The 40,987-nt window shown below is 45.5% G+C and carries 33 protein-coding genes; 26 read left to right on the top strand and 7 right to left on the bottom strand.

Annotation, left to right across the window (positions count from 1 at the left end; all coding sequences use genetic code 11):
- The first annotated feature begins 419 nt into the window (after positions 1 to 419).
- From ACN0R1_RS17135 to ACN0R1_RS17015, 25 genes are all read left to right on the top strand, one after another.
- Positions 420 to 992: a hypothetical protein gene (locus ACN0R1_RS17135; RefSeq protein WP_417585094.1), complete on the top strand. Its 573-nt coding sequence runs from the start codon at positions 420 to 422 to the stop codon at positions 990 to 992.
- A 355-nt stretch (positions 993 to 1,347) separates the two neighbouring features.
- On the top strand, positions 1,348 to 1,881 hold the full coding sequence (locus tag ACN0R1_RS17130; RefSeq protein WP_417585092.1) for a hypothetical protein: 534 nt from the start codon (positions 1,348 to 1,350) through the stop codon (positions 1,879 to 1,881).
- A 354-nt stretch (positions 1,882 to 2,235) separates the two neighbouring features.
- Entirely contained in the window at positions 2,236 to 2,772 is a 537-nt protein-coding gene (locus ACN0R1_RS17125) for a hypothetical protein (RefSeq protein ID WP_417585090.1), read from the top strand.
- A gap of 114 nt (positions 2,773 to 2,886) precedes the next feature.
- A complete protein-coding gene (locus ACN0R1_RS17120) occupies positions 2,887 to 3,438 on the top strand; it encodes a polysaccharide biosynthesis/export family protein (RefSeq protein WP_417585088.1) in 552 nt (183 codons plus the stop codon).
- A 17-nt stretch (positions 3,439 to 3,455) separates the two neighbouring features.
- Positions 3,456 to 4,580, top strand: a complete 1,125-nt coding sequence (locus ACN0R1_RS17115; RefSeq protein WP_417585086.1) for a hypothetical protein — start codon at positions 3,456 to 3,458, stop codon at positions 4,578 to 4,580.
- Between the two features lie 29 nt (positions 4,581 to 4,609).
- Positions 4,610 to 6,193 (top strand): GumC family protein, encoded by a 1,584-nt coding sequence (locus ACN0R1_RS17110; protein WP_417585084.1) that lies wholly within the window; start codon positions 4,610 to 4,612, stop codon positions 6,191 to 6,193.
- 28 nt (positions 6,194 to 6,221) lie between these two features.
- A complete protein-coding gene (locus ACN0R1_RS17105; RefSeq protein ID WP_417585082.1) occupies positions 6,222 to 7,016 on the top strand; it encodes a CpsD/CapB family tyrosine-protein kinase in 795 nt (264 codons plus the stop codon).
- Between the two features lie 8 nt (positions 7,017 to 7,024).
- Positions 7,025 to 7,918, top strand: a complete 894-nt coding sequence (locus ACN0R1_RS17100; protein WP_417585080.1) for an ExeA family protein — start codon at positions 7,025 to 7,027, stop codon at positions 7,916 to 7,918.
- Positions 7,919 to 7,967: 49 nt separating this feature from the next.
- Positions 7,968 to 8,945 carry a glycosyltransferase family 2 protein gene (locus ACN0R1_RS17095; protein ID WP_417585078.1) on the top strand — a complete coding sequence of 326 codons (978 nt, stop codon included), beginning with the start codon at positions 7,968 to 7,970 and terminating at the stop codon, positions 8,943 to 8,945.
- Entirely contained in the window at positions 8,942 to 9,547 is a 606-nt protein-coding gene (locus tag ACN0R1_RS17090) for a serine O-acetyltransferase (RefSeq protein WP_417585076.1), read from the top strand. The genes ACN0R1_RS17095 and ACN0R1_RS17090 overlap by 4 nt, the downstream gene beginning before the upstream one ends.
- Positions 9,537 to 10,523 (top strand): glycosyltransferase, encoded by a 987-nt coding sequence (locus tag ACN0R1_RS17085; RefSeq protein WP_417585074.1) that lies wholly within the window; start codon positions 9,537 to 9,539, stop codon positions 10,521 to 10,523. The genes ACN0R1_RS17090 and ACN0R1_RS17085 overlap by 11 nt, the downstream gene beginning before the upstream one ends.
- A 16-nt stretch (positions 10,524 to 10,539) precedes the next feature.
- On the top strand, positions 10,540 to 11,766 hold the full coding sequence (locus ACN0R1_RS17080) for a glycosyltransferase family 4 protein (RefSeq protein WP_417585072.1): 1,227 nt from the start codon (positions 10,540 to 10,542) through the stop codon (positions 11,764 to 11,766).
- Between the two features lies 1 nt (position 11,767).
- Positions 11,768 to 12,979, top strand: coding sequence for a glycosyltransferase family 2 protein (locus ACN0R1_RS17075; protein WP_417585070.1), 1,212 nt, complete (start codon positions 11,768 to 11,770; stop codon positions 12,977 to 12,979).
- Positions 12,976 to 14,043 carry a WecB/TagA/CpsF family glycosyltransferase gene (locus ACN0R1_RS17070; protein WP_417585068.1) on the top strand — a complete coding sequence of 356 codons (1,068 nt, stop codon included), beginning with the start codon at positions 12,976 to 12,978 and terminating at the stop codon, positions 14,041 to 14,043. Before ACN0R1_RS17075 ends, ACN0R1_RS17070 begins: the two co-directional genes overlap by 4 nt.
- An 8-nt stretch (positions 14,044 to 14,051) precedes the next feature.
- Positions 14,052 to 15,647 carry a VPLPA-CTERM-specific exosortase XrtD gene (xrtD, locus tag ACN0R1_RS17065; RefSeq protein ID WP_417585066.1) on the top strand — a complete coding sequence of 532 codons (1,596 nt, stop codon included), beginning with the start codon at positions 14,052 to 14,054 and terminating at the stop codon, positions 15,645 to 15,647.
- Positions 15,644 to 18,046 carry a tetratricopeptide repeat protein gene (locus ACN0R1_RS17060; RefSeq protein WP_417585064.1) on the top strand — a complete coding sequence of 801 codons (2,403 nt, stop codon included), beginning with the start codon at positions 15,644 to 15,646 and terminating at the stop codon, positions 18,044 to 18,046. The genes xrtD and ACN0R1_RS17060 overlap by 4 nt, the downstream gene beginning before the upstream one ends.
- Before the next feature lie 12 nt (positions 18,047 to 18,058).
- A complete protein-coding gene (gene rfbA / locus ACN0R1_RS17055) occupies positions 18,059 to 18,946 on the top strand; it encodes a glucose-1-phosphate thymidylyltransferase RfbA (RefSeq protein ID WP_417585062.1) in 888 nt (295 codons plus the stop codon).
- On the top strand, positions 18,943 to 19,491 hold the full coding sequence (gene rfbC / locus ACN0R1_RS17050) for a dTDP-4-dehydrorhamnose 3,5-epimerase (protein ID WP_417585060.1): 549 nt from the start codon (positions 18,943 to 18,945) through the stop codon (positions 19,489 to 19,491). The genes rfbA and rfbC overlap by 4 nt, the downstream gene beginning before the upstream one ends.
- Positions 19,484 to 20,380 (top strand): dTDP-4-dehydrorhamnose reductase, encoded by an 897-nt coding sequence (rfbD, locus tag ACN0R1_RS17045; RefSeq protein ID WP_417585058.1) that lies wholly within the window; start codon positions 19,484 to 19,486, stop codon positions 20,378 to 20,380. Before rfbC ends, rfbD begins: the two co-directional genes overlap by 8 nt.
- The gene (gene rfbB / locus ACN0R1_RS17040) at positions 20,377 to 21,474 is read left to right on the top strand and encodes a dTDP-glucose 4,6-dehydratase (RefSeq protein WP_417585056.1); all 1,098 of its coding nucleotides are present in this window, start codon (positions 20,377 to 20,379) and stop codon (positions 21,472 to 21,474) included. Before rfbD ends, rfbB begins: the two co-directional genes overlap by 4 nt.
- A gap of 13 nt (positions 21,475 to 21,487) precedes the next feature.
- Positions 21,488 to 22,909 carry a mannose-1-phosphate guanylyltransferase/mannose-6-phosphate isomerase gene (locus ACN0R1_RS17035; RefSeq protein WP_417585054.1) on the top strand — a complete coding sequence of 474 codons (1,422 nt, stop codon included), beginning with the start codon at positions 21,488 to 21,490 and terminating at the stop codon, positions 22,907 to 22,909.
- Positions 22,887 to 23,390: a serine O-acetyltransferase gene (locus ACN0R1_RS17030; RefSeq protein WP_417585052.1), complete on the top strand. Its 504-nt coding sequence runs from the start codon at positions 22,887 to 22,889 to the stop codon at positions 23,388 to 23,390. Before ACN0R1_RS17035 ends, ACN0R1_RS17030 begins: the two co-directional genes overlap by 23 nt.
- On the top strand, positions 23,387 to 24,751 hold the full coding sequence (locus tag ACN0R1_RS17025; RefSeq protein ID WP_417585050.1) for an oligosaccharide flippase family protein: 1,365 nt from the start codon (positions 23,387 to 23,389) through the stop codon (positions 24,749 to 24,751). The genes ACN0R1_RS17030 and ACN0R1_RS17025 overlap by 4 nt, the downstream gene beginning before the upstream one ends.
- Positions 24,751 to 26,103: a hypothetical protein gene (locus tag ACN0R1_RS17020; protein WP_417585048.1), complete on the top strand. Its 1,353-nt coding sequence runs from the start codon at positions 24,751 to 24,753 to the stop codon at positions 26,101 to 26,103. The genes ACN0R1_RS17025 and ACN0R1_RS17020 overlap by 1 nt, the downstream gene beginning before the upstream one ends.
- A 257-nt stretch (positions 26,104 to 26,360) precedes the next feature.
- Complete coding sequence (locus ACN0R1_RS17015) at positions 26,361 to 27,191, top strand: capsular polysaccharide synthesis protein (protein ID WP_417585046.1); 831 nt, start codon at positions 26,361 to 26,363, stop codon at positions 27,189 to 27,191.
- A gap of 1,060 nt (positions 27,192 to 28,251) precedes the next feature.
- On the opposite strand, the gene ACN0R1_RS17010 is transcribed toward ACN0R1_RS17015, so the two are convergent.
- The 6 genes from ACN0R1_RS17010 to galE form a co-directional block, all read right to left on the bottom strand.
- Complete coding sequence (locus ACN0R1_RS17010; protein ID WP_417585044.1) at positions 28,252 to 31,095, bottom strand: hypothetical protein; 2,844 nt, start codon at positions 31,093 to 31,095, stop codon at positions 28,252 to 28,254.
- Between the two features lie 185 nt (positions 31,096 to 31,280).
- Positions 31,281 to 32,471 carry a glycosyltransferase family 4 protein gene (locus ACN0R1_RS17005; protein WP_417585042.1) on the bottom strand — a complete coding sequence of 397 codons (1,191 nt, stop codon included), beginning with the start codon at positions 32,469 to 32,471 and terminating at the stop codon, positions 31,281 to 31,283.
- Positions 32,472 to 32,564: 93 nt separating this feature from the next.
- Positions 32,565 to 33,614, bottom strand: coding sequence for an acyltransferase family protein (locus ACN0R1_RS17000; RefSeq protein WP_417585040.1), 1,050 nt, complete (start codon positions 33,612 to 33,614; stop codon positions 32,565 to 32,567).
- 3 nt (positions 33,615 to 33,617) lie between these two features.
- On the bottom strand, positions 33,618 to 34,898 hold the full coding sequence (locus tag ACN0R1_RS16995; RefSeq protein WP_417585038.1) for a nucleotide sugar dehydrogenase: 1,281 nt from the start codon (positions 34,896 to 34,898) through the stop codon (positions 33,618 to 33,620).
- 28 nt (positions 34,899 to 34,926) lie between these two features.
- Entirely contained in the window at positions 34,927 to 36,564 is a 1,638-nt protein-coding gene (gene pgi / locus ACN0R1_RS16990; RefSeq protein ID WP_417585036.1) for a glucose-6-phosphate isomerase, read from the bottom strand.
- Between the two features lie 112 nt (positions 36,565 to 36,676).
- Entirely contained in the window at positions 36,677 to 37,696 is a 1,020-nt protein-coding gene (gene galE / locus ACN0R1_RS16985) for a UDP-glucose 4-epimerase GalE (RefSeq protein WP_417585034.1), read from the bottom strand.
- A gap of 343 nt (positions 37,697 to 38,039) precedes the next feature.
- On the opposite strand from galE, the gene ACN0R1_RS16980 reads away from it, so the two are divergent.
- A complete protein-coding gene (locus ACN0R1_RS16980; protein WP_417585032.1) occupies positions 38,040 to 39,182 on the top strand; it encodes an acyltransferase family protein in 1,143 nt (380 codons plus the stop codon).
- Positions 39,183 to 39,402: 220 nt separating this feature from the next.
- Here the strand turns inward: ACN0R1_RS16980 and ACN0R1_RS16975 are convergent, their stop codons facing one another.
- Positions 39,403 to 40,197, bottom strand: coding sequence for a 2OG-Fe(II) oxygenase (locus tag ACN0R1_RS16975; protein WP_417585030.1), 795 nt, complete (start codon positions 40,195 to 40,197; stop codon positions 39,403 to 39,405).
- Positions 40,198 to 40,987 lie beyond the last annotated feature (790 nt).

Here is a 40,987-nt window from a genome sequence, read left to right as displayed (position 1 = left end):
CAGATGCCGGTTTGCTTTCTCTACAGATTAAGCATGGCACATTGTTAGGGGGGCGGGTCCATCTTATTTCCTACAATGGTCTATATCCTGTTGGAGCCCACTCTGTGGGCGAATACCTCTACACAGCCAATAACCACTTATAAATTAATGATTTTCAAGGAAAATCTATCGCTTGTTTGATTTTTGGTTTTTTGATTGATTTTTAGATCAAATATAAAATCCTTAAAAAACAACAATATATGCCTATATAAATTTTGTACTGAGTGTACTTCAGTACAGGGTACTATTGTTTAAAAAACGGGGCTATAATGTCTCTGACATCAAGTGTCACACGGTGGTCCTGGGTGTAGTAGTCCTAGCCCTGATCACTATCTGTTAATGAACTCATTGATAAGGAAATTATGTTGAGGTCCAAAATTATGAAAAAACTTTTACTTGGCCTGTTTTTGATGGTGGCGTCTTTTGCTGTATCGGCTGCTAGCATCTCTATTGGTAATCCAACGGTGTCCCCAGGAAATTTCTATATAGGAAGCCCCGGTTATACCAATACCGCGCTGACCGATACCCTGCGTACTGATACCATTCAGTCTGGCTATGCTATTTTGGGAGGGCAGTTAAGCACTTCCTGGGAGCTAAGTTCAGATGTTGATGCCAGTTTCTCTTTGGGAGTTAGTGGTGTGGGTACATCAGGTATGGCTTCCTGGACAGTCTCTATCCTGAGCAGTGGTGGCGATCTGCTGACCTCTGGTTCACTAGGGTCTGTATTTGAAAATCTGATGATTTCGGCAGGGGATACCCTGACGGCGGTTATTGCGGGCACTATCAGCAGCAATATCTTTGCCAGCAAATCTTTCTCTGCTTCTCTGTCGCTTAGCAGCATTCAGATCGCAGAAACTCCATTGCCAGCCGCTATCTGGTTGTTTGGCTCTGTATTGCTGGGTGGCTTGGCAATGCGCCGCCGTAAAGCTCAGCAGGTTGCTGTAGCGGCCTGATACCAATACAGCTCAAGTTAGAAAAGAGACTCCCTGAGTCTCTTTTTTTTGCGTTGCGTCATTATCTAAAACGGCTGTTTGCTTTGTTGATGAATCTGTACTGATTCTTAATTAGATTTAATTTTATCTATTTGAATATTAAGAATAAATTATAGATTGGCTGCTGCTGGGAAAGGGATGTTGAGATTATAGTGCATGGCAACATTGTACTAAGGTACAGGTCTTTTCAGGGCTGTATTTCTTTATAATTCCAAGTGACACGGATCTGTCTATAGAGGTCAAAGGGTGTAGTAGTCCTAGCCCAACCTCTTGAATTCATGAGTTCATTATATGTATAAAAGTTGAGGTTTCAACTATGAAGAAATTTTTATTAGGCGCTATGTTGTTGTTGGTGTCATTTGCGGCTTCGGCGGCAAGTGTATCCATCAGCAATCCAGTTGCAACGACGGGAAGCGGCGATCTTACACCGGTCGTCATTCCAACTGTTCAATATACCTTCGGTACCGACTTTGAAGTGGGTGAATTGGTATCTCTCTCTTGGGATACTGAACTGACGGGTGCTGCTATGGGTTTGGTTGATTTCAACGTCTCTTCCACGTTGGTAAATTGGTCGCTGTCTATCTTCGACGGCATCACCACAACTGAGCTGACTAGCAATAACGATGCTAATACCCTGGTTTCTTCGCTGTTCACTATGGCGAGCGGAACTGTGTACAACATCATCATGACTGGTACAGCGGCAATCACCAGCTTCACTGTGGGTTTTTCATACCCGCCTGAAGTTTCTGAAGTTCCGCTACCCGCCGCTGTTTGGTTATTCGGTTCTGTATTGCTAGGTGGTTTGGCTCTGCGTCGCCGTAAAGCTCAGCAGGTAGCTGTAGTAGCCTGATACCCGTTGCATATCGAGTTATAAAAGAGACTCTCTGAGTCTCTTTTTTTGCGCCGCAATATTATACTAAACATCCGTTTTATTTTGTGATAGCCTTGCGTTGTTATTCAATTTATTTAGATTTTATCCCGCTGGGTTGTAAGGGAATGCACAGGAATAGTGCTGTTTTGAGCGTCGATGTTACATTTTGTTGCATGGCAGCATTGTACCATGGTACAGGGTTGTTTCTGAGTCGCGCTTCTTTATAATCCATGGTGGCACGGATGTGTCTATGAAGGTGCCGGGTGTAGCAGTCCTAGCCTAAGCCTTTTGAATTCATGAGTTCATTTAAATGCAAAAGTTGAGGATTCAACGATGAAAAAACTTTTACTGGGTGCTGTGCTGATGTTGGCATCATTTGCGGTTTCGGCGGCAAGTGTGTCCATTACCAATCCAACTACGACGGGAAGCGGAAGCGTAATGAGCTTTACTGCTCCTGATATCCAATACACCTTCGGTAGCGGCTTTGAAGCAGGTGAATCTGTTTCTCTGTCTTGGGATACCGAGCTTACTGGTGCGGCTCTGGCTCAGACTAATTTTTCTGTGACATCTACACTGGTTGATTGGTCTCTGTCTATTTTTGACGGTGTGAATACAACTGTTCTGACTAGTGATAACTTAGCTAATACATTGGTTTCCTCGCTATTCACCATGGCGAGCGGTACTGTGTATAGCATTATCATGAGCGGTACTGCAGCAATCAGCAGCTTCACTGTTGGTTTCTCTTACCCACCAGCTGTTTCAGAAGTACCACTACCAGCGGCTGTATGGCTGTTCGGTTCCGTACTGCTGGGTGGACTGGCGCTGCGTCGTCGTTCAAGAAAGGAAAACATGCAGGCTGTTGCAGCCTAAGCACGTTCCTGATTTAAAAAGGGGCTTGTCAGGCCCCTTTTTATTTGAATAAGTACCTGATATAAGTTTCTTTACAGGTACTGCTCAAATGAACGTCACAGAGGGAGTTATTGTATGTTAAAGCGCTTTGTAACTGCATTGGTTTTGATGTTGGCTCTGCCCGCAAGCTGGGCTGTCGCATCTGATGAATATCGACTGCAACCGGGTGATGAGCTGTTAATCTCGGTGTGGAAAGAAGAAGAACTGAATCGTCAGCTGGTTGTACTGCCTGATGGGCGTATCTCCTATCCGCTGGTGGGCCATGTGATGGCCGCTGGTCAGAGTGCCGAAGTACTGGAAACTCTGCTTGCCGAACACCTGGAAGAATACATCACTGAACCACAGGTGAGTGTCAGCGTTACCTCCGTTAGTGGTAATGTGGCATTTGTGTTTGGTCAGGTTAACAATCCCGGTCCTATTCTTATGTCTCGTGATCTGTCTGTTGTCCAGGCATTGGCGCTGGCTGGTGGATTCACACCCTTTGCCTCAACCGGTCGCATCAAGATTATTCGCGAGCAGGGCACAGAGAAAACCCTGTTGCCGGTAGACTATACAGCCATCGAACGTAGCGGTGATCTTGAATATAATCATACCCTGCGCGCTGGCGATGTAATTATTGTTCCCTGAACAAAGGCGTAGTGATGATGAAATGGAATTTATGCGGACTGCTGGTCTGTTTGCCGTTGTCTACACTGGCGATAGCCGCAGATACAGGCATTGAAGGTTCCATATCCCAGACCCTGGGCTATGATGACAACTTCCAGTTAAAAGAAGATGCCAAAAGCACCTGGTCTTACACCATCACGCCTGCGCTGACGGGTTACTACCGTACAGAAACCTATACCAGTAACCTGACTGGCGCGCTGGCAATCAAGCGTTATTCTGATTTCAGTCGCTATAATAGCCAGGACCCCAGACTTAACTGGCAGCAAGCCTGGATAAGGGAAAGAGCCCTGTTCAGCTTGAATCTTGGCTACACGGAGACAGAACAGCGTGACGATGCTGAAGAAGATCTGGGTGATTTCTCCACTCGCAATACCGTTAAAACCTATACTTTTGCGCCTGCGTATAATTATCAACTGACGCAGCGCGATAATCTTGGATTGTCGTTTGGTTACACCGAACGTCAGTACAGTGAAGCCACCTCCAGTGACAACCAAAGCTATACCCTGGGTGGGAACTGGGCACATAATCTGAGTGAACGGACAATTTTACGTGCCAATCTGTCCTACACGCGTTATGAAGCGCAGGGTAGAGCGACCGAAACGGATTCAGACATCTGGCGAATGTCAGTGGGGGCTACTTATAACTGGTCTGAGCGCACAGCCATAACCGCCTTGCTAGGTGCTAACTGGCAGGATGTTGAAGAGCACTTCCTGCTGCTTGATCAAAAAACTCAAGAGACCAATACGGGCAGCCTTGCCAGTGTACAATGGAGCCATAGGACGCTGCAAAGCACCTACAATGCCTCCTACAGTCGTGACCTGTCACCCTCCAGTGACGGAGAAGTCCGCGAGCAGGACAGACTTAATCTGGGTTGGCGCTACGAGTTAAGCGATCTGAGCAGCGTCAGTCTTAATGGAAGCTGGTTGAAATCAACCAATGATGCGCAAACCCGTGAGTTTGTGTCGTTTTCTCCTGCTTATAACCGCCAGCTTAGCCAGAATATGACCTGGAGTGCGCGCTATGATTTTAAGTATCAGGAACGAGCTGATGAGCCCAGCGCCAAGTCCAACCAAATTCAAATGAACCTTGTTTACAAGTTTTAACTTACCTTTCAGTCAATAGGATGACCTCAGTGTTCGATGAAAATGAAAAAGGCCTGTCGGATTATCTGGATATACTCCGGCGTCGTAAATATTATTTCATCCTGACCTTTCCACTACTGGCAGCCGTGGCAATTGCCATCGCCCTGTCTTTGCCACCTATATACCGGTCACAAGGTGTTATTCTGATTGAAAGTCAGGATATCCCCACTGATCTGGTGCGCAGTACCGTAACCAGTTTTGCTGAACAGCAGATCAAAGTGATAGAACAGCGCGTACTGACCACCGCATTGATTCAAGAAGCGGTGCAGAAGCACAACCTCTACCCGGAACTGCGCCAAAAGGCCTCGCCAACACAGCTTGCCCAGGAGTTTCGCAGTAATGTATCGGTCAATATGGTCAGTGCCAGAGTTATGGACCCAACACGCGGTCGTGCGACTACGGCTAATATAGCTTTTACAGTTGCGTTTTTTGATCCTGTTCCAGCCAAGGCTCAGGCTGTTGCCAATGACCTGGTAACTACTTTTTTAAGTGAGAACGTCAGGGTACGAACCGACCGAGCGACTGAAACCACGGCGTTTATTCGTGAAGAAGCCAACCGTATGCGTACCCGTGTACAGGTACTGGAAGACCGCATTGCCCAATTCAAATCAGAGTTCAGCAACAGCCTGCCGGAAATGCTCAACTTTAACCTGTCGATGATTGAACGCGGTGAAGAGCGTTTATTGGGCATACAGAATCAGGAAGCCCAGATCAAAGACCAATTGCACCTGCTCGGCATTGAGCTATCCGGCATGAACCGTTATTTGCCAGCACCTATTGATGCGAGCGCGGTGATGACCGGCCCACAACGGCTGGCGGCGCTACAAAACGAACTGGCGCAACTGTCTAACCGTTATTCTGATGCACATCCAGATGTGGTTCGGTTGAAGCGCGAAATTGAAGTGCTGCGTGAAACCGTCGGCAACAGCAGCCCGGCTGGCCAGGTTGAAAATCCGCAGTACCGCCAGATCAGCTTGCAGGTTGAATCCTTGCAGCGTGATCTGGTGCGGATGCAAACGCAACGCGAGCGGGTACAAGAGGAAGTGGATCAATATCGTGAGCGTGTCGCACAAACGCCACAGGTACAGCGCGGCTATGAAGATCTGACACGCGACTATGAAAGTGAGCTGCGCAAATACAATGAACTTCGCTCCAAAGAACTGGAAGCGGAAATCGCCCAGAATCTGGAATCTGAAAACCGCGCCGAAAGCTTTGTGCTTCTGGAGCCGCCATTGGCACCAACCGTTCCGGTAAAACCCAATCGTAAAAAGATTGCGGCGATGGGGATTATACTGGCAGGCGGTTTTGGTGTGGGGCTGATGCTGCTGATGGAAATGCTGGATGGCGGGATACGTGGTCCACGTAGATTGTCCGGTATTCTCGGCGCTGATCCATTGATAACTATACCGATGATCATGACCCGTAAGGATTACCTGTTGAAAAGGGCGCGGCATATAAGTTATGCCATAGCCGCGGTATCGATTGTTATTGCAGGCGTGGCTGCCTTCCACTTTTTTGTGATGAGCCTGGATATTTTCTGGCTCAAAGTCATGGGCCGCATCAATCTGATGTAAGCCACGCAAATCTAATGAGAGAATCAGGATGTTTCGACTTCAGAAAGCATTAGAAAAAGCCAAAGAGAAGCGCGCCGAGTTGCGAGGCAATGTATCGGCGCACGTGTCGCCGCTGGAAATGATCAATTATTCACAAACCCGTGTAGTTGAGCTGCCCAAGGAAACGCTGGAAAAAAACCGTATTATTGCCGGTTTTGCCAATGATCCGCGCGCGCAGATTTTCAGAACCCTGCGTACCAAGATTATTCACAAAATGCGCAGCAATGGCTGGAACACTCTGGCAATCACCTCGCCCACGGAAGAGGGCGGCAAAAGCCTGGTCGCCTGCAATCTGGCGGTTGCCCTGTCTATGGAAGTGAACCAGACCGTATTGCTGGTGGATCTGAATCTGCGCAATCCCAGCATAGCGTCCAACTTCGGTTTGCAGCCAGAAAAGAATATGTATGATTACCTCAAAGGGCGGGCCGAGCTCTCCGAGTTGATGGTTAATCCCGGCATTGAACGCCTGGTGGTAGTACCGGGTGGTGTGGCCGAGGGTAATACCTCCGAGCTGTTATCAACCCCACGGATGAAGGCCTTTATCCGCGAAACGAAAAAACGTTATAAATCCAGAATCGTGATTTATGATCTGCCCGCCGTTTTGCCCACCGATGATGCCTTAAACGTACTCGGGGATATGGATGCAGTGTTAATGATTGTCGGCGATGGAGACAATACCCGTGATCAGATAGAGCGCTCTCGTGAGTTAATCTCCATTACCAATGTGATCGGAACGGTATTGAACAAATCGTCCGAGAAATTCGCCAGCAAAGGACAGGAATAGGCTCAGGCATGTATAGAGAGTTTTTCGGATTAAAAGAGAAGCCATTCAGTCTGACGCCAGACCCGGCCTATTTGTATCTCAGCAAAAACCACACCCGCGCACAAACCATGCTCGAGTATGGTTTGATGAGCCATGCAGGCTTTACCGTCATCACGGGTGACATAGGGGCTGGTAAAACAACCCTGGTACATCATCTGATCGGCAAGATGGATGAGGATACCGTTGTTGGCGTGATCAGCAATACCCATGCTGCCTTTGGTGATCTGATGTCCTGGGTGCTGGATGCGTTTGAGATCAAGGGTGACTTCAAGGATAACGCCCAGCGGCTACGTGCTTTTACCGATTATGTCGTCGATCAATACAGCGATGGTAAACATATCATCCTGATTATCGATGAAGCGCAAAACCTGTCTACAGAAATACTGGAGGAGTTGCGTTTAATCTCCAATATCAATGTGGCGGGTGAAATTTACCTGCAAATGATGTTGATCGGTCAGCCGGAGCTGATTGAAAAGCTTAATCAGCCGGAATTAACCCAGTTTGCACAGCGTATCGGTGTGGAATTCAATCTACGTCCGATGGACTTTGATGACACCAAGGCTTACATCCAGCACCGCATTCAGTGTGCCGGTGGTGAAAAGGCCTTGTTTACTGAAAGTGCCATGGGGGTGATTTTCTGCTACGCCGAAGGCGTTCCAAGGCGCATCAATACCCTCTGTGATATGTCGCTGGTGTATGCCTTTGCCGATGAGCACCCTATAGTTGATGCTAATTTGGTCATGGATATGATCGAGGATCGCAGTACTACAGCGGTAATACGTCGGAGTAAGTCCATAACGGAAGAAGTTGGGCGAGTTAAACAGTGGCTGGCTAACGAATATAACCTGGAATTAAGCGCATAATAGGCGCTGGCCGTCGTCTTGGCAGTCAGAAAAAGCAGGATAGGGGCTAATGGAACAGAGCACTCAACAAAAAAGCGTTGCCGTTATCATTGTGAATTACAATGCCGGTGAACTACTGGCCGGCAACCTGCAGCGGATACTGGAGTCAGTTTCAAGCCAGCTGGCTGTGCATATTTTTATTGTCGATAACCAGTCAACCGATGCGTCACGCCAAGTGCTCGCGGCAAAGCTTCAGGAACCTCAGCTTTCAGGCTCTGTCACTTTGATTGAAGCTGAGCGCAATGGCGGTTTTGCCTATGGCAATAACCAGGGTATCAAGTCAGCACTGGCATCAGCATTTAATCCAGACTATTTCTATTTATTGAATCCAGATGCTTATACCTTACCGGGGGCAATTGATGAACTGATTGCTGTTTCCTGCGAGTTTCAAGATAAGTGCCTACTGGGCTCAACTTTACATGATGAAAGCCTCATAGCCAGATGCGCCGCGTTTCGTTTACCCGGCCTGATCTCTGAATTTCAACGAGGCGCTCACCTGGGTGTAATTGACCGTCTGTTCCCTAAGGCTGTTGTTGCCATGCCACCTCAACAGCAGCCCTTCAAGTGTGACTGGGTTAGCGGAGCGGGATTTTTCTTCAGTAAAAAGGTTCAGGAAAAAATTGGTTTAATGGATGAAGCCTATTTTCTATATTACGAAGAAGTCGATTTTATGCGACATGCTGGCCAATGCGGTATACCCGTGTTATCAGTTCCGAACTCCAAAATTGTACATATAGCCGGTGTTTCTACCCAGATTGTGGGTGGTAAAAGTAATACTAAACCCATGCCAGTCTACTGGTATCAGTCCTGGCATCGTTTCTTTTATAAAAATCACTCAGCTATCTATGCCTTCTTATGTGGAATGGCATGGGTTCTTGGTCGCATGGTGAATAATATGTTGTCATTGATTATCAAACATAGAAAAACCGCTGACGGGCATTCCATATCGCGTTTTATCAAGTATGCCGTGTTAGGGCGCTCTACATGAATGATGTGATTAAAGCACCTCCCTTGTCGAAGGGAGAATATAATGCCAACCCATCAGATATCCGTTTTACAGCGCTGATAAAAGAAGATTTTCGAACACATGGCAGTGATTGGTTCAGCCAGGGCTTCTGGGCGGTGTTTTGTCATCGTTTTGGAAATTGGCGAATGTCTGTGCGCTCAAAAATTCTGCGCGTGCCTTTAACAATTTTGTATCGTATCTGGCGTATTTTTTGTCAGTGGTTTGGCGGGATTAAGCTGGACTATGTGGTGAAGCTGGGCCGACGTGTCCGTATTGATCATTTTGGCGGCATCATTATTGGTGCGCGTGAAATAGGTGATGATGTTGTAATACGTCAAAACACGACCTTGGGAATACGTTCAGAAGGTGATCTGAATGCCAAACCGATTATTGGATCGCGCGTTAATATTGGAGCAGGTGCGGTGATAGTAGGCAATATTACCATAGGTGATGATGTAATTATCGGTGCAAACAGCGTAGTCAGCTTTGATGTGCCATCAGGTTCAATCGTTAAATTACCCCGTGCTGAAATATTGCCTAGACAGGATCTGGTTGTAATGGAAGGAGCCAATAGTGTTGAGTAATGCGGGCTGCGTCATCATTGGGCGCAATGAAGGTGAGCGGCTTGAGCGTTGCCTGGAGTCAGTATGTAAAGCCTTTGCTCAGGTGATCTATGTTGATTCAGGCTCTACAGACCAGAGTGTGCAAAAAGCTGAAGCCTCAGGGGCTCAGGTAGTTAATCTGGATATGGACCAGCCTTTTACTGCCGCACGTGCACGCAATGCTGGACTAACACTGTTATATCAGACCCAGCCAGATCTCGAATATGTACAGTTTATTGATGGCGACTGTGAATTGGTCTCTAGTTGGCCAAACGCGGCGGCTACCTATCTGGATGCCAATCCTGATGTTGCAGTGGTATGTGGGCGTAGGCGTGAGCGTTTCCCTGATGCTTCAGTGTATAACCGCTTGTGTGATATTGAATGGAATACCCCAGTAGGTGAAGCAACAGCCTGTGGTGGTGATGCGCTGATGCGCATTAAAGCCCTGCATGAGGTGAATGCCTACAATGTTAACCTGATTGCTGGTGAAGAACCGGAAATGTGTCACCGTTTGCGTATGCAGGGCTGGAAAATATTCCGTCTGGATGAAGAAATGACGCTGCATGATGCCGCCATCAGTCGATTCGGTCAGTGGTGGAAGCGGGCAAAACGGGCCGGCTATGCTTACGCAGCAGTCAGTTGGATGCATCGTAATTCTGCGATAGGAATCTGGCAAAAAGAAGTAGCTAGATCAATGGTCTGGGGTGTAGTGCTACCCATAATCATACTATTAAGCTTTGTGGTTAGCTTATATGGCATCACTTTGGTAGGCCTGCTGTTGTATATCTATTTGTATATGAAAATTTATCTTCGTACTCAGCATCACTATATAACTGCCATAAGGCTTAAATATGCCCTGTGTATGGTGTTGATTAAATTTGCTGAAGCTATGGGAAGTCTCGCATTTATTAAAGACTGCCTACTGAGTCGCACATCAAAAATCATCGAATATAAATAGTGGAATGGGGCGAGTTTTGAAAGTTATATATCTGGTAAATCAGTACCCCAAAATCAGCCACACGTTTATTCGCCGTGAAATAAAGGCGCTGGAACAGCAAGGCTTGAATGTTGTGCGGGTTGCGTCAACAAACAATCCAGCCGAGTTGGTTGATCAGGAAGATCTGGATGAGCTGCCAAAAACACGCTTGCTGGTTAAGGGGCAGGCCAAGGCATTGCTTAAAGCCTTGGTTAAAATCAGCTTGAAAAAGCCAGGGCCTTTTTTTAGCGCTCTGAAGCTGGCGTTGCGCATGGCTGGCCGGGCAAATTATCGCTATGTCCACCACCTCGCTTACCTGGCTGAAGCAGCTTTACTGCTAGAAATATGTGAAGCCGAGCAGGTGGAACACATCCATGCACACTTTGGTACTAACCCAGCCGCTATTGCAACTCTAGCCCGGCTATTGGGTGGCCCTACTTACAGTTTTACCGTTCATGGTCCGGAGGATTTCGATCATCCTGCAGAGCTGTCTCTCTCCGATAAAATCCAGCATGCGGCTTTTGTTGTAGCCATCACCAGCTTTTGTAAAAGTCAGTTGTTTCGCTGGTGTGACTATAATTGCTGGGAAAAAATAGAAATTGTTCACTGTGGCGTTGATGAAAAAATGCTTAACACAGTGTCGACCGTTTATGATAATGCAGCGACCGAGCCACGGGTATTTATCAATATTGGCCGTCTGTCAGAGCAGAAAGGTCAGATGTTGTTACTTGAAGCGATGAAACTGCTCAAACAACGTGATCAGGCCGCTGTGCTCAAGATTATAGGGGATGGACCCTTCAGGTCACAGTTAGAAAATTATATTCGCACTCACCAGCTTGAACAGAGTGTTCAGTTGCTGGGCGCTAAAAGCGGTGATGACGTTCGGGACTTGTTGGACAGATCCAGTGTGATGGTATTGCCGAGCTTTGCTGAAGGTTTGCCTGTGGTAATCATGGAGGCTTTCGCACGCAAAAAACCGGTCATCAGTACATTGATTGCCGGTATTCCTGAGCTGGTGAAACCGGAAAAATCTGGTTGGTTGGTTCCGGCAGGTAATGCTGAGGCAATAGCCGATGCTATGATGGCAGCATTGTTACTTAGCGATGATTCACTAATCCAAATGGGTGAAACTGGTTTTCAGGCGGTGATGTCAGAACACAATATTGACACTGAGGCGACGAAACTGAAGCGCTTTTTTGAACGCTACGCAGGAGTAGAGCGCTGATATGGTTTTTTTTACTGCTTTACTCATGCTGTTGCTATTTTTGGTATCGATTCCAGTCGTATTTTTTTGTATCGAAGTGGCTGTGGGAGTGTTTGCCAAGGATCGTAACTCAGATCAGATGAAGGTTTCAGCCGATATTTCATCGGTCATTATTATCCCGGCGCATAACGAGGCTGGCGTCATCGGTGCAACATTGAAATTGCTGCTGGCAGAGACCGAACAGCATCTGGATAGAGTATTGGTTGTTGCAGATAATTGCAGTGATGATACCGCCCAACTGGTCAGAAGTGCAGGGGTTGAGGTTATAGAACGTGAAGATGCTGACTGCCGTGGTAAGGGTTATGCATTGAGTTTTGCTATGAACTACCTACAGGTACCAGATCAAGCACCGAATGTTATTATCATCTTTGACGCAGATTGCCACTTTTCGGCAGGCTCGCTGAGAGCATTAAAAGAAGGCTGTCACCGATCCGGAAAACCGGTCCAATCAGCTTATCGGTTGCTTGCGCCTGAGGGTGCGGGCATAGGTAACCGCATTTCTGAGTTTGCTATTCGGGTAAAAAACCTGGTACGAAACCGCGGGTTATCAAAAATGGGTTTTCCGGCGGTATTAACTGGTACCGGTATGGCATTTCCTTTTCAGGCTTTGGCTCGTGTTGATCTGGCCAGCGGTGAACTGGCAGAAGACATGAAACTCGGTATTGATCTAACGCTGGCAGGCTACCCGGCTCAGTATTTGGGTAAGGCCGAAGTGCTTAGTGTTTTACCTCAGGCTGATGCGGCCATTGCAACTCAGCGTGAACGTTGGGAACACGGGCATCTTACTGTGATGAAAACCTATTTACCCAGATTACTGAAATCTTTGTTTGCCACACGTAACTGGCAACTGACTGGTGTGTTTTTTGATTTGCTGATTCCGCCCTTATCGCTGCTGGTGATGATTACCAGTTCGCTGATGATCCTTGCGTTGGTGGTTTCTCTGTTGACAGGTTCTGGTTTGCTGGCACTGTATGCAGTGGTGCTGCTTGTACTGGTGGCTGTATTTACGGCAATTGCCTGGTGGCATCATGGTCGTGATCTTTTGACTGTCAGCGACTTTCTAAAACTCCCTTTTTATGTGTTGAAAAAGTTGGGTCTATATAAAAAATTCTTTGTTGATCCACAGAAAGCTTGGGTAAGAACCTCACGTGATATAACGGATAAAGATCAATGAGTAAAATTGAATATAACCTGGCTGATTACCGCTTTCGCCAACAGTGGATGCTGCTGGGTCTGCCTTTTGATGCCGTTACTCTGGATCAGGCGTGTGATAGGGTTTATCAGGCAATAGACTCACGTACACGTTGCTTTATTTCTACGCCTAACCTGAATTTTGTCATTAATGCAGACAAAGATCCTGAGTTTGCTCGCTCTGTCTGGTTGAGTGACTTGAATCTAGCTGATGGTATGCCATTGGTGTGGGCGGCCCGCTGGCTAAAAATTCCTGTGCCTGAGCGGGTGGCTGGCTCAACACTCTTTGATTCGCTGGTTCAACGTGCCACAGAGGAGCGCCCACTAAGAGTATTCTTTTTTGGCGGGGACCCTGGGGTAGCGGAGCGCGCCGCCGATGTGCTAAATAGTCAACCAGGGCATGCCTATTGCTGTGGTTATCTTGAGCCTGGCAGAGGTTCGGTGGAGTCCATGAGCAGCGATGCAATCATCGAACAGATCAACGCGTCTCAAGCCGATTTTTTGGTTGTTTCGTTAGGTGCTAAAAAAGGGCAGGCCTGGATTTTGCACAACTTAAGCAGATTGGATGTGCCTGTTGTCAGTCATTTGGGAGCTGTAGTCAATTTTGTGGCGGGTACTGTTAAACGCGCACCGGTGGTCTGGCAAAAATTAGGGCTGGAGTGGCTATGGCGCATTGTTGAAGAGCCGCACTTATGGCGCCGCTATCTGGGTGATGGCATTGCCGCCTTGCGTTTGGCTGTTGGAGTATTTAAAGCCCGCTTTCACAGGGCGCAGATCAGCGATTCAGAAGTTTCCATCCGTCATGATACGGATACAAATCTGACTATTGTATTGTCCGGAAGGCCAACTGCCGTTGCACTGCAGGGCTTATATAATGAATTGAATTTGCACCTGAATGGTGCGAGAACTGTAAATCTGCACTTGGTGCAGGCCGATGAAAGCCAGGCCGAAATCAGTGCGTTTATAAAGGTTTTAGAGGCTGTATGCCACGTGGCGCACAAACCTTTTAATCTGAATCGGCAGAAACAGCCAGAGTCTTCAAGGTAGAGGTGAATGTGTCTTTAGTTAAAGAACTGCAGCAGGAATTTTCCCGTCTAAATAAGGTTATTTCCTGGCCGGCACTCGCGCTGTTTGGCTGTGGCCTGATGGCGGCCTTCTTTCTATCCTTCGGTGGGCTTTCCGAAGTGGTTGAACGTTGGATTGCTCAGGAGGAGTACAGTCATGGCTTTTTGATCCCTCTGGTGTCGCTGTATATCCTCTGGGAAAAGCGCCTGGCAATCGCCGTCGAATACCGCTCAGGGAGTTGGTGGGGAGTTCCTGTCATACTGGTTGCATTGCTGGTGGCTTTTATTGGCGAGATATCAGCCCTGTATATTTTGGTGCAGTATGCCTTTTTACTGTTGCTTGCCGGATTCGCGGTCACCGCGCTGGGCAAAGCGGCCAAACACACCTTTATTCCCATTATCCTGCTGGCATTTGCCATTCCACTTCCTTACTTTTTAGAAGCGGTGCTTACGGCGCGTTTGCAGTTGTTGTCTTCAGAAATCGGGGTAATGTTTATCAAGTGGATGGGTATTCCTGTCTACCTCAGCGGTAATGTGATTGATCTGGGAGCCTACAAGCTACAGGTGGTAGAAGCCTGCAGTGGTTTGAGCTACCTGTTTCCATTAGCTTGTCTGGGCTTTATTGCCGCGTATTTTTACCAGGCACCTGTGTGGAAACGCGCCCTGCTGTTTCTGTCGACCATTCCCATCACTATTTTGATGAACAGTTTTCGTATTGGCGTGACTGGCTGGCTGGTTGATCGTTGGGGAATCAGCATGGCAGAAGGCTTTCTGCATGATTTCGAAGGTTGGATTATTTTTATTGCCTGTGCTGCAATTTTGGCACTGGAGATCGAGATACTCGAACGCCTGACACGTCGTCGCGGTCTGTTGGATGTGTTTGGTTTGAATGTACAGATTCCTGATGACGCCGCACTGGCGGTTGCCGCACAGCGTCAGCCACGTCGAGTACTCCCCATCGCTATGTTGCTGGTTGTGAGTTTGACCTTTGTGGCGGCATTGGGTGTACAGGCCTTTGATAAACGCATAGAGGTTTTACCGGAAGATATTTATCTGGCCGCCTTCCCGGACCAAATCAAGGATTGGAAAGGCAGCTTCGGTAATCTGGAAACGCGGGTAATACAGGTGTTACAGCTTACCGATTACCTGATGATCAATTTTGAGCGTGAAGCCGAACCGATGATTAACCTCTATGTGGCGTATTATGCTTCGCAGCGTAAGGGTATATCGCCTCACTCTCCGCGGGTTTGTATTCCCGGTGGTGGTTGGGAAATTGCTGATATCCGCCGTACACAGGTAGATGATATTCCGGTAAACCGCGTAATTATCCGCCGAGGGCTTGAGTCGCAATTGGTGTATTACTGGTTTCAGGAGCGTGGCGAACCGATTGCCAATGAATATTTGAAGAAGTGGAAACTGCTTGAAGATGCCCTTGCCTATAACCGTACCGATGGATCTTTGATCAGGGTGGTGACACCCTTCCATTCATCGGAACCGGTTGAGGTGGCAGAAGAGCGCTTAAAAGAATTTGTACGGGCTGCCTATCCGGAACTGGTCCGTGTATTACCTGGGAAAGGTGAATTATGAATATAACAATGCTCCGTCGCGGAACCCTGTCATTGCTGGTGGCCGCTGTGCTGGCCGGTTGTGCAGATAAAGAAAAAAGTGTGCAGAACTACCTGGAAAGTGGTCGTGAGTTTATGGAGCAGGGTGATCTTGGCCGCTCTAATGTTCAGTTCCGCAATGTATTGCAGATAGACCCAGATAATGTACAGGCATACCGTTATCTTGCCGATATTGCTGAGCAACAACAGAACTGGGAACGCCTGTATTCACATCTGCAGCGTATAGAGCGGCTGGCCCCGGAGGATCTAGGTAATAAAGTCCGTATGGCCCGCCTGTTGTTGATGGTTGGTGAAGGGGACAATGCCGGCGCGAAAGCTGATGAGGTTTTGGCTGTAGATGATACGCGTGCCGATGCCTGGCTGGTTAAAGCCACCTTGGCATTGCAGAAGGGTGACCCTCAGGGTGCTCTGACTGAAGGTATGAAAAGCCTGATGCTGGATGCGAATAATATCGACACCCTGACGGTGCTGGCCGGTGCTCAGCGTATGATGGGTGATGAAGCCCAGGCATTCGGCTTGCTGGATGAAGCGCTGGAGAAAGACCCTTCGGCTGTAGCCCCTCGCATGATCCGTATGGAAATGTACAGGCAGAAGGGCGAAATGGACCGGGTCGAAGCCGACCTGCGTTATCTGATGCAAAGCCAGCCAGGTTCTGAAGATTTCGTTATCGCTATGGCCGGATTGCTGCGTGAAACAGGTCGCCTGGATGAAGCCGAAACACTGTTACACTCGTTTGCTACAGAGAACGCTGGCAGCAGTCGAGCAGTACGCGGTCTGGTGGAAATCGTCGATGCGCAGGGCGAACGTGAGCGGGCGGATGTATTGTTGCAGACCTTTATTGACCGGGCCAGCGGTGCCGATGTGGACGAACTGGAATTTGTACTGGTTGAGCGCCTGAGAGCACATAATAAACCGGGTGCTGCACTGGAGCTGCTGGAAAGATTAATGACCTCCGAGCAGGCGGTGACACGCCAGCGGGCCCAGGCGCGTCGCGCCGAGCTGTATTTTGCAGATGGAAATAACGAAGCGGCGTTGGAACTGATTGCCCAGGTTCTGCAGGAAGACAGCCAGAGTGAGCCGGGTTTACTAGTACGCTCACGTTATCACCTGCAACAGCAAATGGTTGATGAGGCTGTACGTGATCTGAGGGTGGTGTTACGTAATAACCCGGATTCTGAAATCGGCCTGATGCTATTGGGTTCGGCTTATATGAGTAGCGGTTCGTCAGAACTGGCAGATGGTAACTTCCGTCAAGTGCTGCGCCTTAATCCCGGCAATGTGGATGCCGCGGTGCCGGTGATCAACCGCTTGCTGGCCGATGGTGATCTGGGCCGCTCTGAGCAGATCGTTCAGAATGCATTACGCCGCTCACCTAACAACGAATCCTTGCTATCTCTGTTGGCGCAAGTGCGTCTGATGCGTAATGACTGGGCGGGTACCGCTGCGGTAGTTTCCGATATGCAAGAGATGGATGGTAATCGGGCCGTTAGCGAGTACCTCAGCGGGCGTATCTTCCAGGGGCAGGAGCAGTATGAACTGGCCATGAGCCGCTATGAAGCCGCGTTGCAATCACAGCCACGTTTCCTGCGGGCGTTGGAAGGCTATGCACTCAGCCAGTTGGAGTTGGGTCAGCTTGACGGTCTGCTGGAGTGGCTGGATGCCCGCATTGCCGCTGATCCGGAATATATCGGTAACTACAGCGTTAAAGCGGCTGTATTAAGGCAGGAAGAAGATCTCGATGCTGCCATCGTCGTAGTCGATCAAGCACTGACTGTAACCCCGGAATGGGTGCAGGGCTACACGCAACTCGCCGGTTTCTATCTGCTACAAGAGCAGGTGGATGACGCGCTGCAAGCCTACAATCGGGGTCTGGATGAGGTTAGTGACCTGAGCCTGTACGCCCTGCGCGCCTCGCTGCTGGAACAAAACAATCGTATAGAAGACGCCATCGCAGACTATGAAGCCGCGTTGGAGTTGGCCCCCAATAATCAGGTGGTGGCGAACAACCTCGCGTCCTTGCTGATCAACCATTTTCCGACCGAAGTAAATGTGCAGCGAGCACTTGAGCTGACACGCAGTTTCCGCAATAGCGATGAGCCCTACTTTCTCGATACCCATGGTTGGGCGTTGTTCAAGTCTGGCGAACTGCAGGAAGCTGAGCGGGTAATCCGCCGGGCCGTTGAGGGTCTGCCGGATCTGGCTGAGGTGAATTATCACTATGGTCTCATACTGTTAGAGCAGAACCGTAGCAGTGATGCACAGGCTTATCTGAATAAGGCCGCCGAATTGGTCGAAGGCGATGCAAGCCTGCAGCAACAGATCGTCGAAGCGCTGGAGCGCCTTGAAAACGTAGCAAATTGATCAGGAGGCAGAATGAAAAGGAAAGGAATAGTACTGGCTGGTGGTTCGGGAACCCGACTCTACCCCTTGACTAAAGGGGTCAGCAAGCAGTTGATGCCGATCTATGACAAGCCGATGATCTACTATCCGATCAGCATTTTGATGCTGGCGGATATTCAGGATATTTTGATCATTACCACACCCGAAGATCAGCCTGCTTTTCAGCGCTTATTGGGTGATGGCAGCGATTGGGGTGTTAATTTTACCTATGCCATACAGCCATCACCGGATGGTCTGGCTCAGGCCTTTATCCTGGGTAAAGCCTTTTTGGATGGTGCGCCTTCGGCCTTGGTGCTGGGAGACAACATCTTTTACGGCCATGACCTGCAAACACTGCTGAATGAAGCCAATGCCCGCGAGACTGGGGCTACAGTATTTGGCTATCACGTAGACAATCCAACCGCCTATGGGGTGGCTGAGTTTGATGCGCAGGGTAAGGTGATTTCACTGGAAGAAAAGCCCAAGGTACCCAAATCACCCTATGCGGTGACCGGTCTGTATTTTTATGATAACCAGGCCCCTGATATTGCCGCCGCCTTGAAGCCTTCGCCCCGTGGTGAGCTGGAAATCACCGATCTGAATATGGTGTATTTAAAGCAAAATCAATTAAATATGGAAATCATGGACCGTGGTTATGCCTGGCTGGATACGGGCACTCATGCCAATCTGCTGCAGGCTTCATCCTTTGTGCAAACACTGGAAGATCGCCAGGGCCTTAAAGTCTGCTGCCCGGAAGAGATTGCTTACCGCAAAGGGTTTATTAATGCAGAAACCCTGCGCCGCCAGGCTGAGCCCTTGCTGAAAAGCGGCTACGGTGCCTATCTAATGCGCTTGCTGGAGCAGGGTGGGTTCAAACCATGAAGTATGAACCTCTGGCGATTGCCGATGTGGTGTTAATGACACCGGATGTGTTTGGTGATGAGCGGGGTTTCTTTATGGAAACCTTTCGCCAGCAAGAGTTTGAACAACATTGCGGTCCCTTGCAGTTTGTTCAGGATAACCATTCCCTGTCACGTCAGGGTATTCTGCGCGGACTGCATTATCAGTTGGAAAAGCCGCAGGGCAAGCTGGTACGTGTTGTCAGTGGCGAGGTGTTTGATGTGGCCGTGGATCTGCGTCGCCATTCAGCCACCTTTGGGCAGTGGGTCGGTGTGCATTTATCAGCTGAAAACAAACAGCTGCTCTGGGTGCCACCGGGTTTTGCGCATGGTTTTTATGTCACCAGTGAATCAGCCGAATTTGTGTACAAATGCACTGATTACTACAACCCAGGTGATGAATACACCTTGCAGTGGGATGATGCGCAACTGGCCATCGACTGGCCGCTGGTACAGTCTCAGGCGCCGGAACTCTCGGCTAAAGATCAACAGGGTCTGACATTGGCAGAGGCACCTGGCTATGACTAAACGTATTCTATTGACGGGTGCCGACGGACAACTGGGCTCGGAAATCCGCCAGCGAGTAGCACAGATGACGGCGGCTTATACACTTGAACCGACTGATCAGGCCACGCTGGATATCTGTGATCTGGCCCAGGTTGAAGCAGCCGTAGCGGCATTCAAGCCGGATGTGATCGTGAATGCCGCGGCCTATACCGCGGTTGACAAGGCTGAATCCGAGCGGGATATCGCTTTTGCGGTGAATGCCAAGGGCGCTGAGAATCTGGCCCTTGCTGCCAGTCAGGCAGGTATTCGCTTGATACATATCTCTACGGACTATGTGTTTAATGGTGAAAGCTGCAAGCCCTGGCAGCCGGATGATCCGGTTGGCCCGATTAACGTGTATGGCGAGAGTAAACTGGCCGGTGAACAGGCCGTGCTTAAGGCCTTACCGGATGCGTTGATTATTCGTACTGCCTGGGTCTATTCACGCCATGGTGAAAACTTTGTTAAAACCATGATCCGGCTGATGAACGAGCGGGATAGCCTGGGTATTATCGCTGACCAGATCGGCACACCAACACATGCCGGACGCTTGGCCGAAATTGTGCTGTCGGCCGTTGATCAACCGACGCTCTCGGGAATGTATCATTGGACCGATGCCGGTGTGGCCTCCTGGTATGACTTTGCCCAGGCTATTTATGAAGCTGGCTCCAAAGTCGGGCTGATTACCAGTGCTTGTCAGCTAAAACCCATCGGTACCCAAGACTACCCAACCCCCGCCACCCGGCCGTGTTATTCGGTGATGGATTGTAGCCGCAGTCGTGAGGCGTTAGGGCATGCCAGACACTGGCGTGAGCAACTGCAATTAATGATTGCTGAACTTGATTATGAAAACAATGGAGCCAACGCATGAAGCGTTTAATGGTCACTGGCGGAGCCGGTTTCATCGGTGCTAACTTTGTACACTACTGGATGCAGACACATCCTGACGACTTCGTTCTGGTAGTCGATGCCCTGACTTATGCGGGTAACCTTGCCAACCTGGAACCTGTGCAGCAAAACCCCAACTACCAGTTTGTGCAGGCCGATATCTGCGATACGCCTAAAATGGAGCAGTTACTGCGTGAGCATCAACTCGATACGCTGGTGCATCTGGCCGCCGAGTCACACGTGGATCGTTCGATTCTGGGACCGGATGCCTTTATTGAAACCAATATCATTGGCACCCACAGCTTGCTAAAGGCGGCGCGCCAGGTTTGGTTAACCGAAGGCCTGTGTGCAGAGCACCGTTTCCATCACGTCTCCACCGATGAAGTGTACGGCACCTTGGAGCCGAATGATCCGGCCTTTACTGAAGAGACTGCCTACGCGCCCAACTCACCCTATGCCGCCAGCAAGGCCGCCTCTGACCACCTGGTGCGGGCTTACCACCATACCTATGGCCTGCAAGTCAGCACCAGCAACTGCTCAAACAACTATGGGCCCTACCACTTTCCTGAAAAACTGATTCCGCTGATCATCACCAATATTCTATCTGATCAACCCTTGCCAATTTATGGCGATGGTCGACAGGTGAGGGATTGGCTCTATGTGGAAGACCATGCCCGTGGCATCGAGAAGGTGCTGTTACAGGGAAAGGTCGGTGAAAACTATAATATCGGTGGTCACAACGAGTGGCACAATATCGATATAGTGCAGTACATCTGTACCGAAATGGACAAGGCGTTTACCGCCAATGCATCACTAAAACAACAATACCCCGAAGCTCTCTCAGCGATTGCTGGCCAGAGCGCCACCCTGATTACCTATGTGAAAGACCGGCCCGGGCATGATCGGCGTTATGCTATCGATGCCCATAAATCAGGTCGTGAACTGGGTTATCTGCCCCGTGAAAGTTTTGAAACAGGCATCCGTAAAACGCTGCACTGGTACCTGGAAAACCCACAGTGGTGGCGCGCCGTTATGGATGGCTCTTACCGTCAGTGGATAGCCACTCAATACGATTAATGGAGATGCAAGGATGAAAGTTATACCTGTTGTTTTAGCCGGTGGTTCTGGCTCGCGCCTGTGGCCCCTGTCACGCAAAAGTAGACCTAAGCAGTTTTTACCGCTGGTATCTGGCCAGAGTATGTTGCAGGAAACTCTGTCGCGTCTGAATGGACTGGACATGTTGCAACCCATTGTTATCTGTAATGATGAACACCGTTTTATGGTGGCAGAACAGCTACGTGAAATTGACCTGCAGGCCCATATTCTACTGGAACCGGTAGGGCGTAATACGGCCCCGGCTATTGCTCTGGCCGCTTTGCATGCTACCCATAGCCTTAAAGAGCCGGTAACCCTGCTGATCCTGGCGGCTGATCATGCCATTCAGAATGTAGCGGCTTTCCAAGAGGCGATTACACAGGCGGTGGCCGAGTCCGAACAGCAAAAACTGGTTACCTTTGGTATTTTGCCAACCTATCCGGCAACCGGTTATGGCTATATCAAAGCCGCCAGTGTTGATTCAGCTTTCGGTGCACGAGCAGTTGAAGCCTTTGTTGAAAAGCCTGATCTGCCAACGGCCGAAGCCTTTATGCAAACCGGACAATACTACTGGAACAGCGGTATGTTCGCGTTTCAAGCCAGTGTATTTTTGCAAGAACTGGAAACCTATCGAGCAGATATCTACCAGGCCTGTGTTAATGCCATTGCAACAGCTGGCTACGATCTGGATTTTATCCGTATTGATGCACAGGCTTTTGCTGACTGTCCCTCTGAATCGATTGACTATGCGGTGATGGAAAAAACCCAGCATGCCAGTATGGTACCTATGAATGCTGGCTGGAGTGATGTGGGTAACTGGGCTGCACTGCGTGAACTCAAGTCTAAAGACGCTCAGGGTAATGACTGCCACGGCGATGTCTGGCTGCAAGACTGCGAAAATAACAGTGTTTACGCCAGTCAGCGTATGGTTGCAGCGGTGGGTGTAAAGGATCTGATCATAGTCGAAACCGAAGATGCTATTTTGGTAGCGGATCAATCCCACAGTGAAGCGATCAAAACCCTGGTGAATCGCCTGAGTGATGCTGGCCGTTCGGAAGCCAATAGTCACAAAGAGGTATTCAGACCCTGGGGTAAGTATGTGTCATTGGGTGAAGGCGAACGTTTTCAGGTTAAGCGTATCACCGTACATCCAGGAGGGCGCCTATCACTACAGAAGCATTACCACCGTGCCGAACACTGGATCGTTGTATCCGGAACAGCGCAGGTAGTGCGTGGTGAAGAAACCTTTATGGTCACCGAAAATGAGTCCACCTACATTTCCTGTGGAGAAGTGCACCGCCTGGATAACCCCGGCTGTATTGATCTGGAGTTGATTGAGGTACAGTCGGGCTCTTACCTGGGTGAAGATGATATTGTGCGCTTGGAAGATGTGTATGGACGCAGTGAAAAAAACTGAACTAGCAACAACAGTGTCAGCAACAATACCGGATTGGAGTCGAGAAACTTCAAAGCACTACTGGAACCCTGGTGTTCGACTGATTCGTTCTATCCGTTTCTATCAGAAATACAGTAAAAAACCACTTTTGCGGTGGTTAAAGTTCATCGGCATAATTCGTTATCGATTTTGGTCGATTGTTTCCGGTGCTGATATTCCATTGAATTGTAAAATCGGTGGGGGACTGCTGATGCCACACCCTAATGGCATTGTGATCCATCCAGATGCTGATATAGGTCCGAATTGCTTGATATTTCAACAAGTAACAATTGGGATGAATGGCAACGGTGTGCCAAAAATAGAAGGACATGTTGATATTGGAGGAGGGGCTAAAATACTTGGCTCCATTATAGTTGAGAAACACGCTAGAGTGGGAGCGAATGCAGTTGTAGTAAAAAATGTTTCAGAAGGTGAAACAGTAAAAGGAATTCCAGCTAAATGATAAATTACTTCAAATATAATAAACACAAATTAGCTGCAATAATTGTGACTGGAGAAGTTATTGTTGGGCAAGGTTTAAGGCTTTTAAGTAATTTAATATTGACTCGGTTGTTAATACCGGAGATGTTTGGTGTAATGATGATAGCATTGGTGTTCCTTATTGGAATAACTATGCTATCAGATTTGGGTCTAAGAGAAAAATTTATACAGAGTCCAAATGCAGAAAAACAAGAGTTTATTGATACTTGTTGGAGTATGCAGGTTATTAGAGGCGTGGTTATAACGTTATTGACATTAATTTTTTCATTTTGTTTATATTTATTTGGAGTTGCAGGATATATTAATGAAAATTCAGCATATGCGGCACCGGAGCTTCCATTACTGATCGCATTTTTTGGATTTACAGCGCTGTTAAATGGATTTAACTCAATTGGAATATATTATCATTATAGAAAAGTTAATTTATATGTGTTGGCTAAAATCAGCCTAATTTCTCAGTTGGTTGGAACTATTTTAATGTTGGTTGCTGCTTTTTACTACAGAGAAATATGGGTTTTGTTAATATCGCCAGTTCTAGCTGCTATTATAAAGCTTTGTCTAAGTTATTCTTATGCTAGCGATATTAGGGCTAATTTTAGACTGGATAAAGAATGTTTAATAGAGATAATAAGTTTTTCTAAGTGGATATTTATAGGGTCTGTTCTAAGTTATTTGTCAATAAATGCTGACCGACTTTTATTGGGTGGGTTTTTAAGTACTGCAGAGTTAGGTGTGTTTTCTGTTGCATTTATGCTCTCAATGGCAGCAAAAGATTTATTTTCAAAGATTATAAAGGATGTAGCTTATCCAAAGCTTACGCATGTGGCACGAATAATGCCGGAAAAATTTAAGGATACAATGTATTCCTTACGTTTGAAAATAGACTTCATAACTTGGTCTATAGCTGGGTTTATGTTTGGTTTTGGGAGTGTTTTTGTTACAGTTTTGTATGATGAAAGATACTCAGATGCGGGATGGATGTTAGAGATACTCTCAATATCATTAATATTCGTTGGTTTTAGAGTGAATCAACAAGCAATTATGGCATTAGGGAAGTCGTTTATTTTTGCATTTATAAATGCAGTAGGTGCATTGTATGTGATTTTGGCTATACCAGCTGCATATTATTTTTTGAGCATTGAGTGGGTTATATTTTCTATAGCTATCAAAGCCATTTCTAGTATCCCGCTTTTATTATATTTTCAGTATAAATATAATATGCTGAATTTAATTAAAGAGATACGAATGTTACCTATGTTCTTTATTTCATATTTTTTGGGCTTATATTTTAAAGAAATATTTACTAATCTCTGGAATCTTTAATGGCTAATAGTTTTGCATACTTTTCAATAGCGGTTTGGCCAATATTTATAATAATATTTTTTAAGATATTTGAGCTAAGAAAGGCGATAATTATATCGGTTTTTGTTAGTTATCTGTTTCTGCCGGCTTCTTTTGAAATTAATTTTCCTGGTATACCGGCCTTTAATAAAAATACAACAACCACGGTATTGTTATTTATAATTTTGGTATTCTTTAAGGATGGCTTAGGATTAAATGAATTAAACATAAAAGCCAAATTTATTCTGTTTTTGTATGTCATTTCTGCTTTTGTTACGGCCACGCAAAATGATACTGCTTACTTGCATTTGCCAGCCATTTCTTTATATGACGGCCTTTCTCAGTCTGTAGGAAAATTTCTTATATTTATTCCCTTCCTGATAGGAGCTAAGTATTTCAATAGATTTGAAGATCAAAAGTTGTTATTTAAGTCTTTAGTTGTCGCATGTATAGTGTATTTGCCTTTCATGTTGTACGAAATTAGAATGAGTCCTCAACTGCATACTATGTTATATGGTTTTTTTCCTCATTCTTTCGCTCAACAGATGCGAGCTGATGGTTTTAGGCCTGTTGTATTTTTAGGCCATGGCCTTTTAGTAGCCTTTTTTGTTTCAATTTGTTCTATTGCTATGTATTCCATAATTAGATCAAAATTAAAAATATTTAAAATAAATAATTTTTTATTAATGTTTTCTTTTGTTGTGGTTTTAATTATGACGAAAACATATAGTGCGTTAATTTATTTTTCTTTAGCATTTTTAACTTTAACGTTTTTTAAACCAAGAATGATTGGTGTTGTGTCACTATTGGTTGTTGCAATATATATTGCATACCCTGTACTTAGTGCGAATAATGCATTCCCACATGAATCTATAGTGAAAGTCGTTGAAAATGTTGATAATGATCGAGCTCAATCCCTTGATTTTCGTTTTTATCATGAGGGTAAATTATTGTTTCATGCAAATCAAAAGCCTTTTTTTGGCTGGGGATCATGGGGACGAAACAGGGTATATGATCCTGAAACCTTTGAGGATCTGTCTGTAACCGACGGTCGATGGATTATTGTTCTAGGAATAAGTGGTTGGTTTGGTTTCCTTACAGAATTCTTTTTTATTTTTATTAGCATAATACTTGCCGTAAAAGTTATTAGGAAAGAAAATATTATTTCAAGTGAAGAAAGGGCATTTCTAACTGGCCACCTATTTATGGTCTTAGTGATATTGATAGATCAAATACCAAATGCATCATTAAATTATTTTTATTGGTTTATAGTGGGTGGCTTATATGGTATTTCAAAAAGAAAGTTGGAATGTTTTTATAGTTCTAATCAGTAGGTTTTTTTGATGTTGTAATGATGTTGCTGATTTTCTCGAATCAATGAATAGAAAAACATAATCAAACGCGCTCTGTATTCTGTATGCGTATTTAGGAGTTCATGAGATGAGAGTGGAGTTTGTGAGTTTTTTGTAATAAGTTAGTAGTGTTTTTATATTGGCTATAATTTATTTTGGCTTTATATTTTTTAATAAAAATATACTGAGATGTGTTTTTTTATTGTTTGATGAATTTATTATTAAGGTGGTATGACTTTATGAAAATTTGGTCGGCTTGGCTCCAAGGTAGAAAAAATGCACCTGAGCATGTACAAAAAATTTTTTATTTATGGGAAGATTTAAACCCAGAGTGTGATTTACACGTTGTTGAACAGCAAGAAGCTGATGATATAATTAGCAAGCTAGGTTGTCAGCAAAAAGTTATGACGTCACAAGTAAAAACAAATTTTGTTAGGACTTATCTTTTAGCTGAGTATGGTGGGGTTTGGGTGGATTCGACCCTATTGCCAATAAAACCACTTAGGGATTGGCTCAAAGATGATTTGACAGCTCAAGGTTTTTTTGCTTTTCACTCATCAGGAGCTCCTGAATTAGTTTTACAAAATTGGTTTTTATTTTCGGAAAAGAATAATCCTATAACTGTTGGGTGGTTAGAATGCTATAAAGATTATTTTATGTTTCCGCGTTACTTTCCTTCACTTACAAGAGCTACGTATCAATTAAAGTTTTTTGATTTTTTAAAATATAAAGTTGCGATGAAAAATAGAGACTATATGTATTTTATGGATCCAGACAGAGGGCGTAGTTGTTCAATATATCCTTACGCAGCACATAATTATAATTTGAAATATTTGCTTGATAATAATAGCGATTTATCAAAGATGTGGGGTTCAGTACCTAAACTGTACAACACCTTACCCTCTATGATTGGTAGATGGGCTTCGGATAGGGAAACGCCCGATAAGGTTTTTATTGAGCTGGCACTTGAAGCTCTTAAAATATCTCCAGTTCATAAGTTAAACCATCGAGATGTTAGGTTTAATGAACTGATAGATCAAGGCTTGAAGTTGGGTTGTATTAGTAAATAATTTTTAGATTAGATATTTTATTTTGGCTAAAATTATTAACTAAATAGGAGTTCCTGAACTCAGATAATAACCGTAACACTCATGTGATGAACTAGGTCGGAGGGAGGCCAGCTACCGAAATGTGGTAGCCTTATTTTCCGACCAAGAAAAACGAGACATGCATATGAGTTATCGGCAGCTGACCGAGGGCAACGATACCAGATTTCCTTGCTCTCACAGGATTTTTCGCGGCGAGAGATTGCAAGAAAGCTAAACATTACACCTTCGAACGTCAATCGATAGTTTTGCGACATAACAAAAATTAAGCCGGTCTATATGACCCCGATAAAGCTTAACAGCGCTCATTATTTCGCCGTTTGAAGCCAAAAGCTAAGCGAATATGTGTGAGAACACAAGGAATACCGTTGAGTTCATGCTCGAGTTTGACTGGTGTCCTGAGAAGGTATCGACTATTTGCTAGGATTAGTTATCCTGTCAGTCACGAGTGGATTTATAGCCATGTACTAGCTGATTTCAATGAGGGTGGTACCTTGTTTACTCATCTGAGACATCATTAAAACGTTATAAAAAGCGGCTTCACAAGCAGCTGAGGCGCTCGTGACTATTTTAGAGTGTAAAAGCCGTTTTTATTTGGTTAGAAAAGTGACTAGTAAACGTGTCGACGCGGTGGCTGAAGCAACGATAGACATTTTAACAGCATTACCGCCGATAATGGCTTAGAATTCGCTGACCATGAACGCATTACCTGATGTTTACTTTTCTAGGCTTATCAGCGTGGCGCAAACGAAAATGCAAATGGACTCTTGCGTCAATACATACCAAAGGGCATAGATTTACGCACTGTAACCCAAGCTTTGATTGCAAAGGTTCAAATAAGGCAGAATCAGTGCCCTAGAAAAATACTAGGATTCATTCAACCAGACGTAATTCTTAATGAGCAATTGCAACAGAATATGAGCGAGTGTTGTAGTTAATCGTTGAATTCAGGTTTGATATTCAGAACATATGCAACCATATTTTATTAGTGGTGGGCATATTAAATGTTTATGTATCAAATTATCTATTGATTAGTGATCCAGTAATACGGTGTCATATCTCTTCCAGTATCAATTTCAAACATGCCCAATTCATCCACTAAGATTACATCTCCTGTAATTTTACCACTATGATCTAGCTTATAGACGGTTATATTTGGTTTGTTTAGGCTAATTTTAGCCACAACTGGTTCCATTAGAACTGGGCCCGTAGGATGATGGCCTGAGCGTGTACCAGCACTTAGAGTAAATTGATCATTAATAATTCTAGCTCCTTCATTACGTGAACGCGCAATTGCGGTTACAAGAATTCCATCTTCGGCTAATGTGCCGTCTTCAGATTGTGCTGTTAGGTAAACGGCACCGAAACGACTTTTTATCTCTATTAATGCATCTGTAAGTTGCTGTGGTTCTTGCTGTGTAAATCCTATTACTGCCTGGGTTGCTGGTGTATCGATTGTAAAAAAACCAGATTGTGTGCTATTTCCTGGTGTCCAGTGTAGCTCCCCAGTGCTAGAAATAAGTGTGTCATCTATCAAATGAGGTGTAAGGGCAAAATTAATTGTCTCTTCCGGCTCATCAGTAAAATGTACTTGGCTTCTTGCTACAGCTAGTGCTTTTGCAGGAAATACATTTGTGGTTGAGGATTTAATATCTCCACTACTGTTTTCGTAGAGCTCAAAGCCTACTGTGCCTTGTGAAAGCGATGGTATATGTATGTTAAGTTCTTGAGTAATCGTTGACTGTGTAATGTCATTTCTTAGAACTTGACGCGAGACTGCTGGAAATAAACCTATGAAATTTGGTGCTGTTACATCCCAGCGCGCTCTTAGGCTTGAGCTAAAGCTACCTATATCACTATTTTGAAATGGATAAGATGCATCCCAGCCTTGCAACCCCATGCCATAAGCACCTATCAAAGCAATTCCTTCAGCGGCCCATTCGTTGGGACTTACATGAATCCACTCAGATAACATAAAAGGGCGGTTATTAACTTGGTGGATACCTGAACTAAGTATTCCGCTACCGGGAATAGCTAGCATCGAGGCATTTGCATTATATGCACCACGACCTCCCCCAAAATAGTTATGGCGGTCGATCGTGCCAATAAGAGCATCGGAGTGAAGATTATAAAAATGGCTCATTTGACGCCCGGCAATCCAGTTTGAACTGATTATCTCGCCAGTGTAGCCAGTTTCTCTTATCGATGATTCAAGTCTGTCATAGACTTGATTTTGTTGTTGATAGAGGAATTCCATCGTGTCGTACAGTCGCTGCTTGTAGCGACTTTGTGATGTTGAGATATTATTTGGGTCGTAAAACCAAGGGTTACCAATTGGGTAAATACGTCTTGCAGACCAGTCTTCATCAGTAGGGATATTTTGATTGCTTAGAATACCTGGATTAACTGCACGTTCACCCCAGGCACTACGCCAAGCTGCTTCTGTTTCATACTTATCCCTTAACCACTGGGCAAATAGATTGCCCGCATTGGCTCTAAGTGTGCTTGAACGTGCAAGTGCCCTTGGAGTACCGTGAAAGAAGATACTATCTTCATTGTATAACTCAACATAAGCAATGGCTGGATCTTCAGCATATGTAAGTCCAGTATAGGGGTTTCTGTGTGTGAGCAAATTGATAAATTGTTCTATGAGAAGTGTCTGCAGTTCCGGGCTAAAATAGATACTGCCATGTTTTGGGTCATACCAGTCATTGCGTATTTGTTCAAATTCATTTAGATAGGGAATTGTTGCGATATCATCCGGACCTGGACTGATGATAAATACTGGTGAGAGCTTTGTGTATATCCCATGTGTTTTTAACACTGAGATAAAATAGTCAAATTTATCTAGTTCTTCTGGATTAAAGATCGCTGCACTTTCATCTGATGTAATACCTCGCCAACCTGGCCCTTGGGCATACTTGTGGCAACGAACAGAGTTAATTCCCATGGCTGCATAAAAGGCAGCACGCTTATCTGCAAGGCTATTATTAGGTGCGCAGGCATTAAATGATAAATTAATTCCCCATAGCTTAAATTCCTTATTATTTCGCAATAACTTGTCATCATTCGCAGTGATACGACCGTACTTCCCTGCTGGCCCATCTAGCCAACTTGCCATAGACAAGGGACTATCAGTTGAAATTACGACATCTTGACTAAAAGGATACCAGCCTAGTTGTGAGTCTGGCGCTGAGTCTGGACCTGGATAAAATTCGAATGACTCTGTGAGTGTTAATATCATTTCAAGTAATTCAGGCTGATCAGCGATAATTTGTTCACGTGCTATAGCGATACGGGCTTCGCTTCGGTCTGCACTAATATAGACGGGGAGGTTAAAGTCAAGAACGGCAACTGATTGATCTTTTTTAAAAAACTCAATACTAACGACATCTTCACCAAGAAGGCCGCGAGAGAAGGGTAGTGAGACTTCACGAAATTGCCCGTCGGCATTGTGAATAAGTGCTTTTTCACCATTGAGTACTTCTCCAGATGTTAGGGAGAATTGTGCTTGGATTAGCACTGAACTTTGTTTGGGGGTTAATGTGGCTTCGAAGTGTAGTTGATTGGAATTGAGTGCCTTCCAAAAACCTTCTACTGTGAACTCAGCGTTGGTACGCGCTAGCCTATTTTCGTAAGTGAAACTGACTTGTTCATTAGTTTCAGATACGCTGTTAGTTCTATGGACGCCACTCCAATCAGGTCCCCAGTCGTAATAACCAAAATAAAGCAACCTGCTCTCTTTTGTGAGTACTGTGATCATTCCATTGCTTGGGTCAGCAGCGACTGCAAGCGGGGACGAATTATCTGAATAACCTAATATAGGAATAATCAGAAATAATAGCGACGTAAATCCTAGTTTCCGCATGTAAATACCTATCCATTGTATTGTGCGATTGTGTAAAGTTTAGCAGCTATAGCAAGTCTTGCATCTCCGAATTAACAAAAACAGCTTTCATTTTAGAGAAACAAGTAATTTTATATGAGGTTGTTTGCCTAACCTATTGTGTTTCCAACTAGTACGTATTAGTACTAGTTGGTGTATTGTGAATTTTATTCATGATGAGTGTGTATGATATTGACAGATTTTGCCAGTGCTGCTTTCCAACTGCATTTAGGATCAAAGAAAATATCCTGAACTGCTTCAGTTGATCTGATTGCATTAAGATAATTATTAGGGTCGTCATATAGAGACAAAATTAATTTATTAAGGTAGCTGGGTTTAATCTGCTCGGCTATGATTACCGCATTTCCAAGAATATCTGTTGCAGGGATGTACTTGGATACAATAACTGGACGTCCTGATAGCACCCCTTCAATAGCTACTTTATTCAAGCCTTCAGCGAAATCTTGACGTGTTGGTATTAGAAATACATGGCTTAGAGAAAAATAAGTTAGCATCTGATTTCGATCCAGATGCCCTTTGAGCATAAAGAAGTCTTTGCTTTGATCAGTGCTAATGCGTTGCTCTAAACTATTTTCAAGGCTGCCAGTGCCACAAATATGCCATTTGAAAATACCGGGATGTGATTTTTCCAGTAATTTTGCTGTTTCATAGAGCTCTAATACGCCTTTATTTTCCTCAAGTCGTCCTGCAAAGAGTAAATGAAATTGCTCTGAGTTTTGTCTGGGTGGTTGAATTTCAGAAAACGCTGCTTTTAGATAAGTTGGACGAGCTTGGAAAACTGGTGAATTTAGTTTGGGACAAATTTCTCTGAGCTGCTTTTCACACTCTGGTGAAATACAAATAGTGGCTGAAACACAATGCTGCCAAAACCAGCTGTTCAGCTTTCTAATGATTTTATTCTTAAAATTATTAGGCTTGTGTCCAGTTGTCCAGAAGGTGCAGTGTAAAGTAGGTACTATACATATGCCAAATAGCTTGAGCAGTGCCAAAGAGAACCAATCATTGTAATTTGATACGATAGCTAGATTACACTGATGTTTTCTGGCCAGTTTTAATAGATGAAAACTTGTGTGTATTTGTCCAAGGTGATACATGACTCCTTTACTTAACCAGCTTGGTTTGGGTTGGTTATAAAGGGTAAATTGTCCGTCTTGTAAAACCTCTGCCTTTGGGTTTGAAGATACAGCCACGGCTGGAATGCCTGACTCCTCACAAAACTCATAGAATTGTTTGGAATAAGTGAATGCTACCTGAGATGGGTCGTTAATGCCTTCAGTCAGGTATCGATAGGTCTGAATTATATCACCTGGACCTGCGGCATATAGTATTCCTTTCATTTCATTACCTATTGATATATGGCATTGGTGTTGGTTCAGTATAAACTGTTAGGTGGTTTAAGTGGAATATAATATTGAGTATTGGTGTGCTTATTACTTCCCCTTAATTGCAATATTTAACTGTTTTGGTGTATGTTGCGTTATTTTATATAAAAATAGTACTATTGTGACTGTGAATATTGGCGATAGCATATAAAAAAAAGTATATGAATCTGTTATTTCTTTCCCAAAAAATACTTGCCATGCACCCCATAATACTAACATTACTGTCTGATGTGATAGAAATAATAAGAAAGAAATTGGTTCTATGCTAATTATCATTTTTGATAGTTTTGTTTTTTTTATTAAATAGCAAAAACTAATAATTGAAATCACTACAATTATTCGTAATACTGTGCTGTGTAGTTCTATATTTCGTGGCCAGAATAGAGATATTATATAAGTAACTATTAATGATATTGCTATGGCTGAGAGTGATTTTAATAATATGTTTTTTATTGTAGCTGATTCTTCAAATTGAATGTATAAGAAAATTCCAAAACTAAAAAACATAAGAATGTGTGGACGAAAAATAAAAGGCGAAAAGCCTATGGTTATTCCTGCAACCCAAATAATAATTAGAGTTATAATGCCGGTGCGTTTTATAAGTGGTATTAGAACTGGTAATATCAAAGAGCAAACAAAAATATCGCGAAGAAAGTTAAAAGCCATGGTAATTGAACCATAGTTATAACCAGTTAGTTTATCCAGTATGAACCATGGTGAGTAAGATTCAACGCTACGAAATTCACGGATCACAGCGGTTTCCGATTGCGTGGTAAATAGAATGCCTAACGAAACAACCAGAATGATGATATTCCAACTTACTGCTGGAACTATTAGTGTTAGAAAACGCTCTTTGGTGTAGGTAAGCCAATGTGGTCTTTTACGTATTGCACTTACGGCTAGAAAGCCTCCTATTAGGCTTAGTGCTGGGACGCTTGCACGTCCCAATACATCACTCATTATCAAACCAATCCATTGAAGATGTTGAGGTGCTTCTGATCCCCAGCTATCGGGACCTGGGTTTACATGTACATACGTCATGAAGAAAATACACAGTAATCTGCAAATTTTTATTGTGTTAGATACTTGCGTGTTCACAGTTCATCTCCCGACCCCATAATAAACAAACCCAAAGCTATCCATGAGTTCCTTATCCATAATGTTACGCCCATCGATTATGACCGGGTTTTTCATCATCTCCAGCATCTGATAGTAGTCAGGTGACCAGTACTCATTCCACTCAGTCAGAATAATCAGTGCGTCGACATCTTTCAGTGTTTCTATTGGATTGTTGTAGTAGACGATTCTGCCATCGGATGGAAAGCGTTTAGCGAAGTTCATCATTGCTTGCGGATCATGTGCGTGGACTTTACAGCCTTGAGCCAACAGGGTTTCAACTACCTGCAGACTGGGTGCGTTCTGAATGCTGGCGGTGTTGGGTTTGAATGACAGGCCCCATACGGCGACTTTCAGGTTACTGACATCGGATTTGTAATGCCGCCAGAGTTTACGGAAGGGGAGAACCTTCTGTTTTTCATTTTCTTCCAGCAGGGTGTTCAGAATGATTGAGTTGCGGTTGGTTTTCAGCAGCTCAGCCATGTTCTGGATGGATTTGCTGAAGTGAGCCCCACCGAAACCGCAACCAGGTGCCAGGTAATGCTTGCCGATACGTGGATCGCTTCCCATGCCAGCCGTGATAGTGTCGATATCGATATTCAGCAGGTCAGCAAGGTTAGCGAGTTCGTTAATATAGCCTAGTCTTAGCGCCAACATTCCGTTAACAGCAAATTTCATGAACTCGGCTTCGCGGCGCTTGACGATCATCATCTGTTCCAGCGAACGGCTGAAGGGTTTGTACAGTGCCTTGATGATTTTATTGGCTTCGTTACTTTGGCAGCCGATCACCAGTGTTTTAGCCTTGATGAAATTATCGTAGGCGCTACCTTCAGAGAGTTGATCGGGAATATAGGCAATGGCTTGTTGCTTGCCGGCATCCAGCAATGCGGCCAGTTCGTCGGTAGCCCCGAGGCCGAAGGTGGAGTAGTTGATCACAACCAGTTGCTGTGACTGGGATTGTTGGTTTACCCGTTGGATAATGGTTTTGGCAAGAGGAAATTGATCTGGATGCAGTGCCAGTATTTGTATTTGGCATTCCAGTGCCGCATCAGGATCGCCAAAGGTCAGGTTATCCAGATCGTATTGTGCCTTTACGTGTGATAACAGACCAGGCTCGTTAAACAGAATACTGTTGGGCTCGGATTGCTCCCCCAGGCTTTGTTTGCTTTCTGGCGTCTGGTTGATATGTACCTGATTACCAAACTCGGCAAAGGCGGTGGCGGCGGTCCAGCCAATTAACTCACTTCCCCATACTGCAATTTTCATTCTGCCCTCCAGGCGTATTTCGTTTGGCTCAGCGCTTGGTGTTGATGTGGTTGATCAGCCCGCGTGTGGAACTGTCGAGCGACACGCCGTCGGTTGATCCGTTCAGTGCTGGCAGTAAGCCGGTGGCAATGGTTTTTCCCAATTCAACACCCCATTGGTCAAAGGGGTTGATGTTCCAGATCACTGACTGGACAAAGACCTTGTGCTCATACATCGCGATCAACATACCGAAGGTTTCAGGTGTCAGTTTGTCCAGTAACAGGGTGGAGCAGGGCTGATTACCACGATAGCGTTTGTGTGGAGGGGAGTTTTCGGCCCCTTCTATAACTGTGTCGCCTAGAGCCAGAATCTGTGACTGCGCCAGGCAGTTGGACAGGTTGAGCTGGTGCTGGTGTTTCAGTTCGGTGTTGTTGGGCCCTTCATAGCGCGTGGAGCAGGTAATGAAGTCACACATCACCGGAATTGTGCCCTGGTGCAGCAACTGATAGAAGGCATGCTGGGCGTTGGTACCGATTTCACCCCAAAGTACCGGGCAGGTGTTATAGCCAACCATCTCGTTAGTGCGGGTGGTGTTTTTGCCGTTACTTTCCATTTCCAGCTGTTCCAGGTAGCTGGGCAGGTGGCTCAGACGGCCATCGTAAGGCAGGATGGCGTGTGCGGTAATGCCGAGGAAGTTGATGTTCCAGATACCCGTTAGGGCCAGCAATACCGGTAAGTTAGATTCAAACTCGGTGTTGTGAAAATGCGTGTCCATGGCGTGAGCGCCTGCCAGCATTTCACGAAACCCCTGCATGCCGATGCGCAGGGCGATGGGGAGGCCGATGGTGGACCACATGGAGTAACGGCCACCGGTCCATTCCCAGAAATACAAATGGTTAGATTCCGGGATACCCCACTCAACCATGCGCTTGGGGGTGGCTGACACACCGATAAAGTGACGTTTGATGATCAGGGATTCGCTCATCTGATCATGTTGATCAGCACGTTTCAGCCATGTCTTGGCCGTTTCGGCATTAGCCAGGGTGTCAATGGTGGTGAAGGATTTCGACGAGATTACAAACAGGGTACGGGTTGGGTTGAGTCTATCCAGCAGGCTGGAGATATGACTGCCGTCCATGGAGGATACAAAGTGAATATCCACCTTGCGACTGCTGTCTGTGGTGAACTCGCTCAGGGCCTTGCAGGCCATGAAGGGGCCAAGATCCGAGCCGCCAACACCGATGTTAACAATGGTGTCGATAGGGTGGCCGGTGCAGCCCAGCCATTGACCGGCATGGATGCAGTTAACCAGGGTTTCCATGCGGCTGAGGTTTTCATGGATCGGCCCGATGATGTCTTCGCCGTCAACGCTTAGGTTTTGATCTGCCGGTGCACGCAAGGCCGTGTGAAGGGCTGGACGGTCTTCGGAGGTGTTAATTTTTTCGCCGTTGTAGAGGTCTTCGATCCACTGTTTAAGGTGTTTTTCTCGGGCCAGTTCACACAGCAGATTCAAGGTTTCGGAAGAGATACGTTGCTTGGATAGATCTAGCATCAGGCCAGGGACGCTGAAACTGAAATCTTCAAAGCGCTTGGTATTCTGCTGAAACAGCGAAGCGATGTGGGCCTTACCCATGACGGTGGCATGTTCGTAGAGATCTGTGCCCGCTTCTGTCGCAAATACATTCATGCTTGTAACTACTCCCTGGATTTGTCTGGTCCGTAACTTTTTTTGCAATGCAGCAATTCGATTATTCTACTGTGATCGTATGCCTAGGACCAGTAATTTATAAACGCATGTTTTATTTGGAGAAACCCTTCGGATTTCGAGTTTGCCAACGCCAGGTATCTTCCAACATGGCGTTGAGGGGGCGAGTGGCCTTCCAGCCTAATTCTTGTTGTGCCTTGTCAGCATTGGCCCAGAAGGCCGGCAGGTCGCCAGCACGGCGTGGTGCAATACGGTAAGGCAGTGGTTTTTTCGCTACTTGTTCAAAGGCCTTGACCATGGCCAGTACAGATACTGGCTGACCGGTGCCCAGGTTGTATATGTGCACCCCGGGCGTGTCCAGCTTCTGCATGGATTGTAAATGTCCCAGCGCCAGGTCAACCACATGTAGGTAGTCACGTTCACAGCTGCCGTCAGTGGTTGGGTAGTCGCCGCCATAGATTGCAAGTTCTTCCAGGCGGCCTATGGCTACCTGAGCAATGTAGGGTAGCAGGTTGTTAGGGATACCCCGTGGGTCCTCTCCTAACAAGCCGGATTCGTGCGCCCCGATGGGGTTGAAATAACGCAGCAGTACAATAGACCATTCTGGATCAGCGATTTGCAGATCGGTGAGCAGTTGCTCCACCATCGCCTTGGAGGTGCCATACGGATTGGCCGTTTTGCCTCTGGGTTGGGTTTCAACATAAGGAATACTGGCTTCTTCACCGTAGACCGTGGCGGATGAGCTGAAGATCAGCTTGCGTACACCGGCTTTGGCCATGGCCTGACAGAGTACCAGTGCACCGTAGACATTGTTTTCATAATAGCGCAGCGGCTGTTGTACACTCTCACCCACGGCTTTAAGCCCGGCAAAGTGCAGTACGGCACTGATTTTATGTTGCTTAAAAAGCTGATCCAGCAGGGCCGCATCGCGGATATCCCCTTGAATGAAATAGGGCGTCTTGCCGCTGATCTGCTCAATACGTTCCAGTGCCACTGCACTCGCGTTGCAGAGGTTGTCTAGCACAACTACCTCATGGCCTGCCTTGAGCAGTTCCACTGTTGTATGTGAGCCGATATACCCGGCACCGCCAGTTATCAGTACAGCGTCAGTCATTCCGAATCCTTTGAACCCGCTTTCCATATTGGTGATCACCTAAGCCTATGATTATTTTCGTATTGGTGTTTGAGGTCTATTGTACTATAGGACAGGGGTTGGAGCCCGCGCCGCGGGCGAATGACCAAATCTTTCTCCCGGGGACCGGGCTCCTACAATTTAAACTTCTTTCGCCTAGGGATCGGATTTCTTCAGAATGAGTTACTTACCACAGATGAACAACAGAGAGTTACTTTGGAGGTACACTTTTTTAATTTGTATGATGGATCTTAAGCATATCTCTATATAGAATCGAACATACCCTCCAGTGTTTACTAACGCAATCTAGTAGAGAAATTCTTATATGGACCAGAAAACTTTTTCACTACGAAGCGAACACTTTTTCTGGGTCGATGCTATTCGCGGGATCGCCGCAATATGTGTTGTCGTGTTTCATTATCACCACTTTTATCTTGCTGATGCCTTTGGTCGATCTTCATTGCCTGATACATCAACATTCCCTTATGCGAAGCTCTTGAATCCTCTTTACCTGCATGGTCATTTGGCTGTTGAATTATTTTGGGTAATTTCTGGTTTTGTATTTGCCCATGTTTACCTTAGTAGGCCGGTTACTGCTCGAAATTTTATTTCCGCTAGAATTGCAAGGTTATTTCCACTTCATCTTGCTATGCTTTTTTTTGTCGCAGGCTTGCAGTTTGTCAGTATGGAAAGTGTTGGGCATTGGCAAATATACGGTAACAATGACTTACGGCACTTCATGCTAAATCTTGGTATGGCATCTCAATGGTCTACTTGGTCTAGAGGGCTTAGTTTCAATGGCCCGATCTGGTCTGTCTCACTTGAGGTTGGAGCCTATGTGATGTTTTTTGTTTCTCTATTCCTCTTACGATCACTTGGTATTTGGATGGCTATTGTACTTGCTGTTTTGTGCTTTTTGTTAGGGTCATCAGGTATTAGTTTGCCGTTAGTAAGGTTAAGTTTATTCATGTGCGCGTCATTTTTTTTCGCGGGAACAGTCGCATATTTTTTGCACATATATATAGGAAATCGCGGTTATCTTACAGTTATCTTGATTGCTAGTTTGCTCTTAATAGGTGTGCTTAGTGTTGCAACTGGTAATGAACGTATATCAGTGATGAGTTTTTCCTCTGCGTTACTAATTTTTGCCGCAATGTTGGATCGGATTGGAGCTATTGGAAAATGGATATTGTCTTCACTCAAAGCACTTGGTAACCTCAGTTACAGTATTTACCTCGTTCATGTCCCATTACAGATGATACTTTTATTATGGTTCGATATGTTCTTTGATCAGTCGCGTGCATTTGCTGAAAGCTATATGACACTGCCGATATATTTGCTCATAGTAGTGCTAGTTTCTTCGCTCGTTCATGTTCACTTTGAGCGTCCGGCTGGGCGCTATCTGAGACGGCGTCTAAGCCAGCAGGGTCAGCTTGAGGTTTCAGCTGAGACTAAACCGCTATCATAAGGTAATCGTGATCGTGGATTGGCGAGTCTAAAATTATCATCCCTCAGTTGTGACTAGTAAGAAGAGGGTTGTACCGTTTTGCTGCCGTATAGGCTTCTGTGGTTAATAAAGTATCTTGTCTTTTTTAACCACGGCAGCGCCAAGTGTGATGAGTTCGATTTTTTCTTTGTGCTAGCTAGCGACTATCACAACCCAGCGTGCAGAGGTTGAAAAATATATATTACTTAAGTTTATTTTTTAAGTTTCGGGCTTTATTAATGAAATTTCGCTTTAGATTTTCAAGCGGCATTTCGACATAGCCTTTAAGGTATTCATTGGGTCTGGGTTTGAATATCGTAGAGTGAGACTCACCATTCCATCCTTCGGGTGCTTCCTTGGTGTAGTAGTAAGTCGCAAATGACTGCCTTACAATACCCTCAGGGCATTTAATTGGTGTTACGCCATGATAACTGATGCTGCTGGTTACAAATCCGCAAAGCCGATTGAATTTAGGTTCAAAATATCCGTGACGATGCTTCACGTCCTTATCCCACAAATCCAGATATCCACCGTACTCTTCTTTCCAGTCTTTGTTGAAATATAAGAGAAGATTGAGTCTTCTGTGTAGGTCTTTGTCTTTGATGTAGTTGAAATCAATATGTACATCTAAATGACCACCTCTATCAGTTTGATGTATACCACCTCCTGCTAGATTTGGATCTGCAATTAAGTCTTTTATATCAAAAATATAGCTTAGGTGTTGTAGTAGCTCTTCTGATGCCAATAAATCACTTAGCTTTTTTATGGGCTCTGGGAAAAGTTCGTAGTTGGTAACTTGAACTTTTTTCTTTTCATTGACCGCTGTGAACTCCCTCCCAACTTTCAATGAGTCTTCATATCTTGGAAATGATTGATAGACTTCTTCTGCAAAGTTTTCATTCAAGAAGTTGTCAATGCAAAAGTATGGATAGGGCTCGGCTTTATCCATTTTTTCTTTTAGTTCATTTATGTCAAAGTTGTTAACTAATTCGAACATAAAAACTCCTTTTTAGTCAATGGATTAGCTATTGACTTGAATGCTAATTGATTTGAAAAATCTCTTTTCTATGCGCCATCATAGTCCAGTCGATCAATTCATTCCCATGCAGTGATTATCAGATGTCTTTCCTGGTATTTCTGCTTGGCAAGTTTGGTTGATGTGTGAAGTCAACCCTAATCTAATGTTGAGCTGTTTAGGGTCGGTTGTTCATCTTCACCTGTGAGGGCAGGGAGTAGACCGGTTTCACTGGTCTTCCTCAGTTAAACCCCTGAGCACCCGGTAGTAGGTGTTATCGCCGACCATTTCGTTGTCGCAGGTGATGTTTAGATTTTCAACTGCTTAAGAACAGGGCTGATAGCTCAGGTGGCTATCGTAAGACTGGATAACGTGGGTAGCACAACCCTGAAAATTGATACACTCAGGGACACATCGTGCGTGTTGCAGTGGATCGGGCACAATCACAATAATGGCCTGTCTTTAACAGTTCCACTGTAGTGTGTAAGCCGATATACCCAGCACCGCCAGTTACCAGTACAGCGTCAGTCATTCCAAGTCCTTGGTACCCGCATTCCATATTTGTGATCACCTACTTTAACGATTATTTTCGTATTGGCGTTTGAGGTCTATTGTACTATAGGACAGGGGGGTAGGGGTGTTGTGGGAGCCCGCTCTGCGGGCGAAGGGGATGGTGGTTTTTTTCGCCCGGAGACCGGGCTTATATGGACCCGCCCGTGTTGCAAGCTATTTTTGACTCGAGCAGATGTGTTGCACGCTTATATCCGACCTA

The sequence above is a fragment of the Nitrincola sp. genome (assembly GCF_048264025.1).
GTDB lineage: Bacteria > Pseudomonadota > Gammaproteobacteria > Pseudomonadales > Balneatricaceae > Nitrincola.
Note: the sequence above shows the minus strand (reverse complement) of the source record. Positions and strands in the feature narration are given on the sequence as shown.

What these genes read in the sequence shown, in the direction of transcription:
- ACN0R1_RS17135 (WP_417585094.1), top strand. Translation starts at nt 420, where the DNA reads ATGAAAAAACTTTTACTTGGCCTGTTTTTGATGGTGGCGTCTTTTGCT.
- ACN0R1_RS17130 (WP_417585092.1), top strand. Translation starts at nt 1,348, where the DNA reads ATGAAGAAATTTTTATTAGGCGCTATGTTGTTGTTGGTGTCATTTGCG.
- ACN0R1_RS17125 (WP_417585090.1), top strand. Translation starts at nt 2,236, where the DNA reads ATGAAAAAACTTTTACTGGGTGCTGTGCTGATGTTGGCATCATTTGCG.
- ACN0R1_RS17120 (WP_417585088.1), top strand. Translation starts at nt 2,887, where the DNA reads ATGTTAAAGCGCTTTGTAACTGCATTGGTTTTGATGTTGGCTCTGCCC.
- ACN0R1_RS17115 (WP_417585086.1), top strand. Translation starts at nt 3,456, where the DNA reads ATGAAATGGAATTTATGCGGACTGCTGGTCTGTTTGCCGTTGTCTACA.
- ACN0R1_RS17105 (WP_417585082.1), top strand. Translation starts at nt 6,222, where the DNA reads ATGTTTCGACTTCAGAAAGCATTAGAAAAAGCCAAAGAGAAGCGCGCC.
- ACN0R1_RS17100 (WP_417585080.1), top strand. Translation starts at nt 7,025, where the DNA reads ATGTATAGAGAGTTTTTCGGATTAAAAGAGAAGCCATTCAGTCTGACG.
- ACN0R1_RS17095 (WP_417585078.1), top strand. Translation starts at nt 7,968, where the DNA reads ATGGAACAGAGCACTCAACAAAAAAGCGTTGCCGTTATCATTGTGAAT.
- ACN0R1_RS17090 (WP_417585076.1), top strand. Translation starts at nt 8,942, where the DNA reads ATGAATGATGTGATTAAAGCACCTCCCTTGTCGAAGGGAGAATATAAT.
- ACN0R1_RS17075 (WP_417585070.1), top strand. Translation starts at nt 11,768, where the DNA reads ATGGTTTTTTTTACTGCTTTACTCATGCTGTTGCTATTTTTGGTATCG.
- ACN0R1_RS17070 (WP_417585068.1), top strand. Translation starts at nt 12,976, where the DNA reads ATGAGTAAAATTGAATATAACCTGGCTGATTACCGCTTTCGCCAACAG.
- ACN0R1_RS17060 (WP_417585064.1), top strand. Translation starts at nt 15,644, where the DNA reads ATGAATATAACAATGCTCCGTCGCGGAACCCTGTCATTGCTGGTGGCC.
- rfbA (WP_417585062.1), top strand. Translation starts at nt 18,059, where the DNA reads ATGAAAAGGAAAGGAATAGTACTGGCTGGTGGTTCGGGAACCCGACTC.
- rfbC (WP_417585060.1), top strand. Translation starts at nt 18,943, where the DNA reads ATGAAGTATGAACCTCTGGCGATTGCCGATGTGGTGTTAATGACACCG.
- rfbD (WP_417585058.1), top strand. Translation starts at nt 19,484, where the DNA reads ATGACTAAACGTATTCTATTGACGGGTGCCGACGGACAACTGGGCTCG.
- rfbB (WP_417585056.1), top strand. Translation starts at nt 20,377, where the DNA reads ATGAAGCGTTTAATGGTCACTGGCGGAGCCGGTTTCATCGGTGCTAAC.
- ACN0R1_RS17035 (WP_417585054.1), top strand. Translation starts at nt 21,488, where the DNA reads ATGAAAGTTATACCTGTTGTTTTAGCCGGTGGTTCTGGCTCGCGCCTG.
- ACN0R1_RS17030 (WP_417585052.1), top strand. Translation starts at nt 22,887, where the DNA reads ATGGACGCAGTGAAAAAAACTGAACTAGCAACAACAGTGTCAGCAACA.
- ACN0R1_RS17025 (WP_417585050.1), top strand. Translation starts at nt 23,387, where the DNA reads ATGATAAATTACTTCAAATATAATAAACACAAATTAGCTGCAATAATT.
- ACN0R1_RS17020 (WP_417585048.1), top strand. Translation starts at nt 24,751, where the DNA reads ATGGCTAATAGTTTTGCATACTTTTCAATAGCGGTTTGGCCAATATTT.
- ACN0R1_RS17015 (WP_417585046.1), top strand. Translation starts at nt 26,361, where the DNA reads ATGAAAATTTGGTCGGCTTGGCTCCAAGGTAGAAAAAATGCACCTGAG.
- ACN0R1_RS17010 (WP_417585044.1), bottom strand. Translation starts at nt 31,095, where the DNA reads ATGCGGAAACTAGGATTTACGTCGCTATTATTTCTGATTATTCCTATA.
- ACN0R1_RS17005 (WP_417585042.1), bottom strand. Translation starts at nt 32,471, where the DNA reads ATGAAAGGAATACTATATGCCGCAGGTCCAGGTGATATAATTCAGACC.
- ACN0R1_RS16995 (WP_417585038.1), bottom strand. Translation starts at nt 34,898, where the DNA reads ATGAAAATTGCAGTATGGGGAAGTGAGTTAATTGGCTGGACCGCCGCC.
- pgi (WP_417585036.1), bottom strand. Translation starts at nt 36,564, where the DNA reads ATGAATGTATTTGCGACAGAAGCGGGCACAGATCTCTACGAACATGCC.
- galE (WP_417585034.1), bottom strand. Translation starts at nt 37,696, where the DNA reads ATGACTGACGCTGTACTGATAACTGGCGGTGCCGGGTATATCGGCTCA.
- ACN0R1_RS16980 (WP_417585032.1), top strand. Translation starts at nt 38,040, where the DNA reads ATGGACCAGAAAACTTTTTCACTACGAAGCGAACACTTTTTCTGGGTC.
- ACN0R1_RS16975 (WP_417585030.1), bottom strand. Translation starts at nt 40,197, where the DNA reads ATGTTCGAATTAGTTAACAACTTTGACATAAATGAACTAAAAGAAAAA.